This is a genomic window from Geminocystis sp. M7585_C2015_104 (assembly GCA_015295805.1).
Classification (GTDB): Bacteria; Cyanobacteriota; Cyanobacteriia; order Cyanobacteriales; family Cyanobacteriaceae; genus DVEF01.
Genome location: DVEF01000061.1, coordinates 1 through 57,415, shown reverse-complemented (window position 1 = coordinate 57,415; position 57,415 = coordinate 1). Strand labels below are relative to the sequence as shown.

Genomic DNA, 57,415 nt, shown 5'->3' with positions numbered 1-57,415 from the left:
CTAAAGCAGTGTGGGGGGTATTCTTTTTGCGAGTGGAAGGGAGTTGCCCACTATTATGATGTGGTGGTAGGGGAAAGACAGGCCAGACGTGCTGCGTGGTGCTACCCGAATCCCACGAAGGCATTTAGAGACATAGCGGGTTATGTAGCCTTTTATGCGGGGATGATGGATGGGTGTTATGTGAATGGGGAGAGGGTAAAACCCCAGCCGGGTGGTTTTTATGGAGGTTGGATTACTAGCAATATCATCGGGCCTTTCAAGGGGGAGGAGGGGACGGAGGGGTGGTAGCATAGTAGTGTAGCTCAAGGGGGGTAGTATTAGGATTCCTCACGGCGTGGGAGACTACAACAGTTGACCTGGTCGATGCAGATTTTGCCCCATTGTAGTGCCCAACGGACTAATTCTACGCGGTTTTCGGTTTTAGTTTTGGTTAGGATATTGCTGATATGGTTGTCCACTGTCCGTTTGCTGATGTCTAGTTTTTTGGCAATGTCTTGATTGGTTAGGCCAGTAGCAACCAGTTCAATGATTTCCAACTCTCTGTCTGATAGGACAGGGTTTTCCCACTTCTTTTCCATACTCTTAGAGATTCAGCCCCGGGTAGTTATACTTACTGTCTTCTCTCATTGTAGCTAAAATTGGGAAAACAAGTCGGGGCCCAGGGGTAGGGGGCATGAATTCTAGTTTAGAATCATAGTTCAAGGCCTTCGATATATTTGGCGGCGGTTTGGACATCCTTGTCTCCCCGGCCGGAACAGTTTATAACAATCCTGGGCTTGCCCTGCAGCTGGGGACAAAGGGTTTCTAGATAGGCAAAGGCGTGGGCTGTTTCCAGGGCCGGGATAATGCCTTCCAGCCTAGATACTAGTTGGAATGCGGCGAGGGCCTCCTGGTCAGTAACGCAGTAGTACTCAGCTCTACCAACATCTTTCAGATAGCTGTGTTCGGGGCCGACGCCGGGGTAGTCCAGGCCAGCACTGATGGAATGGGCCTCTAATACTTGTCCTTCCTCATCCTGTAACAGATAACTGAGGGCGCCATGTAGTATGCCCGGGGTGCCATGAGTCAGGGTGGCAGCATGTTTTCCGGTTTCGATGCCACTGCCGGCCGCTTCTACGCCGATGAGACGGACGGTAGGCTCATCTACAAATTCATAGAATAGTCCCATAGCATTGGAGCCGCCACCGACACAGGCCATGAGGATATCGGGGAGGCCGCCCCATTTTTCTAGGCACTGTTTTCGGGTTTCCCTGCCGATAACACGATGAAAGTCTCTTACCATCATGGGGTAGGGGTGAGGGCCAGCGACGGAGCCTAGGACATAATGGGTGTTCTCCACATTAGTGACCCAGTCGCGGATGGCTTCGGAGGTAGCATCTTTGAGGGTGCCGGTGCCTGCAGCCACTGGTTTTACTGTAGCACCCAACAAACCCATGCGGAAAACGTTGAGTTTTTGTCTTTCCATGTCTTCCACGCCCATGTAAATGACGCACTCCAGGCCAAAACGGGCGCAGACTGTGGCTGTAGCGACACCATGTTGTCCGGCACCGGTTTCAGCTATAATTCTCCTTTTGCCCATTCTTCTGGCCAGAAGTACTTGTCCGAGGGCGTTGTTGATTTTATGAGCCCCTGTGTGGTTTAGGTCCTCCCTTTTGAGGTAAATTTCTGGGTAGAAGCCGTCTTGGGGGCGGGCGTAGTGTTGGCTAAGTCTTTCGGCGAAATAAAGGGGGGTTTCTCTACCCACGTAGTCTTTTAGTAGTTGGTTTAATTCTGATTGGAAGTCGGGGTCGTTTTTATACTTGTTGTATGCAGTTTCCAACTCTGCCAGGGCGGGCATTAGGGTTTCTGGGACATATTTACCGCCGTAGTTGCCGAATCTGCCGAAACTATCTGGTACTTGACTATAAATGCCGGTTTTTGTGGGTGAGACGGTCACTCTTGTTACCACTTTTCTCCCTTTTCACTATAGGATTATTTTACATCCAGAGGGTACAGGTCTGCCAGCCTGATGAGCTTTGTAACTTTTTTGTGTTTTTATGGACATTATTCTTCAGGCAGTTGTGCCAGTGGGATTTATTATTGTATTAGGTTATATTGCGGGTAAAAGACTAGATTTAGATTCCTCCACACTGTCTCAATTGAGTGTTTATATTTTGGCACCGGCGTTAGTAACTGACAGTTTTTATCGCAGTTCGGTATATGGGAGTGTGGGTATAGGTTTTCTGTTGGGTTATGGGATTATATCTTTAATTCTGTACGGGGCAATAGTGTTTTTTTGTAGGATTTTTAGGTTACCGAGGGAATTCCGGCGGAATTTGTTTGCTATTCTTCTTTGTCCTAACAATGGGAATATGGGACTTTCTATTGTTGCCTTTGCCTTTGGACAGGACGGTCTACAAAGGGCTATTATTTACATGATTGGCTCGAGTATTCTGCTTTTTGGGATTCTACCGGCCCTGTTAAAGGGGGAGTCTTTTCTCAAGAGTCTCAACACCATTTTCCGACTTCCCCTGATTTGGGCTATGCTGATAGGCATTGGACTTCAAATAACTCATGTTGCCCTTCCCTTTAATTTGGGCAAGAGTATTGAGTGGTTGGGCATATCTTCTATTCCCATCGCTTTGATTATTCTCGGTATTCAGCTGAGTCGTACTGCTATTGTATTCAATTTAACCCAGTTTTTGGCCAGTGTGGTCAAACTGTTGTTTGCCCCTTTCTTGGCCTATTTTGTGGGTCTTTGGCTAGGGTTTAAAGGCCTAGACCTACAGGTATTTGTAATACAAACTGCCATGCCCACTGCAGTTAATACTGCCGTCATGGTAGAGGAGTTTGGTGGCGATACTATTCTTGTTTCCCGCACTATTATTCTTTCTACTCTTCTCAGTTTTATCACTATTCCCTTGGTTATTCTCCTTGTTTCTCCTCTTTCTCCTTCCTCCTAATCTCCTTTGGTTAAGTAATGTTTGGTTTACAGCGCCACTCCTTTTACCTGTTGTAGGAGGTTGGCGAGTGAGGGTATACTAAAAATACGTGGGTATTGCTGGGTCCCTGGGATATAAATTATACAAAAATACATATTGAAACACTGTTGAGGATTTATTGGACTATATGGCAGAAAAATGTAACAATGGGAAGACATACACTGGTGAGAAGGCAAAGGCAATAGGAAATGAGTAAAGAGAAGTTCTATAAGGGGATTCAGTATTTTAAGGAAGAACTGCCCTATTTTGATGTATATGGTAAAGAGAGTGCTATAGGTTTTAATCGGACTGCTATTGAATCACCAACGGACAAAAAAGCGGTATATCAAACCCTATTGGCGGCAGACGCCCTCCGCTATCTTACTTTGCACATAACTGCCAGTAAGGAGTCAGGGCACCCGGGGGGCTTTGCTAGTATTGCGGAGGGGATAGCGGCTCTAGTTATGTTGGGATACAAGAATATTATCACAGAGGTAGGACACCATGCCCCTGGCTTTTATAGTATGGTGTTCTTGGATCGCTCCCTGGAGAAAATGGGGATATACACAGTAGAGGAGCTGAGCGAGCGTTTTCGGGAAATGCATGGCCTTTTGGGTCATTTATCGGGGCAAATACCAGGTTTGCTAAATCCGGCAGGGCCACTGGGGCAGGGACAACATTTTGCTATGGCAGCCGCTTTCTTACATCCTAACGTCCTCTTCCCGGTTACCATCGGGGATGGAGGGTTGGGTGAGCCGTATGTTATGAGTAGTTTTGCCCACTTCAACACGGCTTATCCCCACATTACTAATTTCCTACCCATTTTAGTGTGGAATGGTTACTCCCAGGAACACCATAGCATGGTATCCACCAAAACTAATGAGGAAATGGTGGCCTACTGGCGCGCCCATGGGTTTAAGGAGGTCATCCTGGTGGATGCGAAGGAGTTTGATGATGCCTCTCAGGAGGGAGACTATGTAGACAGCACTAAGTTTTCTTGGGAAAAGCGTTTGGAATTCACCCAGGCGGTGTTGACTGCTACTGATAAAGCGGCCAAGAGTGCTTTGAGTGGTAATCTTACCGTATTAATCATTAAACAACTGAAGGGGGCAGGGGTGCACAAAACGGGATCTAAATCTCATAATCTCTACCCAGGTGATAGTCTAGATAAGGACTATATAGCCAATGCCCTAAAGGAAAGGGCTTTAACAGAAGAGGCATGGGAGTTGGTGCGTACTAATTTTGTCCGTGCGGGGGGTGGGCCAAATGCGGAAAAGGCTGTGACAGAATTTGTATATCCTTTGCCCGAATTAGGGGAATTACCCCTCACTGAATATGCCATTGGGGAAAAGAAGGTGGCCACCACGGCCATGGGGGAGATTATAGTCCATGTAGGCAAAAAAGATCCTAAGTTTGTAATTACTAATGCTGACGGCAATGCCGCCTCGGGGATAAACAACGTCAACATGGGTTTAAAAATCATCCACCCCACTGTGGATGAGACTTATTATCAACAACCAGAGGGACAGGTATATGAGCCCTTGAGTGAAGATGCTTGTGCGGGTCTAGCAGCCAGTTTAGCACTTTTGGGGGGTCGGAGTCTCTGGTGTTCCTACGAGTCTTTTGCAGTAAACGGGCTGCCCATCTGGCAAACTGTAACCCAGGCAATGGCGGAGTTGAGGCGGGAAACCCCTTCTACCATAACACTTTTTACTGCAGGGGCCTTGGAACAGGGGCGTAACGGTTGGACCCACCAACGCCCTGAAATTGAAAACTACTTAGCAGCTATGATGCGTAATGGGAATGTGTTTCCTCTTTTCCCCTGCGATGCTAATAGTATTCAGGTGTGTTATGAGTGGGCTCTAAACACCAAGAATAAGGGGATTATTATCACTGCTAGCAAGACTGCCTTACCGGTATTGACTACCTTCCAGCAAACCAGAGAAGCCTTGGATAGGGGCGGGGTAATCATACACCAGTCTGAAGGCAAGGGGAAGGTGGTTTTTGCAGTGGTGGGGGATATGATTTTGCAACCAGTGTTGGCGGCGGCAAGAATTCTAGAAGGTGAGGGAATTGGCGTGAAGGTAGTGTCGGTGATTAGCCCTCGTCGTTTGTATCGGCCTACAGATGTGGCTTGGGAAAGCAGTATGGCGGCGGATGGCCTTTTCCTAGACCATGAGGGGTTTGAGGAGTTATTTGGGGGGGATGTGCTGATTGGGGTTACCGGTGGTGGCAGTGCTATGTTGGAGCCTGTATTATTACGTAGTAAGCTCCCGAGGGATGTGTTTGCGTGGAAGCGGGGGGAAACCACTGCTACTGCGGCTCAGTTAATGGCCTATAATGGTCTAACAGGGGAGGCTTTGGCCAAAAGGGCAAAAGAGTTGTTGTAGACAGGGCCTAAGGTGGGTTTATCTAATGGCCCACCTGCCTAACTGCTTCTAAACCTGTGCCCGTATTGGGGATGATACAGATGGGAGCGATGGCCATTTATGTTATCGTGTTGTTGTAAAGCGGGACTGACAATATAAAGGGTATGGCGGGTAAGCCCATATTCTTTTGTGGTTTGGGCCATAGCCGTCAGGGGTACAATGACTATCCTCTCATCTGGCCAGCCTACACGGTGACAAATGGCTACTGGGGTGTCTGGGGGGTAGTGTTGGAGTAATTCCTGCTGACACTGGGTGACATGCTTGGCAGCTAGGTGTAGACATAAACTGGCTCTATGGGAGGCTAAGGTGGCTAATTCTTCTCCGGGGGGCATGGGGGAGGAGGTACCAGCTACTCGGGTGAGGATAACTGTTTGCACCAGGTAGGGCACAGTCAATTCCACCCCTAGTTTGGCAGCAGCGGCTTGATAGGCACTAATACCAGGCACTAACTCACAGAAGATTCCCTCTTTGGTCAGTAATGTGATTTGTTCATAAACAGCGCTATACAAGGACAAGTCGCCAGAGTGTAGCCTTGCTATTTTTAGTCCCTGATGATGTTTCTGTTTTATCAAGGATACAATCTCTTCAAGGGTGAGAGGGCTGGTGGGGATAATTTCCGCCCTTTCTGAGCAATATTGTAGGATTTCGTTAGGGACTAAAGAGTCGGCAAGGAGGACTACATCGGCCATTTTTAGTATTTTATAGGCTTTTAGGGTTATAAGTTCTGGATCGCCGGGACCTGCTCCCAAAAAATACACTACATTCCTCATTGTTCCCTTTATCTTCCACCATTGCCTGTGCCCCATTATATGGCTTATTTATTTTTCTTTCCGAGCCGATAAGTATAAATTACTATTTACCTCTTAACAAAAGTTAACAAAGTATAGTAGGATGGGGGGGAGGAAAGTGAAAAATAGGGGAAAAGTAGAATATGATGGCGGAAAAGTTTCCATGGCTTACGGCGATAGTGGTGGAGCCGATATTGGCAGGTTTGTTGATTCCCCTGATACCTGATAAAGGGGGAAAGAGTGTGAGATGGTATGCCTTAGGAGTGGGGCTGCTGGACTTTGTGTTGATGTCTTATGTGTTTTGGAGGTATTACGAGCCGACCAATTCGGGATGGCAGTTGCAGGAGAGTTATAGTTGGATTGAGGAGATAGGATTGAGCTGGGCAGTGGGGGTAGATGGGATTTCCATGCCCCTAGTATTGTTAGCGGGTTTTGTGACGAATCTTGCTATTTTGGCGGCGTGGCAGGTGGACAGGAAGCCCCGCTTATTTTATTTCCTGATGTTGGTGTTGTACGGGGCACAGATTGGGGTGTTTGTAGCCCAGGATATTCTATTGTTGTTTGTAATGTGGGAATTGGAGTTGGTGCCGGTATACTTGTTGGTGTCTATATGGGGAGGACAGAAAAGACGTTACGCTGCCACCAAGTTTATCCTTTACACTGCTGCCGCTTCTGTGTTTATTCTGATTGCGGGTTTAACTTTGGCATTGTCCGGGGAAAAGATAACCTTTAACATAACAGAATTGGGTTTGAAGGATTATCCTGTTGCCTTGGAGATTCTGCTGTATGGAGGTTTATTGGTTGCCTTTGGTGTCAAGTTAGCGGTTTTTCCCCTACACACCTGGCTGCCAGATGCCCATGGAGAGGCTTCCTCGCCGGTGTCGATGATTTTGGCGGGGGTGTTGTTGAAAATGGGGGGTTATGGTTTGATTCGCCTCAACATGGGGTTATTTCCAGAGGCCCATGTTTATTTTGCCCCGCTGCTGGTGGTTTTGGGGGTGGTGAACATTGTCTATGGCGGCTTTGCTTCCTTTGGCCAGACTAACATGAAGCGTCGTCTAGCTTATTCTTCCGTTTCCCACATGGGTTTTGTATTGATTGGGATTGCCTCTTTTTCCGAATTGGGCATCAGTGGGGCTATGTTGCAAATGCTATCCCATGGTTTAATTGCCGCCTTATTATTCTTCTTGGCCGGGGTAACCTACGATCGCACCCATACCATGTATTTGGATGAGATGGGCAACATTGGCAAGGTGATGCCGAGGGTATTTGCGCTTTTCACGGCTGGTGCCATGGCTTCTCTCGCCTTGCCCGGGATGAGTGGCTTTGTGAGTGAATTGAGTGTGTTTTTGGGCTTTAGCAACAGTTATGTATATGATTCTCATTTTCGCACTGTGGCCACCCTTCTCAGTGCAGTTGGTTTGATTATCACACCCATTTACCTGCTATCCATGCTCAGACAATTATTTTACGGCAACAATCAAGTGCCCATGTGTCACATTGGAGAGGACAGACACCTGCCACATCAGGACAACGAGCCGGCAGTATGCTTCGGTAATAGTTGTGTACTTCCCGAACAAGCAGTTTATGAAGATGCTAAACCACGGGAGATTTTCATTGCCCTATGTTTCTTGGTGTTGGTGGTGGGGATTGGCCTGTGTCCCAAGGTGGTTACTAGTCTTTACGATGCAACCACAGTGGCGGTGAATGAAAGGATAAGTCAGTCATATCTGGAGGTAGCGGAGAATCGTCCCCCCTCCTACAATCCCCTCTCCTTGGTGGCCGAATCCCAATAGGTGGAAAGGGGGCTGAGACTATGGTACAAAAAAGTACAAAAATAACTCAGCCCTTCATCTAGGAGCGGAAACTAGTCTTCATGATCTTCAAAGGGATCACTAAGTTGGGCGGACGGAGGGCCAAAGGCAGTATAGATAGAGAGGGCGGTAAGGAGGATCAAAATAGCGGCAATAACTATGCCCATTATGGTTGCGGGTTCCATTTCTTTGTTGGCTAGCCTTAGGGACAACTACATTATAGCAAGGGGGGCATAAAAGTAGGGGGTTTAGGGGTAATTATGTGACTTAGGATATGTTATACTATCACCTAACGGTATTTAACCAACGGTCTTATAAAAAGCCTTTCTGGTTAAATAGGGGAGAAACTAGAACAAGAGACCCTTTATAATATTACAACGACTGTAGATAAAGGTTAGGATATGGGACAACGTACTTGGTTAAGCGACTTGCTAAAGCCCCTTAATTCTGAATATGGAAAGGTTGTGCCGGGGTGGGGCACAACCCCCTTGATGGGAGTATTTATGCTTCTGTTTTTCATATTCCTGCTCATTATCTTGCAAATCTATAACGCCTCTATTCTTTTGGAAGGCATTGAGGTGGATTGGAGAAGCCTGGGGCAATAATAACTGGACAAGAGAAAATGGTTAATGGTTGATAGTTGACACCAACTAGCGGCCGGGGTTTTCCCATCCTCCTCTAGTTTGTTTTCTCCTAACACACTGTACAGTTATGAACATATTTGGTATTGGTCTACCCGAAATGATTGTAATTTTCGTGGTAGCACTTCTTATATTTGGGCCGAAGAAACTGCCGGAAATAGGTAGAGCTTTAGGCAAAACCCTAAAGAGTCTGCAGGAAGCCTCCAGGCAATTCCAAGAGGAGTTGCAAAAGGAGATGGAGAGGGCAGAAGAAACTGTCCCCATGAAGGCACAGTTGGAGGAGAGTAAAGAGGTTTCAACTAGTAAAACCACTCTGGACTCTTCTGACGATGCCGCCAAGGAAAAACAGGGCTAGAAGGGGTCATTTTTAGTAAACGTAACCGTCTTTCCCCTGGGAAGCATAGCTTTTGGAGAGTAACCCTTCAATGCTGGCGTTTAAAACTGGTTCGCCATTGAAGACGGTGCCAATTTTTCTTTGCCGCACATTGATCAGGGCATATTGGTAGGCTGGGAGGGGAAGAGGTATATAACCAATCTTGGGGGCTACTGTTGCCGCTTTTGTAAGATAAAATTCTACAAACTGTTTTAGGGTGTTGTTCTCATCCATAGTTTTGGCGTTGACATAGATGAAAAGAGGGCGGGTGAGGGGGCGATAGGTATTATTTTTTACTGTTTCCTCGGAGGGGTATACTGGTCCGTTGCCGCTGTCAATGGCCACTGCCTTTAATCTGTCCTGGTGTTCCTTGTAATAGGCATAGCCGAAATAACCAAGGGCATTGGGATCTTGCATTACGCCATTGGCTATAGCTTCGTCATCTTCACTGTAGACATAGTCATTGCGACTGGAATTGGTGCGACCTACGATTGCAGTAGTAAAGAATTCAAAGGTACCTGAATCCCTCCCTGGCCCAAATAAAGTAAGCCTTCTGTCTGGCCAAAAGGGGCGCACTTGATTCCATTTTATGATGTTGCCCTGGGCCTCTGGTTGCCATATTTTCTTCAACTCCTCCACCTTCATGGCTTCTGCCCAATTGTTTTCCCTGTTTATCACCACTGTCAAGGCATCAAAAGCCACTGGCAACTCAATGTACTTCACCCCATTTTTTTTACATTCTTCCATATACACTTTGGGGATGGGGACGGAAGAATTATTAATATCCGTCTCCTTGTTACAAAACTTTCTGAAACCGGCCAAAGAGCCAGAGAAAGCCACATTTATTCGGGCAGACGACTCCTGTTTTTTGAATTGCTTTGCCAGGGCATCTGTGATAGGGTATACTGTGCTGGAACCGTCTATATATATGAATTTGTCTATACTACTAGCACAAGCGGATAGCCAGCCCAGGCCCAAACCCAGTAACATTAGGAGGACAGTCGTCCCCCCCAGGGCTTTCTTGATGGAAAACATAACCCCACTATTTCGGCACTACCCCCAATTCTAGATTTTTCCGGGGGCCGGAAAGAATAAGTTTGGTTAAGGATAGTTGTGTTCTGGGATACACTGCCTAGAAAATACCCCCGAGAAGGGGGCATTCATTCTTGTTGTTAATAGACATTTTCATGGGTAAAATTTAGGCCTTGGGTTTTTTAATTTTCTTGGCCATTTCCCTGAACATATCCATATTAGTATCGGTATTTTTACTCTCCCTGGCAGGGAAGGAGAAGGAGGAGGAAAAGCTGCTTGTAGTGGAGGTGGAGGTTTCCCTGGCAGTATTGCTTTCATTTACGTTAAGAGGCTTCATATCCAGAGAAGACACCCTATAAACTACCTCACCCCCCGGACTGGTGGCAGTTTTAGGAAAGGTTTTTTTGATAGTTCTGGGGGTGCGCATATAGTCAATATTACCCAGTGTTTTTGCTTCGTCTGGACTTAAAAAATAGGCCTCTTGAGGTTTGGATTCTTTTTTCCCCCCCCCAAATAAACCAAACAGACCAGCCATATTTATTAACCCCCTTTGTTTACTAAAATTAGCTTTATTATCTAACAGGAATTATAACCAAATTATGGGGGGATTGACTCTGTTATTTACCGGGAATTGTAACCATTTATAAGGGCAAAAAAAAACCCCCTCGAGGGGGGCAAGGGGGGAAAAAAGGGAATTAGTCTATGTCAGGCATGGACAATACGGGTTCGTTTTCCCTGTCAATGCCCTTTTCAAACCCAGCGGCTGCAGCACGGGCTCTGCCCGCATGCCACAGGTGCCCTACCAGGAAGAAGAAGGCCAAGGTGAAGTGGGAAGTGGCCAACCAGGCACGGGGAGATACATAGTTAAAGGAGTTTACGTCTGTAATAACGCCACCCACAGAGTTGATGGAACCCAAGGGAGCGTGAGTCATGTATTCAGCGGCGCGGCGGATTTGCCAGGGCTGAATGTCATTTCTGATTTTATCCAAGTCCAAACCATTAGGACCACGCAGGGGCTCCAACCAAGGGCCACGGAAGTCCCAGAAGCGCATGGTCTCGCCGCCGAAGATGATCTCCCCGGTGGGGGAACGCATGAGGTATTTACCCAACCCGGTGGGGCCTTGGGCAGAGCCTACGTTGGCACCCAAACGTTGGTCACGGACTAGATAGGTGAGAGCCTGAGCTTGAGAAGCCTCGGCGCCGGTAGGACCGTAAAACTCGCTGGGATATACGGTGTTGTTGTACCAAACCATGACGGCGGCCACGAACCCCATCAGAGACAGGGCGCCTAAGCTGTAGGACAGATAGGCTTCCCCAGACCAGATGAAGGCGCGACGAGCCCAGCCGAAGGGTTTAGTTAAAATGTGCCAGATCCCACCGGCAATGCAGAGGAGACCTACCCAGATGTGCCCGCCGATGACGTCTTCCATGTTGTTTACACTGATAATCCAACCCTCACCACCGAAGGGGGCTTTGACTAGATAGCCAAAGATCACGGCTGGGTTGAGGGTGGGGTTAGTGATGACACGGACATCGCCACCGCCGGGGGCCCAGGTGTCATACACACCGCCGAAGAATACAGCCTTGAACACCAGCAAGAAGGCTCCAATACCCAGGACAATCAGGTGGTAACCCAGGATATTGGTCATTTGGTTTTTGTCCTTCCAGTCATAGCCGAAGAAGCCGGAGTATTCTTCTAGTCTTTCGGGTCCTCTGAGAGCGTGGTACAAACCGCCAAAGCCCAGCACTGCGGAGGAAATAAGGTGTAGCACGCCTACTACAAAGTATGGGTAGGTGTCTACCACTTCACCACCCGGGCCAACACCCCAACCGAGGGTAGCCAGGTGGGGCAGTAGAATCAGTCCCTGTTCGTACATGGGTTTTTCTGGGACGAAGTGGGCCACCTCGAACAGAGTCATGGCGCCGGCCCAGAAGACTATCAGTCCGGCGTGGGCTACGTGGGCCCCCAACAGTTTGCCAGACAAGTCAATCAGGCGAGCATTACCGGCCCACCAGGCAAACCCGGTAGACTCGACGTCACGTCCACTACCAATAGTAGGATTAGAGAGCGTTACCACGGGGCAATACCTCCTCTGGGAATACAAATTTTTCGTGAGGTTGATCTTGGGCTGCCATCCAGGCGCGCAACCCTTCGTTCAGTAGTATGTTCTTGGTGTAGAAGGTTTCAAACTCGGGATCCTCTGCCGCCCTTAACTCCTGGGATACGAAGTCATAGGCGCGCAGGTTAAAGGCCAATCCTACCACGCCGATAGCACTCATCCACAGGCCGGTTACCGGCACAAACAGCATGAAGAAGTGCAACCAGCGTTTGTTAGAAAAGGCAATCCCAAAAATCTGAGACCAGAAGCGGTTAGCAGTTACCATGGAGTAGGTTTCTTCCGCCTGGGTGGGTTGGAAGGCGCGGAAGGTGGTTGCCTCATCCCCATCCTTGAAGAGGGTATTTTCTACTGTAGCGCCGTGGATAGCGCACAGGAGCGCACCACCCAACACCCCAGCTACCCCCATCATGTGGAAGGGGTTTAGAGTCCAGTTGTGGAAGCCTTGGAAGAAGAGGATAAAGCGGAAAATTCCAGCTACTCCAAAGCTAGGGGCGAAAAACCAACCAGACTGACCCAGGGGATAAATGAGGAAAACGCTGACGAATACTGCGATGGGAGCAGAGAAAGCGATAGCGTTGTAGGGACGAACCCCCACCAGGCGAGCAATCTCAAACTGACGCAGCATGAAGCCAATCAGCGCGAAGGCCCCGTGGAAGGCGATGAAGGTCCACAGGCCGCCGATTTGGCACCAACGGGTGAAGTCCCCTTGTGCTTCAGGACCCCACAACAGCAGCAGAGAATGACCAAAGGCGTTAGCGGGAGTGGAAACAGCCGCCGTCAAGAAGTTACAGCCTTCCAGGTAGGAGCTTGCTAGACCATGTGTATACCATGAGGTCACAAATGTAGTCCCCGTCAACCAACCTCCCACTGCCAGATAGGCACAGGGGAAGAAGAGAAGACCAGACCACCCCACGAAGATGAATCGGTCTCTTTTTAGCCAGTCGTCGAGGACGTCAAACCATCCTCTTTCTTCTGCTACACGACCTACGGCAATGGTCATAGTGTTTTGCCTTGTTTATCAACTCTTGTTTTCTGGGCTTCAGTTGCAATCCTGATAGCCCATTAACTTTTCTTAATATAACACAACTCGGGTTTAAGCCAATACTTTTCCTTGTATTTTCCTAAACCCGCCTTCTTTATTTTTAGCAAATCCTTTAACAAATTGTCACACTGTTCTAATAATTATCTCATTTTGTTGTGCTGGTTGTCCCATTTTGCCTGGCTTCTAACCTTTTTTAACATTTCTTTACACAGTTTTACATATCAGGGACAGCCAAGGCTATCTCTAGTGGCAACGCCAGTGATGGGGTTGACTCCCGTAGCCCGTTGGCACATCAGGGCCACCTGGTAACGATCCACGAGGGCGCCAGTGAAATCGGCGCCTTCGATGTTGGTATCATAAAAACGGGTGCGAGTGGCGATGGCGTCAGTGAAGATAGCATTCCGCAAATCGGCAAAATCAAGGGTAGCCCTGTCAATCAAAGCACCGGTTAGATTGGCCCCCCTCAGATTTGCCCCCAACAGGATTGCCTCGGTCATAATAGAATTGGTGAGGTTACTTCCCTCAAAAGAGGCATGACGGAGGTTGGCAGCGGCAAAAACCGCCCCAGTCAAGTCTTGGTGGGAGAAGTCTTTTCCCTCCAGGTCGGCATGGGTAAAATTGACTATGGTTTGGGCATTTGCCGGCAGGGGGGTGAGTAAAACCAGTAGGGTTGCTAAAAGCAAAATCAACAACCAGTGACAAACAAGGGAGATTGGTTTGACAAGAGGGGGCATTAGTTTGACAATAGGAAAGGGAATTCTTGTAATTGTAACAACTTCTCCATTTACAAGTTTTTTATTGGGCATAAGGAAAAGGACTATAGTGGGGCTAGATGTTAATTGTAACTACTATCGAGGAGCTGAAAGGCGAAAGAGGGAAAATTCCTCACAGGGCCACTGTGGGCTTTGTGCCCACCATGGGAGCTTTACATTTGGGGCACGCAAGCCTTATAAAAAGGGCACTAGCGGAAACGGACTTTGTGGTAGTCAGTATCTTTGTCAATCCGCTACAGTTTGGCCCTAATGAGGACTTAGCTCGTTATCCACGCCAGTTAGATAAGGACTGTGAGTTATGTGAGCAATTGGGTGTACATCTTTTATTCGCCCCCTCGGTGGAGGAGATGAACACCGTAGGGGAGGACTTGACTTTAGTAGTGCCCCCAAAGAGCATGACCTCTGTTTTGTGTGGTAAGTACAGGCCGGGTCATTTCGAGGGGGTGGCCACTATTGTAACAAAACTATTTCATCTAGTACAACCCCATGTAGCCTATTTTGGACAAAAGGACGCCCAACAGGTGGCCATAATAAAACGACTAGTGCGGGACTTAAACTTCCCCATACAGATTAAAACCTGTCCCACCGTGAGGGAGGAGGGAGGCCTAGCGTTGAGTTCCCGTAATCAGTATTTGACGGCGGCTCAGAAGGAAAAAGCTACTCTGATATATCGTAGTTTGTCTAGGGTGAAGGAGGCCTTTTACCGGGGAGAGAGAAACTGTCAACCCCTGTTGGCGATTATCCACTCTTCTTTTGCCAACCCCGACTGTGGTTTGACATTGCAGTATGCAGAGATAGTCCACCCCGACACTCTACAACCCCTCACCTACATTACTGACTCGGCCCTGGTGGCAGTGGCGGCTTTTTGTGGTACAACAAGATTGATAGACAATGTCATCCTAACCGTGACTAAGCCCATTATCGCCCTGGATGGCCCCGCTGGTGCCGGCAAGTCCACTGTCAGTCGTCGTCTAGCCCATCAACTGGGTTATCTGTATTTGGACACCGGGGCAATGTATCGTGCTGTCACCTGGCTGGTGATAGAAAACAATATCTCTCCAGAAGACGAAAAGGCCATTGCGGAAATGGTCAAAAATGCAAAGATAGAACTAATACCCAGTGATGACTTAAACACCCCAATAACTGTAAAAGTCAATCAGAGAGATGTTACCAAGGCCATTAGGAGTCCAGAGGTTACCCGGTTGGTGTCCAAAATAGCCGCCCTCAAAGCCGTAAGGGAAAGAATGGTACAACTGCAACAGGAATATGGCAAAAAAGGGGGAATCGTTGCCGAGGGGCGAGACATTGGCACCCATGTTTTTCCCCAGGCACAATTAAAGATATTCCTAACGGCCAGTCCCCAAGCCAGGGCAAAAAGAAGGCTGCTAGAATTACACAACCAGGGGGAGACAAATATAAACTTAGAGCAATTAATTACAGAAATAAAACAAAGAGACTACTTAGATAGTACCAGGGAAATCGCCCCCCTCCAAAAAGCAGCAGACGCCATTGAAATCAACACTGACAACCTGACGGTGGAGGAGGTGGTAGACAAAATCAAATCCCTCCTCAACAATATACCCCACTAGAGTAATTCCCTCACGTCAGACACCCTGCCAGTGACGGCGGCGGCAGCTACCATGGCAGGACTCATTAACAGGGTACGTCCTGTGGCTGAGCCCTGACGCCCCTTGAAATTGCGGTTGGAGGAGGAGGCGCTAATTTGGCTCCCTTCCAGTTTATCGGGATTCATTGCCAAACACATGGAACAGCCGGGATTCCGCCATTCAAACCCAGCCTCTAGGAAAATCTTGTCCAGGCCCTCCTCCTCTGCCTGTTTTTTAACCCTTTCGGATCCTGGCACTACAAAAGCCTTTACACCACTGGCCACTTTTCTCCCCTTAACAACCTTAGCCGCTTCCCGTAGGTCAGTAATACGGGCATTAGTACAACTGCCAATAAAGCAAACATCTACTGGTAGGCCTTTAATGGGTTGTCCTGGCTCCAATTTCATGTATTTGAATGCTTCTTCTGCTATTGCCCGCTCGTCTTCAGTCAAATCCTCAAGACGGGGCACACACTCACTGATGCCTATTGCCTGTCCTGGTGTAATTCCCCATGTTACAGTGGGTTCTATGTCGTCGGCAGAGAATGTAACCACATCGTCGTACTGGGCATCTGCATCACTGCGAATACTATCCCACCACTGGACTGCCTTCTCCCAGTCGTTACCTTTTGGGGCAAATTCTCTACCCTTGAGGTAATCATAAGTCACCTGATCGGGATTCACATAGCCACAGCGGGCGCCTCCTTCAATGGACATGTTGCATATGGTCATCCTTTCTTCCATATTCATTCTTTCTATGGTGGTGCCGGCGTACTCATACGCATAACCCACACCCCCCTTCACACCCAATTTGCGGATAATGTGCAAAATTACGTCCTTGGCATAGACACCGGGCAATAAATCGCCATTTACCTCAATTTTCCTCACCTTAAGTTTGGATAACGACAGGGTTTGTGTGGCCAAAACGTCCCTCACCTGAGAGGTGCCAATGCCGAAGGCAATAGTTCCGAAAGCCCCATGGGTGGAGGTGTGGGAGTCACCACAAGCAATGGTCATGCCTGGCTGAGTCAACCCCAATTCGGGAGCAATTACATGGACAATCCCCTGATTGCTGGAGTTTATATTATAGAATCTGATGCCATATTCTGCCGTATTTCTTTCAAGGGCCCTTATCATTTCCTCTGCCAAATAGTCAGCAAAGGGCCTCGTTTGATTGTCTGTAGGTACTATGTGATCCACGGTCGCTACTGTCCTCTCAGGGTATAATACTCTCAGGTTACGTTCCCTCAGCATGGCAAAGGCCTGAGGACTAGTCACTTCGTGGATCAAATGCAATCCTATAAACAGTTGAGTTTGTCCAGACGGCAGTGTAGCTACTGTATGTAAGTCCCAAACCTTGTCAAACAGTGTGCCCTTACTCATTTCTGTCTAGTCCAGTCGTCTCAATATTCCCCTATTATCCTTGAAGTTCATTCCCTTAGGCAATCTCCGTTCACCCTTTTGTAAAATTTCTGCTACTTTTTTTTAGGCATTCATAACAACAACAGGATTAATTTTCTATTACTGTTATAATGGAGTATATCTGTAAAGATTGCTCTTATTTCCCATATTGCTTCCCGGGTTGTCCGGCAGGAATTCCATTAACGATTGTTTAGTTTTGTAACTGTTTTTTTATAACAGGAACTCTTTAAACATGACAGCCGTGCTAATCAAACACCAACTAAACCATTTAAACACCAATTCGTTTAAACACCAATTAGAAAAAAAACTGGGGGCGTCCATATGAAGCCAAGGGTGGTTATACTCGACAGTAGGGAGGAGGAGAGGAATTTTATTTCTAACTTACTGAAAAATGCAAATTACAAAGTAACAGTCGCCCACAGCGAGTTAGAACTATTTGACCTGATTAACATAAAATGCCCGGATTTAGTACTTATAAGCAATCATATCCCCCACAAGGATGCCTATCTGATATGCAAGAAAATAAAAATACTAAAGAACGGTGAGAATTTGCCGGTTATTATCATCAACACCGGAGGAGAATTAGACATAGAAAATGTTTTCAACTCCGGAGGTTCAGACTACATAAACGCCCCCTTTAGTCCCAGCGAAGTTTTGTGTAAAATAAATCATCACTTAGAGATACAGAGATTGCGTAAGGAAGTCGAAGAAAAAAGCAATCAGCTAGCCAAAATAATACCTCATTATCAAAGGCTGAAAACGGTATTAGAGAAGACGAAAATGGAGTTAGAAAGTCTCAACAAAAAACGGGAGGATAAGCTGCTGGGGGAAAAAGATTGTCTGCTAAGAATACTGGAACAGGAATGGTTGAGAGGTGCAAGACAAAGGGCATCATTAGGAGACTCTGTGGATACCAGTATTTCTTTGATTTTGGCACAAATAAATGACTTCCCAGCTTATAGGGAAAATCATGAAGAACAGATGGTCTCTAATTGTATAGAATTGGTAGGTAAAACTATAAAAACCACAGTAAAAAGAGCCGGGGATCTAGTATGTACTCTTGAAGAAGGTGAATTTGCCATACTTCTCCCCAATACGGACAGCTACGGCGCTACTACAGTAGCAGAAAGAATTAATAATACCATGGCAGAATTACAAATACCCCACCACTACTCGGAAATAAGTGAATATCTGAGTCTTAGTTGCGGCATTGGCACGGGAATACCATCCCAGGCATTACCCGCCACTGTGTTGTTAGAGGCAGCAAAAAGGGCCCTACAGGAGGCTGTTAAGTCCAAAAAGCCGAATATGATAGTGGTAGACCACATCTAGAGGTTCAATAACGAATACGAGGGTCGATCAGGGCGTTGATAATATCAATCAAAATACTGGCACAAACCACAATGATGCCGAAAAAGACTAAAATTCCCTGAACTGTAGGATAATCCCTTAAGGCAATGGCCTCATAAAGACAATTACCCAATCCTGGCCAAGAAAAGGTGACTTCCGTTAAAACCGCCCCACCCAACAGGGAAGCAAAGGTTAAACCCATCACGGTGATAAGAGGTATTAGGGCATTTTTGAGGGCATGGGAAAAGAGTATTTTTCTTTCTGGGATACCCCTTGCCTTCGCCGCCTCTACATATTCCGCCTGCAGGGTTTTTTTAAGATTAACCCGGATAATCCTTTCAAAAATACCACTCAACAAAAGTCCTAGGGTGAAGCTGGGTAAAATCAGATGATGTAGGGAAACGGCCAATTGGTTTAAATTCAGAGTTAAAAGACTATCCAGGGTATACAAACCTGTAATACTAGGAGGTGTTTCCATCCCCACAGGATAACGGCTACCCAGTGGCAACCATTTTAACTGCACGGCGAATACTAGTTGCAGTAACATTCCCACCCAGAATAGGGGCAGAGAATAAGTGATAATACCAAATAGCCTTCCCCCCAAATCCCAGATGGTATTGGCATTAACTGCCGCTAGAATACCCACTATCATTCCAATGGAAACGGCTACCACCATGGCAAACACCGCCAATTCTACCGTTGCTGGGAAGTGTTTTTGTATTACTTGCCAAACACTTTCCCCTTGACTAGTAAGAGAAGTGCCCAAATCAAAGGAAAGAATCTGGCGCAAGTAGCTGACATACTGTAGCCATAGGGGCTGATTTAACCCCAATTTTTCCCGCAGGGCCTGTTTTACGGCTTCTGGCGCTCTCGCCCCCAGTATTGCATCTGTGGGATCCCCTGGTGTAACTCTCAGTAGTATGAAAACTACAGTGACTATGGTCCACAACATCAGGGGGGCAAGGAGAAGACGGGCTAAGATATAATACTGCAGGGAAGAGGCTCGAGACATAAGTATTTCCCAACCAAGTCAGCTGGCATACCTTACTAAATCAGGGGGAATTATATTCTATTTTGGCTGGTCCAGACCCAAATTTTTTACACTTGTTTTTAGGGTGTGCCAGAGAGTTTTTATTTGTTGGTATGCCTCTTGAGCTGTGATTTTGCCATTGGTCTCTAGGCTACAAATATAGCTCACCTTCTGGGCAAATTCCTGCAGGTTGGCGTTGAATACTAAGTCTTCTGGAGTAAACTCACCCCGGTATGGGCTTCTGGGGAAGAAGAATTTATCTTTTTGTCTTCTAATTTCCTCCTCGTCCATGTTTCCCCTTTTTTTAACTTTATTTTTCCTTAACGATCCTAACAAATGGGGAAGCCTATTGGAGGACTAACACTCATGTAAATTCGACAAAATTCTTGAGGATTTGTTCAAAAATTAGGAAGATATGCCCTGTTGGCCCCCATCCAAATTGAAAAAAAACGAAGGGTAAAACCCTATCAGCCGCCGGACAAAACGAGAGTATTATGGCAAGTCTGTGAGGTGTTCCTTTTTCTTACTTTCTAGTTTTTCTAGGCGACGGATGGCGGGGGAAAAATCGGGGTGGATTTTTAGGCATTTTTGATAACTGTCCAATGCTTCGTCATATCTGTGTAACTTTTCTAGGGCGATGCCACGATGATACCAAGCCTCATAGTGATTGGGTTGAATGCCGATTACCCTTTCCCAACTGTTGATGGCCTCTTGATAATTTCCTATCCTAAATAGAGCATTACCACGATCATACCAGGAAATGTGGTCATTGACGTCGAGGGCGATGGCTTTGTCAAAACTTTCAACGGCTTCCGGCAAACGGTTTAAATAGGCAAGGGCACTACCACGATTGTGCCATGATGGTGCATGTTTAGGATTAAGACTTAAAGCCTGATCCCAATAGGCCAAGGCTTCTTCGAAATTTCCCTCCTGTGCCCTTGTCAAGCCGAGATTGAAGAGATATTCTACTAACTCTTGAGACACTTGTGGCGGTAGAGAGTCAAACTTGCCTTGTTGGTTTTGTTTTTCTAAGAATCTATCAAGAATTATACCGGGATCGGCGGAATCTATTTTTAACTGTTTGGCCACCTCCCTGGCAAATTCCTCATCTTGCTGGAGTAGGGAGAGAAACTGGCCAAGGGGCACTGGCTTTTCCGCAGGGGGGGGATTTTGTTTGCTGTTTTGCTGGGGAGAATGAGTATTTTGCTGGTTTTGGGGAGGTGAGTTGTAGTTTTGTAGTTTGGTTGCATTCACAGTGGCAGAATTCTGACTGCGATTGAGTAACTCCTTGCCAATCTCATAAGCCAAGTCGCCTACTGCCCTAAAAAAGGGTAAAGTGGCGGTGATTTCCCCTAAGACAATCATCCTGGCAGCGGTTTGGATGTGACTGTTGGGAGAGGCGAGTAGTTGCCACCTATAACGCTGTAACCAGTCTAACCAGTTTTCCACGGAGATTTTGGGCTGTAGTCGCTGGAAAAATTGTTCCACCTTTGCCTCTCCCCATCCCTTGGCTACCCCTTCCAGTAACTGATAAAACAAAAACTCTAAATCCTTGTCTTTTACAGCAACACCATCAGCCGAGGATAGCGAGTCATCCTCCGCCTCTTCATCCTCCATGGGGGAGATGGTAGCAGGGATAAGTTTCAACCATCGTCTAATATTAACCATAATGTTTACTTCTTGGCTTAACTCAAACTACTACTTATGATCATAATCCAGGCCGACAAAAGCAACATTACCACGAAAGGGGAGGGGTAGATTTGCTGGTATATTATTGGCAGATTAAAATGCTTATATTCCTAACCATGGGCATTCAAGTAGTTTTAACACAACCCTTTCCAGATCAAAAACCCGGCACTTCTGGTTTAAGAAAACCCGTTACAGTATTCCAACAACCCCACTACCTAGAGAATTTTATCCAGTCCATTTTTGACAGTCAGCAGGATATTCAGGGGAAAACCCTAGTTTTAGGAGGAGATGGTCGTTATTATAACCGCCAGGCCATACAAACCATCCTAAAAATGGCAGCGGCTAATGGCATCGGCAAAGTGTTAGTGGGGTGTGGTGGCATTTTGTCTACTCCCGCTACGTCGTGCGTCATTAGAGAACACAAGGCCTACGGTGGGATTATCTTATCAGCGTCTCACAATCCGGGTGGCCCCAATGGAGACTTTGGTGTTAAGTTTAATGTTAGCAATGGTGGGCCGGCTCCGGAAAAGGTTACAGAGGCAATTTATGCCCGTAGCCGAGAAATCCAAAGGTATCAGATTCTACAAGCCGCTGATATTAACATAGACAGGATAGGCTCATTCAAACTGGGCACTATGGATGTGGAGGTGATCGAGCCGGTTGCCTCTTATCTGAAATTGATGGAGTCTCTGTTTGACTTTGACCGGATAAAAGACCTGCTCACCAGCGACAATTTTAGCATGTGTATGGACTCCATGCATGCGGTTACTGGACCCTATGCCAAAAGAATCTTTGAGGAAACACTAGGGGCAAAACCGGGTACAGTAATCAATGGTGAACCACTAGAGGATTTTGGGGGGGGACATCCTGACCCCAATTTAGTATATGCTAAGAGTCTGGTGGCGAAAATGTTTGCCGATGATGCACCAGACTTTGGGGCTGCTTCTGACGGGGATGGCGATCGCAACATGATTCTAGGAAGGAAATTCTTTGTAACCCCCAGTGATAGTCTAGCCATTCTAACAGCCAATGCCCACCTAGTGCCCGGATACAAAGATGGTTTGAGGGGTGTAGCACGTTCGATGCCTACCAGTGGTGCAGTAGACAGGGTGGCTCAAAGACTAGGCATTGACTGCTATGAAACTCCTACTGGTTGGAAATTCTTTGGCAATCTCCTGGATGCCGACAGGGTTACCCTGTGTGGGGAGGAGAGTTTTGGCACTGGTTCCAATCATATCAGGGAAAAAGACGGTTTGTGGGCCATTCTCTTCTGGCTCAATATCATTGCAGTACGTCGTCAGTCCGTAGAAGAGATTGTGAGGGCTCACTGGCGGGAATACGGACGTAATTTTTATTCCCGTCACGACTATGAGGAAGTTGACTCCACAAAAGCCTCTGAACTGCTAGAATACGTCCGTAGTCAATTTTCTAGTCTTCCCGGCAAACAGTTTGGTAAGTACACTGTAGCCTTGGCGGATGACTTCTGTTATACTGACCCGGTAGACGGGAGTGTCAGCAAGAATCAGGGACTACGGATTGTATTCACCGATGGCTCAAGGATAATTTTCCGTCTTTCTGGCACAGGCACCAAAGGGGCTACTATCAGAGTATATCTAGAAAGCTACGAACCGGACGCCAACAAACACCATCTGGACACCCAGCTGGCCCTAAAAGATTTGATCGCCATCGCCGAGGAAATTGCTCAAATCAAGAAATTCACTGGCATGGATGCCCCCACTGTAATCACTTAAATGCATACAAGTTACAAAAAAATTTATCCTTTTCCCTTTTTTTCCTTATCCTCCTTTTTGGGGATGTAATCTGGCGGTATCCCATAGGTGCGAATCAGGGCGGTCATCACCTCTTTTACCACAGGAGCTGCTACGGTAGAGCCAAAAGTGTTACCCCCCTTGGGTTCGTCCACTACTGCCAAGACCACAAACCGGGGCTTAGTGGAGGGGAGAATGGCAACGAAACTAGTTATCTTACCATCTGCCTTGTATCTCCCCTTGCCATCGTGTTTTTGAGCAGTGCCCGTTTTGCCGCCTATATAGTACCCTTCTATTTTCGCCGTCTTACCTGTCCCGTTTTCTACTACAGACTGCATCATATTGACTACTGCCCGGGCCGATTCTGGCTTGAATAGCCGTCTGGTGGGCCACTTTTTAGCCCACTTGATTTCCCCCTGGGAGTCAACCAAACCCTTTACCACATGGGGTGTCACCATTTTGCCGCCGTTGGCCAACGCTGCGTGTAGTTGTACTAGTTTCAAAGGTGTTAGGGAGAAACCCTGTCCAAAGGCAGAAACGGCGGGTTCGATTTCTCTGGCGGTGAAGATTTCCCTGGGTTTGAGGTAGCCTGTAGCTTCAAAGGGCAAATCCGTCCCCATGAGACGGTCGATGCCTAGCTCCTGTAGTCTCTGATAGTACCTTTGTCTGGGGATTTTCCTCATGATGTAAATCATGGCGGTGTTGCTGGAGTCTTCCAAGGCTTTGGTAACAGTGACCCAGCCTTTGCCGGATTTTGAGGCATTGGAAATAGGCCAACCGTCCACTATTATGCTGGGGGCGTCTAGCACCATGGAGGTGGGGGTTATAACTCCTTCATCTAGGGCCAGGGCTAGATTAATAGGCTTAAAAGTTGAACCTGGTTCATAACTGTCTGTAACCGTCCAGTTTTTATAAAGAGCAAAATCATAAAGGGAATAGCGGTTGGGATCATAGGTAGGCTCACAGACAAGACTAATAATCTCCCCTGTGTGGACATCCATTACTATAACGGCTCCTCTTTTGGCATTAAATTTTTTCACCTGCTGCTTGAGGGCGTCTCTGGCGGCTCTTTGGATGCGGGAGTCCAGGGTTAATTGCAGTTGTAGGTCATCTAATTTTACAATCCCTTCTGGCAGGGTGGCGGGGATAATGGCTCCAGTTCCGTCTTTTTTCACTGTTAGCATTGCCTTTAGTTCTAACCTGGACAAATCCCTTTCCAAATGTCTTTCCAGACTATGTTCTATTCCCGCTTGCCCTTTGTGTTCGGTGTCGGTATAACCTATAACATCGGCAAATAATTCTCCTTGGGGATAAAAACGACTATAGCGTCTCTCCAGGTCAATTCCCTCTCTAACCAACTGTCTTATGGCTAAACCCTCTTCCTCGCTGACGCTTTGAGCCAACACTACCCCAGTACTCCTACTGTGGAGCAGTTTTAGGAGCTCATTTTTGTCCCTGTTGAGGACACCAGCCAGTTTTTCCGCCACCAATGCCTTATCTTCTTTTAACATGATGGGGTGGACATATACTTTGTATACCAGTTTGTCTAGGGCCAGTACATTGCCACGATTGTCTACCACTTTCCTACGGGGGACATAAGGGCGAAAGGTATAACTTTGTTGTTGTCTTGCCTGTCTTGTCAACTCTTCCCCCCTTATTATCTGAAGTTGACATAGTCTCCATGCCAGTCCTAATCCCCCCGCCACCAAAATTAGCCAGACTAGCAATAGTCTAAAGCCAGTGTCAGAGTTTATGTGGGCAAATTGGTATTTAGTTGTACTCCCTGATTTACTGTTTGGTGAAAGTTTCTGTAAAGACCACAAATCCGGTTTCACTTTAAAAACATTCATCTTAACCCCTAGACCTAATCCCTTGGTGTCAAGTGCCATATCTACCCCGTAACAGTTGATTATTGTAAGGTGTGGGCCTGTAATCATGAACCCCCACAATCCTTACCCCCTAATAGGCCACTGGAAAGATGGGTTTAATCTCCTTGACGGCGGGGGTTGATTTCCTTTTACTTTGAATTACAGTAGGATTAGAATTGGGGAGAAAAAGAGGTGGCTGAGTGAGTTGGGGATTGATAAAGCCAGAGCCTTTCTCCTTCGCGGATTCTACTACTGTTTCCTTTAGTAATTCTTCCGTCATTGTAATTTGTCTTTCCCGGCGTTGTAGTTCTTGTAATTCCTGATATTTACTCGTCCACTGTCTTGGGGCATATGCTGTCATACCATAGATGACTAGGGCTATGGCTACCGTGGGATAACAGAGAATAGAGGAAGCATGTTCCAGTATGATAAGAGCCTGTAGCCAAAGGGGGTAGTCACTAAAGCGTTGGGATTTTTTTTGCTTTTGCCCTAGGGTTTGGTGGCGAATCCGGTTTTTTCTCTTGTTACTTCTATTGTCATTTCTCTCAGGGGTGGAAACGGTTGTTGGCTCGGGAATTGTTACATAGCCGACAGTTGCAACCCTGCTTTCTTCGGCGGTGTTGCTGGTGTGTTTTGCAACGTCTTTTAGGAACATATCTCTTGCCTTTACTGCAGTTCATGACCAATTCATATTAGCAAACATGGTCAATTTTTTTTCATGACGATTTTCATTTTTTCTTTTTACTTTCCCCCATTTGCTATTATTGACTCTGATTGAATGTTTTGTTTGTCCTTTGCCGTTGTATGGGTTATTTTAACCGTAACATTTTTAACAAGTTTTGGTCTATCGCTAAACTATACTGGACTGGCAATGAGAAAAGAGGCGCTTTTACTCTTCTGGCCATTTTGGGCTTGCTTCTCATAGCTTACACCCAACTAAGTGTATTATTAAATGAATCTCAAGGGGCATTGATTTCCAATTTGGCGGCAAAAAACGAGTCTGCCTTTTGGCGAACGGTGTTAAGATTTTTGATAATTCTAGTTATTTATGTCCCCCTATTTGCTGGCTTTTCCTATACTCAAAATAAATTGGGTTTGTACTGGCGCAGATGGTTGACCCATTACTTTTTGGAGGGTTATTTTCGCAAGAGAAACTTTTATAAACTGACGGTAAATAACAAAGAGATAGACAATCCGGATCAGAGAATTGCCGAGGATGTTCGCAGTTTTACTCAGGATTCTCTCCTGTTTTTGCTAGTGATAATTCAATCCCTTTTACAGGTGTTTGCTTTTAGTGCTGTTTTGTGGTCTATTTCCCCTAAGCTGGTAATTTTTCTATTCTGCTATGCCATAATCGGGACAATAATTACTACAGTCATATTTGGGAAAAAGCTAGTACAACTAAATTATGCTCAACTTCAAAAAGAGGCAAATTTCCGTTTTGGCCTAGTCAGGGTGAGGGAAAATGCGGAGTCTATTGCCTTTTACAGGGGAGAAGCTCAGGAGAAAAGTAATCTATCCAATCTTTTTAAAGAGTTGTTTAGAAACTTTAATATGCTAATCTTGTGGCAGGAATTATATCTAGGTATTTTCGTGAACACCTATGAATTTTTGCCTTACATAATCCCAGCAATGGTAGTTGCCCCCAGTGTGTTGTCGGGGGAACTAGAGGTAGGTAAAGTCAGCGAAGCCACAGGGGCCTTTGCTAGGGTATTTTTCTCCTTGAATATTATAGTGAGCCGTTTCCAATCCTTGACATATTTCGTAGCTGGGATAGAGCGTTTGTGGGGTTTAAACCAGTTTATAAACGAGGGGAAAGAACAGAAATTAACGACACACCGGCCAGTTATTGAAATAGTTGAAAATGGGAAATTAGCATTACAAAATCTAACTCTACAAACCCCTAATTACCACAACACCCTAGTGGAAGATTTAAGTTTCGAATTGCCACCTGGTAGGGGATTATTGATAATGGGTGCCAGTGGATGTGGTAAAAGCTCATTGCTGAGGGCAATAGCAGGTTTGTGGAATTCAGGAAAGGGAAGAATTATTAGGCCAAGTTTGGAAAAAATACTGTTTTTGCCACAAAAACCCTATATGATTATTGGCACCTTGAGACAACAACTGATTTATCCGAGGGTAGAAATGAATATCACTGAGGGGGAATTAGAGGAAATTTTAAAAATGGTTAACCTAGGAGATTTGCCTGAGAGGTTTGAGGGGTTTGACGTGGAAAAGGATTGGAGTGAGGTGCTATCATTGGGGGAACAACAAAGGATTGCCTTTGCCCGTATTCTCATCAACCGCCCAGAATATGTTATCCTGGACGAAGCCACCAGTGCCCTGGACCCCCGTAACGAGAGTCTACTTTACCAACATCTGTACCACCTAAATACCACTTTTGTGAGTGTTGGACACCGAGAAAGTCTCAAAAAATACCACCACTACCTGTTGACCATGAAGGAGGACAATTCATGGGTGCTGGAAAGCCTGTGAGGCAGGGGCGCCGACACCCCCATACCACAATGGGGCCTTTTTATGGTACAATGGGGGATCTGACAATTCCCTATTTATATTGCCCCTGTGCACCACGGCTGGCTTTATAGGTCCTCTTTTTCCTTCTGCTGGACTGGGGCACAAGGAGCCACCCATCTGGATAAATTATAACCATAAAAGTTCAGATTTGCTACACTTTGGAGTCAACCAACACAAGACACCATGACCAATATACAAGAGAGACCGTTTGACTACGTAAAAATAGGCATTGCCTCCCCCGAGAGAATTCGACAGTGGGCGGAAAGGACTCTCCCCAACGGAATGGTGGTAGGGGAAGTAACCACTCCGGAAACCATCAACTACCGCACCTTGAAACCGGAGATGGATGGGTTGTTTTGTGAAAGGATTTTTGGCCCCTCCAAAGACTGGGAGTGTTGGTGTGGAAAATACAAAAGAGTACGCCATAGGGGGATTGTCTGCGAAAGATGTGGGGTGGAAGTAACTGAGTCCAGAGTACGACGTCACCGCATGGGTTATATCAAATTGGCAGCCCCTGTAACCCATGTGTGGTATCTGAAAGGGATACCGAGTTACATCAGTATTCTATTAGACATGCCCCTGAGAGATGTGGAACAGATTGTATATTTTAACGCCCATGTGGTGCTAAATCCAGGGAATGCGAGCAATCTAGAATACCGGCAACTGTTGACAGAAGACCAGTGGATGGAAATAGAGGAGCAAATCTATGCGGAAGACTCCCAATTAGAAGGTGTCGAGGTTGGTATAGGGGCGGAGGCCATTCTCCGTCTTCTCCAGGACATTAATTTACAAGAGGAAGCAGAGAAACTGCGGGAGGAGATTATCACTGCTAGGGGGCAAAAAAGGGCTAAACTAATCAAACGCCTGCGCATCATTGACAATTTTATTGCCACGGGGGCTAAACCGGAATGGATGGTGTTGACGGTAATCCCCGTAATCCCTCCCGACTTGCGCCCTATGGTGCAGTTGGACGGTGGCCGTTTCGCTACCTCGGACTTGAATGACCTATACCGTCGCGTAATAAACCGTAACAATCGTTTGTACCGTCTCCAGGAAATAATGGCCCCGGAAATCATTATCCGCAACGAGAAAAGGATGCTACAGGAGGCGGTAGATGCTCTCATCGACAACGGGAGACGGGGCAGAATTGTAGTGGGTGGCAATAGCCGTCCTCTCAAGTCTCTGTCTGACATTATTGAGGGTAAACAAGGGCGTTTCCGACAAAACCTGTTGGGTAAACGGGTGGACTACTCTGGCCGTTCAGTAATTGTAGTGGGACCCACACTGAAAATCTACCAGTGTGGACTACCAAGGGAGATGGCCATAGAATTGTTCCAGCCCTTTGTCATCCACCGTCTGATTCGTTCTGGTATTGTCAGCAACATCAAGGCGGCCAAAAAGCTAATACAAAAATCCGATCCCGTGGTGTGGAAGGTATTGGAGGAAGTTATCGCCGGCCACCCAGTCTTGCTCAACCGGGCGCCAACACTTCACCGTCTGGGAATTCAGGCTTTTGAGCCGGTGCTGGTGGAGGGAAGGGCAATTCAGCTACACCCCCTAGTATGTCCACCCTTTAACGCCGACTTCGATGGAGACCAAATGGCTGTCCACGTACCCCTTTCCATCGAGGCTCAGGCGGAGGCGCGACTGTTGATGATGGCTTGTCATAATATCCTCTCTCCCGCCACCGGCAAGCCTATTATCACCCCTTCCCAAGATATGGTATTAGGGTGTTACTACCTCACCGCCGACAACCCCAAGGCTACTAAGGGGAAAGATCGCTATTTCGCCAGCCTGGAGGATGCCCTCCGAGCATATGAACAGGGGATAATTGACCTCCATGCCTATATCTGGGTGCGTTATGACGGGGAGGTAGACTGCGGGGAGAATTCTGACCAACTGCAAAAAGAAGAACCTCTCCCCGATGGGACTGTGTGGAAGTACTATCCGGGACGCAAAATCAGAGTATCCCCCGAGGGAGAGGTAATTTCTCAATACCTGTACACCACGGCCGGCAGAATTATATACAATAAAACCATAATGGACGCTTTGGAGTCGGAGCCCGCTCCTTCTTATTTCTAGTTTCTGAAAGTTCACTTTTCCCCCTGGGCCTAAAGGCCCATCCCCTCTTTTGGTTGGTGTCTATGCTTATACCCCTCAAAAAGGCAGTAATTAATGACCTGATACCGGCCGTGGCTACGGGCAGCCAATATGCCTACTACTGGGGGGATTTCTCTACTTTCCTCAAAAATCTCTTCATCTCCCTCATCGGTGTCATATTATTCTGGCTGTTGGGATTGCCTTTTGGGGCGGCGGGGGATAATGTCACCCTCATCTTCCGTATAGTCGCCGGACTGTATTGGCTTTGGAGTCCGGTGTACTGGGCCAGTGTCCGTAACAGTGGCAGCCGTCGCTACCGTTATCTGGCCTTCTGGCGAGGCAAGGTTTTAGACACCTACATCACCGAAGAATTAGTCAAAGAAGAGTCGGCTATCGATCGCCTGGGGAGACTAGTCCTCGTGGAAAGCCGACGTCGTCTCTTTAATGTGGAAGTGGGTGACAGAGATGGCTGGCGCACCACTGTGGCAGCCCCCATCAAGAGGATATACAAAGCTATACAACCAGGAGACACTGTAGAAGCAATCCTCCTCACCAACGACCCGGACTTTTGGAAGATTGATTTGATTACAGAAATATATATACCCCGCAGGCAAATCTGGTTGGGAGACTACCCCTACCTCCGTCGTGATGTATTCTTAGATATTCGTCAGGAGTTGGCTCGGATTTATGGCCCTCCCTCCTCTAAAAGATAAGTTTCGCTTATTTCTTGTATAAGATTTGCAAAAATTAAAAACATTGACAAAAATAGAAATAAAACTTAACATGATAAGACAAGGTAAGCAATTACCGAAAGGTACCTAGACAAGAGAATAGTTAGCAATCATAAGAACATGACTACAACCGTCCAGCAGCAGAAACAGATCTCCGCGTGGGAGCAGTTCTGCCAGTGGATCACCTCCACCAACAACCGTCTATACATCGGTTGGTTTGGTGTGCTAATGATCCCCTGCTTGTTGACTGCCACCATCTGCTTCATCATTGCCTTCATCGCCGCTCCGCCAGTGGACATTGATGGGATTCGTGAGCCCGTATCTGGTTCTCTGTTATATGGGAACAACATCATCACAGGAGCTGTAGTGCCCTCTTCCAACGCTATAGGGCTGCACTTCTACCCCATCTGGGAAGCGGCTTCTCTGGATGAGTGGCTGTACAACGGTGGGCCTTATCAGTTGATCGTATTCCACTTCCTCATTGGCGTGTTCTGCTACATGGGCCGTCAATGGGAGTTGTCCTACCGTCTGGGGATGCGCCCCTGGATCTGTGTGGCCTACTCTGCTCCCGTATCTGCCGCTACCGCCGTATTCCTCATTTACCCCATAGGGCAAGGCTCCTTCTCTGATGGGATGCCTCTGGGGATTTCTGGAACCTTCAACTTCATGTTGGTGTTCCAGGCTGAGCACAACATCCTCATGCACCCCTTCCACATGCTGGGAGTAGCCGGGGTGTTTGGCGGTGCTCTCTTTTGCGCCATGCACGGAAGCTTGGTAACTTCTTCCTTGGTAAGGGAAACCACTGAAACCGAGTCTCAAAACTACGGTTACAAGTTCGGCCAAGAAGAAGAAACCTACAATATAGTAGCGGCTCACGGCTATTTTGGTCGTCTGATCTTCCAATATGCCTCCTTCAACAACAGCCGCTCTCTGCACTTCTTCCTGGGTGCATGGCCAGTAGTGGGGATCTGGTTCACTGCTATGGGGGTCTCCACCATGGCATTCAACCTCAACGGGTTCAACTTCAACCAGTCTATCTTAGATAGCCAAGGCCGTGTCATCGGGACTTGGGCTGATGTGCTGAACCGTGCTAACATCGGCATTGAGGTAATGCACGAGCGCAACGCCCACAACTTCCCCTTGGACTTGGCTAGTGCAGAGCCTGTTTCTGCTCCCGTAATCAACGGCTAAGATAGAGGGAAAAGACGCTCTCCGCAAGGGGGGCGTTTTTTTTTTGAGTTAAACATGATATTTTTGTAACATTTTTGTAGCCTTTTCCCTGGGGAGAGGGGGGGAGAGGAAATATCCTTGTCCGTAGTCGCACCCCAGCCCCTTTAGGATTTCTAGTTGTTTTTGGTTTTCAATCCCTTCGGCCACTGTGGTCATTCCTAGGCCGTGGGATAATTCTATTAAGGTCTTACATATAATTTGGTCTTTCCTGTTGTTTTCTAGGTTCTCAATGAAGCATTTGTCTATTTTTACTGTGTCAAATTGAAATTTTTTTAGGTAGGAAAGATTAGCATATCCTGTGCCAAAATCGTCGAGCACCAGAGGGATCGCGTGTTCTCTGCAGAATTCTATAAAAGACATCGCCTCACTCCCTTCAAACAAACTCCTTTCCAGTATTTCTAGTTTTAGGGGGATTTTATCTTTGAAATTCGAGAGAATTTTGTCTCTTATTATCTCTAGAAAATCTCGGCATTTTATCTGTTTTTCTGCCACGTTGATGCTCAGGAATAAATCTCTGTTGACATATTTTTGGAAGTGTTGCAAGGTTTTAATCGATTCGTCTAAAACCCATTCCCCTATGGAGATAATTAGTGGAGACGCTTCGGCAAGGGGTGCAAAAACTTCTGGAGATACATAACCTCTTTTTGGGGATAGCCAACGTAGTAAGACTTCAAAGCCGGCGAGAAACTGCGTTTTTAGCTCGATAATGGGCTGATAAAAGAGCAAAAGTTCATTGTTTTTAAAACCCTGATACAATTCGCTCTCGAGGCGGATTAGTTCGATGGAATTGTGTAGTTTCTCTTGGTAAAATTGGCAAGGAAAATCCTCCGCTTTTTTGCCTCTAATTTTGGCAGTTTCTGAGCGGAAATGTTTCATGATTACTGTCAAAAGCAGTTGGAGAATGGGATGAGCCTGCTCAATTCTGGCCTTGACTTGGGCTTTGCTAATAACGGTTAGTAAAACATCGGTTTTGGCTAGAGCGGAGGCAGATCGAGGACTATCATCTATTAGTGCTAATTCTCCAAAAATGTCACCTGGGGTGAGGACATTTAAAAAGGTAGGAGTGCCGTCGATGGTAGCAATGATTTCCACCACCCCCTCCTCCAGGATGTAGGCTACATCGCCTTTATCCCCCTCCCGGAAAATGTACTCGCCAGCACGGAATTTGCATTTTTCTGAGGGCATTTTCATGAGAGCTTTGTTAAGAATTGTTAAGGGGCAGCGTAAAGAAATTAGGCAGGAATTGTCAACATTTGCAGTTTATAAAGACTGGCATATACTCCATTTTGAGCCAACAATTCTTCATGGCCCCCGGATTCTACCAATTGACCTTGTTTGAGGACGAAAATACGGTCTACATTGCGAATAGTGGCAAGACGGTGGGCAATAATAATGGCAGTCTTGTTGACTAAAATACGCTCTAAGGCGGCCTGTGTTACAGCTTCCGTAGCTACGTCTAAATTGGCAGTGGCCTCATCCAAGACTAGGATATTAGGATTGCGAATGGCCACCCGGGCAAAGGCTAACAGCTGTTTTTGGCCGGCGGATAAGTTGGCGCCTCTTTCCCTCAACAGGGTGTCATAACCCTGGGGCAGTTGCATGATAAAGTCATGGATATTAGTGGCTTTGGCAGCGGCTACCACCTCCTCATCCGTGTAGTCTTCCCCAAGGGTGATATTGCGTTTGACATCACCAGCAAAAATAAAACTCTCCTGCAAAATCACGCCTATGTGACGCCTCAGTTCGGCTTGGGGGATGTCTTTGATGTCAATGCCATCTACCAAAATTCTACCCCTTTGGGGCTCATACAAACGACATAATAGACGAATAATAGAACTCTTGCCGGCGCCAGTAGGCCCTACCAGTGCCACTTTCTCGCCGGGATTGATGGTAAAATTGAGCCCCTTTAAGACATATTCCCCGGGCTTGTAGGCAAACCACACATCTTCAAACCGTATTTCGCCAATTTTTCCCTCTACCCTCGGCGCAACAGTTTTGTTTGCCGGGCGATCCTGTATCTCAATTGGAACACTCATTAGTTCAGAAACTCTTTCAATAGCAGTGAAGCCTGATTGAAACATAGTAAATTTCTCAGCGAACTGGCGAAGGGGCTCGAATAGGCGTTGGGCGTAGAGAATAAATGCGGAAAGGACACCGAAATTGAGTTGACCCTTTAGAATTAAGTAGCCTCCCAACCACAACACTATGGCAATAGCCACCAGGGAAACCCACTCCAGGGTAGCAGAAACAGCAGAATCGTGGAAGATGGTTTTGTCAATAGCTTCGCGATAACGCTGGTTTACCTGTCGAAAGAGCTCACTGTTGTACTTCTCCCTCCTGAACATTTGTACTACGCTGATACCTACAACATTCTCCTGCAACAGGGAGTTGAGGAGGGACAATTCTTCCCTGGCGGCATAGTTGGCCTTGCGGTATTCTCTCTGAAAGTAGAGAATTAAACCGGTGACAGGGATTAGTAGAAATACCAGCAAACAGGCCAATTGCCACTGGAGGGCGAAGATAGTGATAATAATGGCAATAATTGAGAAAATATCACTCAAAATACCAATGGCGCCAGTGGCAAATACATCCCCCAAGGCTTCTACATCATTTGTGATTCTGGTTACTAGTTTTCCCACGGGCGTTTGCTGAAAGAAACTAGAAGACAGGGAGGTGACATGATTGAACAAGTCCTGACGAAGAGAAGCGGTGATTTCTTGTCCTAGTTTCTGAACTAAAAATCCCTGCCAGGATAGTAAAATTGTGCGAATAATAATGGTGGCCAACAGAATAAAAGCTAGCAAATTAATGCTTTGGGACAAGTTATTAGGGTTTAAAAACCACCAAGTCGGTTCCTCTCGCAACAGGGAAATTGCCTGTCCTACTAGTAGCGGTTGGATGGCACCAGCAAGGGAAAGGGGGACTAAAAGCAATAAAGCAGTGAGCAAAATCCCATAATTCTGTTTAGCATAAGGGACTAGTTTTAGGAGCAATCCCCAGTCGTTATCTTTCATCCTATTGACCATAGAGAAACTAATTGCTATTAGGTTTAACAGTGGTTTTCTTGGTGTCTTTATTAGCCGGATATTTTTGTCTTTTTTCCCCCCAAAAATGGGAGGATTGTGGTACAATGAGGAGACATATCATAACAGAATCTCCCCCTTTTCTTCCTAAGCGAATTGTAACTACTAGTCAGTAAACCCCATCTGTAAGTGAGAGGAAGCCAGTGACTATAGCAGTAGAGAAAACCATCCCTAAACCCGAGATAAAATCGGTTAATCATCCTGATTGTAACACCGATTTGAAAAGACAGAAAATAGTAATCCTGGACTTCGGTTCCCAGTATTCAGAATTAATTGCCCGGCGCATTAGAGAAACGGAAGTTTACTCGGAAATAATATCCTACCGCACCAGCGCCGAGGAATTGAAAGAGATGGAACCGAAGGGCATCATCCTGTCAGGAGGCCCTAACTCGGTGTATGACGAGGGCGCACCCTTGTGTGACCCGGGAATCTGGCACCTCGGCATCCCTGTACTAGGGGTATGCTACGGCATGCAACTAATGGTAAAACAGCTGGGGGGCAGGGTGGAAAAGGCAGAAAGGGCAGAATATGGCAGGGCGGCTATCCACATTGACGACCCTACCGACCTGCTCACCAATGTAGAAGAAGGATCTATCGTCTGGATGAGTCATGGAGACTCTTGTACCCAATTGCCTCCCGGCTTTACTATCCTCGCCCACACGGATAATACCCCCTGCGCCGCCATTGCTGACCACGACCGGAAATTATTTGGAGTACAGTTTCACCCAGAAGTAGTACATACCCAGTATGGGACAGCCTTAATCCGTAATTTTGTGTACCACATATGTGGTTGTCAGCCCACTTGGACCACTAAGGCCTTTGTGGAAGAGGCCATTAGGGAAATTAGAGCCCAGGTGGGGAACAAAAGGGTATTATTGGCCTTGTCGGGGGGTGTAGACTCTTCAACCCTTGCCTTTCTCCTCCATGAGGCCATTGGTGACCAGCTGACCTGTGTTTTCATCGACCAAGGCTTCATGCGGAAAGGGGAACCGGAAAGGCTGATGGAAATATTCGACAAACAGTTCCACATCAAGGTGGAATATGTTAATGCCCGGGACCGTTTTCTGGCAAGACTCAAAGGTGTTACAGATCCAGAGGAAAAACGTCGCATCATCGGCCATGAGTTTATTAAGGTGTTTGAGGAAGAGTCTACGCGTCTAGGCCCCTTTGATTATCTGGCCCAGGGCACCCTCTATCCGGACGTGATCGAGTCGGCCAACACCAATGTGGATCCTAAAACTGGGGAAAGAATAGCAGTGAAAATCAAAAGCCATCACAATGTAGGGGGATTGCCGGAAAATCTGCGTTTTAAGTTGGTTGAGCCCCTACGGAAGCTATTTAAGGACGAAGTGCGTAAGGTAGGTAAAAGTATCGGACTGCCCGAGGAAATAGTATGGCGTCACCCCTTCCCAGGCCCAGGTCTAGCTATTAGGATTCTAGGGGAAGTCACCGAAGAAAAACTAGAGATTCTCAGGGAAGCTGACCACATTGTCCGAGAAGAGATTAGAAAACGCAACATGTACCACGACTTCTGGCAAGCCTTTGCCGTGTTGCTTCCCGTCAAGACTGTCGGGGTGATGGGGGATAGACGTACCTATGCCTACCCAGTTGTGGTACGTTTGGTTACCAGTGAGGATGGCATGACCGCCGACTGGGCAAAACCTCCCTATGAACTTCTGGAAGCCATCTCCAATCGCATTGTCAATGAAGTCCATGGGGTTAATAGAGTAGTTTATGATATTACGTCAAAACCACCAGGAACTATTGAGTGGGAGTAGAGAAAAGGCCCCGTAATCAACAATAGCCCCCGGGGGATTATAATTCACCCTTGGGGGTGTATTTGTCTGGTCAGTTAATGCTGAGAATCCAAGTGCCCACACTCAAACGCAGGGGGATTTGTCCAGCGGTGAGGATTTGGCCTTGGAAATAGTAGGTGCCACCGTCGTCCGGGTTTTTGACATTGGAGAAGACTATTTCCACCTGACGGCTTTCCAACAGGGGTTGTTTTAGCACTATTTCCACAATGCGACTTTCCTTATCCCAGATTACCTCCTCTAATGGCAGGGGTTCATTTTGGACTCTTACTTCAATGGCTTTGGGGTCAAACTCGCCCTTGTAGTAGTCGGGGTATACAACGAAGAATTTGGATACCCCTTGGGTTAGTTTCTTACCGGGAATGCGTAAACGATAACGATCCCAACCCCCCGCCCTACCACCAAAGTCTAGGTGATAGTTTAGTATATCCCTTTGCTCAACACCACTGAAGATAGTCAATCCCGGATTGCTTTGTGCTTCCACCCCAGGGGTTATACCACCCATTAGTGTCGCTGTAAGGGCTATTGTCGCCAAGAGGTTGTATCTGTTTGTCCACAATCTAGTCATAGGCCATAATTGCGCTTCATGGGGTTATCATGCTACCAGGATATACATTTTCTGTCATTATTCACGACTATTTGACTATAAGGGTTTGTTCCCTGGCTTTAGTCCCGATTCTGTACAAACATAGTCTAGGGGTTTGTCCCACTGGTGTGTAACTAACTGTTCTACATAGGCAAAATCAAACACTATTCCTATTTTTACCGGTTTTTGCCACTGTTGGTTGCTCAACAGACGGTCATAATAACCCCCACCATATCCTAAACGATAACCACGATGATCGCAAGCCACCGCAGGCACCAGAATCAAATCCACCTGGAAGGGAAAAATAACAGGAGAGTCAGCCGGGGGCTCGGGAATGTTATACTTTCCTGGTAACAGGGGGGTGTTGGGCCGCCACTGATGCCATACTAAATCCTTCCCCTGACAACGAGGCAATCCCCAGACACGTTTCCCCTCGTCTTCCTGCCAAAGAGAGCTTAAGTCCGGCTCTCCTGCTATACTACTATAGGCCAATATTACCTTACTTTGGGCAAAAAAGGGAGTTTCTTTAAGATGGGCACAAATCAGGTGGCTTTTTTCCCGCCACTGTAACTTTGACAGACTCCTTCTTTGTTGCAGGAATTGTTTCCTCAACTGTTTCTTTTCTTCCCCCATGGCATAGGATAATTAGATCAGCTTCTATTGGTTTAAACCACAACACAAATCAAGTATAGTATCCGAGTAGGTTGGTATTATGGCGAAGAGAAAGGTAGCACTGATTACTGGTGTAACTGGACAAGATGGCTCTTACCTAAGTGAGCTATTGTTGGAGAAGGGATACGAAGTGCATGGTATTATCAGAAGATGTTCCACTTTTAATACTGACAGAATAGACCATATATATCAGGATCCCCACGAGGAAAATGCCCGTTTTTTTCTACACTACGGCGATTTAACCGACGGCACTACCCTCAGAAGGATACTAGAAGAGGTAAAGCCTGACGAGGTGTACAATCTTGGGGCGCAATCCCATGTAAAGGTAAGCTTTGAAGCCCCGGAATTCACAGTAGACACGGTGGCTATGGGCACTTTACGACTCCTAGAGGCTATTAGAGACTATCGCCAGCGTACTGGCATTGAGGTACGATACTATCAGGCCGGTTCATCGGAAATGTTTGGGAAAGTACAAGAAATCCCCCAGAAGGAAACTACCCCCTTCTATCCCCGTAGCCCCTACGCCTGTGCCAAAGTATATGCCCACTGGCAGACTGTCAACTATCGGGAAGCTTATAACCTCTTTGCTTGCAATGGTATTCTGTTCAACCATGAAAGTCCTCGTCGGGGGGAAACGTTTGTAACTAGGAAAATTACAAGGGCAGTGGCAAGAATAGTGGCCGGGCAACAGAAGAAGTTGTACTTGGGAAACTTGGATGCAAAACGAGACTGGGGATATGCCAAGGACTATGTGAAGGCTATGTGGTTGATGTTACAACAAGATGAGCCAGATGATTACGTAATTGCCACTGGGGAAACCCATTCAGTAAGGGAATTTCTAGAGTTGGCCTTCTCCTATGTGGGGTTAAACTGGGAGGATTACGTGGAATTCGACCCTCGTTATCTGCGCCCCACTGAGGTAGATATATTGGTGGGGGATGCTAGTAAAGCTAGACAGAAATTGGGATGGCAACCCACCGTTACCTTCCCCGAATTGGTGCGTCTTATGGTGGATGCAGATTTAGAGGCTGTCGGTATTAAAGTCAGTGACAAGGTGAAAGATCATGTACAGAATCGTACTAACATCCTCCATGGCATGCCCTAGGGGTGATGGTATCCTACACTATCAACTAGTGTTATAAAAGGGAAAATATATATGTTGGATTTGAGTAACAAGAAAATACTAGTCACCGGTGGGGCGGGCTTTTTAGGAAAATACGTGATAGCGGAGTTAGTCAAAGCAGGGGCAAATCCCGATAATATTACCGTACCCCGTAGCCGCGACTGTGATTTGCGTTATTGGGAAAACTGTCAGAAGGCAGTAGCCTCCCAAGACATTGTAATCCACCTGGCTGCCCATGTGGGGGGTATTGGTTTGAATCGGGAGAAGCCAGCGGAATTATTCTATGACAACTTCATGATGGGGGCTCAGTTAATCCATGCCTCCTACCTGGCTGGGGTGGAAAAATTTGTCTGCGTGGGTACCATTTGTGCCTATCCTAAGTATACCCCTGTCCCCTTTAAAGAGGAGGACTTATGGAATGGCTATCCTGAAGAAACCAATGCCCCCTATGGTATAGCTAAAAAGGCCCTACTGGTGCAACTACAGGCCTATCGTGCCCAGTATGGCTTCAATGGCATTTACCTTCTTCCTGTTAATTTATACGGCCCTGGGGACAATTTTGATCTCCGTACTTCCCATGTAATACCGGCTCTTATTCGCAAAGTCCACACTGCCCAGCAAAAGGGGGAAAATAGCATTTCCGTATGGGGGGATGGCACCCCTACCCGGGAATTTTTGTATGCCGCCGATGCTGCTCGGGGAATTGTTTTAGCTACTATAAACTACAACAATAGTGAACCGGTGAACCTGGGCACAGGGGAGGAGATTAGCATCAGAGACTTAGTGGCGTTAATCTGTGAGTTGATGGGGTTTAGGGGGGATATAGTGTGGGAGACTGATAAACCCAATGGGCAACCCCGTCGTTGTTTAGACACCACTAGGGCAAAACAGGCCTTTGGTTTCACCGCCCAGGTAGACTTAAGAGAAGGCTTAAAGAGGACAATCGAATGGTATCGTCAACACGCCCCCCTGGCCGTAACATCGTAATCATATATCCAGGCGGTTTTCCAGTTAAGCCATTGAGGGTTGATAGCACAGATGGCAGTCAAAATCAGATTCCTAGCAACCGCCCCCAATCCCGAAGCGTGGAATATATAGGCATTTTGGCGAGAGGTTTTTTGCACCCTGGTGGCCCTAGGTTTTCGTAGCTTCTGGTATTGGAGGAAGGCTGACTCAATATCCCGGCTTTCTGCTAGACAACGGGCGAGGATATAGGCGGATTCTATGGCCATAGCCGCCCCCTGTGCCTGAAAGGGAACCATGGGATGGGCAGCGTCTCCCACCAGAGTTATTCTCCCCTTTGACCAATAGGGCAATACTGGGTGAATAAACAGTCCCCACTTATAACATATTTCAGGGCTTTTGTCCAACTGTTGGCACATATGTTGAAGGAAGGGGGGTTTATTGGCAAAAATGACCCTTATTTCCTCCCTATCGGCGACAATCTTCCATCCTTCCTCCTGCCACTGTCTTTCTCTTGTTACCAGTACCAAGTTTAACCATTTTTTTTTCCTGTCGGCTGGGTAGGCTACCAGATGATGATTAGCCCCCATCCACACCGTGGCTTTGCCCCATAGAGGTTCGTACTCATCCCGAAACGGCAAAATCGCCCTAAAAGCCGTGTAACCCGAGTACACGGGCCTGTAGTTAGGAAATAGACGAGTTCTCACAGAGGAGTGCACCCCATCTGCTCCTATGAGGGCCTTGGTGGTAATCTCTTTGTCAGGGAAGCGTAGTAACAAATAGTCCCCCTTCTCCTCATAGGATTGCAGAGGATGAGAGAAATGGATACGGCCTTTGTCTTCCAAAGAGTCAAACAGAAGCCGGTGTAAATCAGCCCTCCTACAGTGGTAGTAGGGGGTGTCACTATCTATCTGCCAACGGGCAAGTGGGGCATCCTTGTGGAAATCCCTTAATTCAAACTCGTAACAGCGGTGGGAGATGGTATCCAATTGTGAAGCCAGGCTCAACTCTTGCAACACCCTAACAGCATTGGGGCTAATCTGCAAACCATAACCCAGGGCCTCAAAAGAGGCGGCTTGTTCGTACAATTGAAAGTCGATGCCCCTTATTTCTAAACAACGAGCCAAGGTTAACCCGGCGATACCGGCGCCTATTATCGTAATCTCAGACATGTTTTTAGGGAATTTAGGGGCTATGGGTGGAGAAATAGGGCGTCATGGGCAGTGGGATGTAGAAAGGGGCCTATGGCGGTGTGCCCCTGCGAATGGGTTTGATGTAATCACACACTAACAGTTTCGGCAGAGGAGGCTGTCATGGTGGGGGTGGGAGATTTCTTCTTGACGGCGCGAAACATGCCAAAACGACATAAACCACTACCAAAGGCAATACGCATGAGAATCATGGTAGGCACCTCTCTTAGTGCCTTTATTAACCCCACTAAGCCAAAACGGATAATGCCTTCTGGGCGATAAATTCCCTGCCAAACAGACTCCATCCAGGAGGGGAGAGTTTCCTTCGTCCAATCGGCGGTGACTACTTCTCCCTCTACCATGCCGGTGGCGGCAATGGCTTCAGCAAAACCCTCTATACTAGAAAAAGAGGGATGAGACCATTGGTCTAACAGTTGACGCATAATCAGCCTTTCCCAGAAGTTGAGGGGCTTTTGACGGTCATCCCTTTGATTCCAGTCGGCTACTACCAGTATGCCACCGGGTTTTAACACCCTCATCATCTCCTGGGCATATTTAGCTTTGTCGGGCATATGTGGGCCTGCTTCAATAGACCATACTACATCAAAGGTATTGTCGGGGAAGGAGAGGCAGAGGGCGTTATCCACCATAAACTTAACGTTTAGGCCCTCAGGAGTCAGCTGTCTTGCCCTTTCCACCTGTTTTGGACTAATGGTAATCCCAGTCACATCAAAACCATAGTCTCTGGCAAGGATACGACAACTGCCCCCGATGCCACAACCCACATCCAAAACCATAGTCCCTGGGGGCAACTTATCCAACCCCCCCCATTTTACCATCTCGTGGACAAAATCCTCCTTGGCCTTTATAAAGTCCTTTCTGCGGGGAGGATTGCCATAGTGCCCCAAATGAATATGCTCACCCCAGTAGAATTCTAAAATACCATCTTCTGTCCACTGGTCATAGGACTTAGCCACTGTCTCCGTAGACTCAAAACGACGAGGGGTGGCCAGGTATATTATTATCCCTATCAGTAGGACTAATACTAGTGCTCCCAGCAGGTATAGACCCAACATTAAAACAATCCTTAATATTTATTCACATTTTTTTATAATCATACCAGTTTTGCCACCCTTCATGGAGGTGTGATTTATGAGATTCTGGTTGGTAACCGTTTTGCTGTTGTTTGCCCTAAGCCAACTACTGATGTGGCTAAGACAGTTTTTTACCCCACTTCCTCTGTATATTTTCGGGGGCGCGGCATTAGCCATAGCCTCTAACTACTATCTGTTAAGGGGAGAGGAGCAAAATTATGAATGAAAACTTACCACAAGTAGAAATATATACAGACGGTTCTTGTTTGAATAACCCCGGAAAAGGGGGTTATGCTGCCATCCTCATATATGGAAGTCATCGCAAGGAGATATATGGGGGGTATCGTTATACCACCAACAACAGGATGGAAATAATGGCGGTTATCCAGGGGTTAAAGGCATTAAAACGCCCCTGCAGGGTGAATCTTTACACCGACTCCCAGTATGTAGTCAATGCCATGACGAAGGGGTGGGTGGAAAAATGGCAAAAAAACAACTGGCGGCGTAGTGCCCACGAAAAGGCGAAAAATGTGGACCTGTGGCAGGAGTTATTAAGGGTATCTAAACCCCATCACGTCAATTATATCTGGGTAAGGGGACATGCTGGTCATCCGGAAAACGAAAGATGTGATTACCTGGCCCACCAGGCTGCCATGGGGTCAAATTTAGCAGAAGATGAGGGATTAGAGGAGGACATTCTCGGTTAGAATAGAATTGGAGTCTAGTCGGGAGGGTGAGGAAGCTATGAGCGTCGTCTCATTGAGGGAGGAGGATTTTGCCAAAATTACCCCGGAGGATGTGGCAGAAATTGCCGCCAGACTCGAAAATGACGACTATGATAGCCCCTTCGAGGGGTTAAAAGACTGGCACTTATTGAGGGCAATAGCTTTCCACCGTCAGGATTTAGTTGAGCCTTATTTGCATCTACTCGACTTAGAGGTATCTGACGAGTCATGACGGCAGGGGATACCCTCTCCCAACGTCACATCCTGGTAGGAGTAGGGGGGGGCATTGCCGCCTATAAAGTGGCTGAGGTTGTCTCCCGACTCTTTCAAAGGGAAGCACAGGTGAGGGTTATTCTCACCAAGAGTGCGCGGCAGTTCATTTCTCCTCTTACCTTCGCCACCCTTTCCCGTCACCAGGCTTATACTGACAAAGACTTTTGGCAAGCAGGTCACCCACGCCCCCTTCACATCCTCCTGGGGGAATGGGCGGACTTGTTTCTCATTGCGCCCCTCACCGCCAATACTCTAGCCAAGCTGGTTAACGGTTTTGCCGACAATCTCCTTACTAACGCCGTTTTGGCCTCCACCTGCCCTGTTGTGGTGGCCCCTGCCATGAATACTGACATGTGGTTGCAACAATCTGTGCAGGAAAATTGGAAAAAATTGGCAACAATTCCCCGTTATCATCCACTCTACGTTAACACGGGATTGTTGGCCTGTGACCGTCATGGGCAGGGGAGAATGGCTGAAGCCAGCGAAATTATGACGGCCATTGAGTCTATTATCTACACCAGGGGTAAAAGAGACTTAACTGGTAAAAATATTTTAATCAGCGGTGGTGGTACTAGGGAGTACATTGATACTGTTCGTTTTTTGGGCAATCCCGCCACTGGTAAAATGGCTATTGCTTTGGCATCTGCCTGTTACTACCGGGGAGGCAATGTAACACTGGTGGCAGGCAATATCTTCCCAGAATTATTAAAATCCCTTCCCCCCATCCAGATTATACCCGTAACCACCGCCCAACAGATGGAAAAGGCCATGTTAACTCATTTCCCCCAGGCTGACATAGTCTTCATGGCGGCGGCGGTGGCAGACTTAAAGCCAAAACAATGTTATAGTAGCAAACTGAGTAAAAAATCCTTGCCCCTTCAGCTGGAATTGGAATACGTCACAGACATTGTCGCCCATTTAGCTAGTATAAAACAGACCCATCAGAAACTGATTGGTTTTGCCGCCCAGACGGGGGATATTGTCACCCCTGCCTTGGAAAAACTAAGTCAGAAGAAACTGGATGCCATCGTTGCCAATCCTATCGACAAAGACAATGCTGGCTTTGCCACAGATACCAATGAGGCGGTGTTTATTGCTAAAAACGGTATTCAAACCCCCCTTCCTCCCTCTTCTAAACTCACTTTGGCCCATCGTATTATAGATTTAACCCTCCAATTATAGCTACAAGATATAAAACTGAAAAGCCTCTTATTTTCCTTGATGTCTTTACTTTGAGGCCAATTGACAATACCAAGGGGAAACTAACCTGCACTTTGGAAACAGTACAAGTAAGATAGGTAACAAACATAAAAAACGGCATGTCATTTAGAAATGGAGGGGAAGGCAAATCAATGGCAAACACAAAATCGTAATTACCCACTCATATTCTAAAATCTCCAAAAATACCTCCGAATTGGTAACTACTACCCCCCGGATGCCTCTTCAAGACTATCCCACATAGCCTCCAAAATAAATCCCATTTTTATGCAGCTTGTAGGCCAATAGGAATAGTAAGAAAAAAAATCTAATCCTCCCCATGTACTTCTTCTTCAACTCCGACTCGAAAAACGCGTTACTTTGTGTTTATTGAATTTATCTAGTGGATAAGAGAGAGGTTTTTTGCGGTTTAATTTTATCCAAAGTCTCACACCGGTTTATTTATGACCGGAAAACCACCATAAATTGCAGTGAGTTTACCTCGGGTGATTCTCAAAACAAAATTATAGCAGTGTTTGCCTACAAGGAGAAAAAAGTTATATATGAAGGTGTTTACCACAGGGGTAGAAGGGAAGAGGATGTACTAGCTATTTAGGATAGAAAATATAAAGGGTAGAAAGGGATGGTCTCAAAGATTTAAAAACTTTAATGAAGATAGATAGAATAGTGAATAATAGTCCGAGGAATTTAGAGAGTATGATGGTAGAAAGTATAAGCCGGAAGTTTTTCTGGGAAAAGAGATGACTGTAGTATATACTCAGGTTTTTTCCTTTGACTAAGATGGAGTTAGTATGAGTGGAAAGATTTTAAATAAGCCTTGGATTATTTTGGAATGGCCTTTCCCAACCTTTCTCATTTCAGAAAATAACTGGGTTTACCCCATATTTTATATTAAAATATTTAACGAAAATTAGGATATGAAAGATTACATCCGGAATAATTCCAATATCTCAAATCTTAATGCTAATCATAATACCATCAAAAATCAAGCTTATAGCCGAGGAGGTGCCCAACTTTTTCCCAAAAGAAAATCCAGTTAATGATTAATAAAAAATACCAATATTAAACTAAAAAGATTTTAAATATACCCTCTGAATTTATTGTCGTTGAACCCAATGAAATACTTAGACCCTTCTCCAAAAAAACGTCTTACGTAGGCAAGCTTTCTGATGGGAAGACTAACGGGTTTTATTGACCAACCCTCCCCTGTGCCTAAGAATCTAAAGCTATTTCTTTTACTTTTTATATCTACTCTTAAAGCCATATCAACAAACTTAACGGCTCTGGGAATAGAGCATATGAAATCTATAGAGGGACAAGAAAAGGTCTCATGGCCAATAAAATCTTAGTCATGGATACAAGGTTGAGCTACTTTCAATTTTTTGACTATCTATAACCAAATTAAATAAACCTACTATCTTGGACGTTAATGTAGGGGATATAAACTTCTCAGTGAGCAGGGGATATAGGGGCGTTTGTTACAAAATAGTAGTAAAAGGCAGTCTGGTGGAGTCTCGGGATGGTAGATTTGCAGCTTTTATGGAGACATAAAAAAAGAGGGCGAATATAACATAGTCCTAGCTATTTCAATAGTTTGATGAATATAGATAAGATTATTAACGGGAATATAGACAAATTAGAGAAGATGATAGAGTGAATTTTGATAGAATATGGGAAGAGTATAAAAGGGGGATATTTTAGTAAGGGTAGGTTATATAGTAAATTGTCGGGGTTGTTTATGTTGCTTAAAGGGGTTAGGATAAGTAACTTGGAGGCAATTATAACCCCTAGTATGTTTTCTAAAATTGGCTTTAATGAGGGAGCCGGACTTTTGTCTGAATTTAAGAAAAGAACCCTTGACAAAATGAGAAAATGGATATAGGATGGTCAACAGAATGGGTGTATTGTCCCTGTTCTGACGTCGGGGTGTGGAATTGCCGTCTGTAGCCTGCCGGGTGCCTTCGCCGCTATAATGGCAATTGTTAAAGAAAAACACCACGGGGATTACTTTATTCAGGGGTTGGTTTTTAGGTTTTTCAAGAGATTCTCCGTCATAATAGCCAAATGTTTCAGTTGCCTTTCTAAGTCTTGTGCCTTTTTTTCCCAGTTTTTTTTCCGTTTTAATGCCTCCCTGGCTAAGTCTTCCCTATTCTTTTGTAGGGCCAAAATGGCTACTTTCTCCCAGTTTTCAATTTCATTTTTCGCCTGGCTGAATTGGGGTTGTATTTGTTCCCAAACTGTTTTAATATCGGCCAAGGCCTTATTTACCAAGTCATCGGCAGTGTATGGGTCACTCACTTGTAGTGCTTGTTTGATGGGCTCCAAAAGTTTGTAGGTATCCAGTTTAGTGATAATAGGTATAAACTCTCTTACCTGGCGACTGTCACTAATTCCCGTTTTACACCAGGTGGCAAAGTGTTCACAATTGTTAAACAGTAGATTATACTTTCTCTCCCCTAAACGACTAAATGCTCTTTTCACCACTACTTCTGGCAAGAAACAAAACCCCTCCGGATACTCCCTCACATAAATAGGTCTACCCTTACTAAAAGTTTCTATGGAAGTCCTTTCAATTACCTCTGAAGGCTTACGATAGTGAATAACTGTCCCATCCCCCACATCTATCCCATGATGCTGATATACCCCCCCTAAATTTTGAAAATCCCGCCATACGTAAATCTGGTCCCCCATTGCCATAACCGTCTTAACCCTTATCCCCTCTCCCTTTATACTTTAACACTATCTCCTAACAGTTTTTCTTCTTTTTGCCTTTTTGACAATACTGATTTTGAATTTTGACAAAAAACCCCCATTCTAGTCTTATACCCACGGTAACAGAAAAGGAAAAAATTGTCAAGGAAAAAAGCTGGGCCTCGGATAAGAGTTGGGACTGTAATGCCCGCCCCGCCTTTGTAGGATTTTCCCGTTTCAAAGTTAATCCCCTGTTTGATGTGAAAAGTACGGAGTTTATCTTAATCTCTATTGTCCAACAGGTATTTTCTTGTCATCTTTCCTATCAGTAAATTCCTAGCACAGACTATTAACACCACATTTGTTGTCTGTTGTGGATTCCGTGCATTCTAACCCATTATCTCTTCAAATTACTGAAAGCTCCCTATATTCTTCCCCTTCCTGCCCACAGAGAATGATTTTTACTCCGGATTTTTTCTGAAAGCAATATCTTGTTATAAAATGTTTTATCGAGGGGTTTCATTATCATTTTCATCCCCAATTGATGGTCTTTTTTCCGTGAACATGTGACAATTGGAAAATAAAAGAGGCTATGTCAATAATTGCCCTCCCACCGGCAAGCCGTTTTATCTCATCAAAGCCATTAATGGCCTCAATAATTCTCAATTAATCCTGATTTCCTATTGTTTTTTGTAAAAACCCACTATGAGAAAGGGGGATTGCCATACTTCTGATGGACGGCCTGCTTAATATCAGTACCCAAAATCCTAAGTATTTGACCTTGTAAATCTTTCATGGGTGATGAGTTTTTGAACCACAGTTTCTTCTCATTTCCGGAGGTGATACAGTAATAAACTTTGCCGCCATCTTGGTTGAGCAATATTTTACATTTTTGGCTCATCAAAAAAAGTAATTGGTGCCATCCAAGTGTCTTTTTTTTTGTAATTTTTGGTGATGGTTCAACCCCGCGCCTCAGGAGGGAAGGGGAAGAGAAATGTGATAGAAATCAGGTACAACCTGGTGGCGTGAGGAAGTACTTTGATGTTGGGAAAAGGTGGAGGAATCGCGGATTACCCAGACAGTTTGCATGCCGGCGGCAGAGGCACTATCCACTTCGGCTAAAACGTCAGAAAGGAAGATAATTTGCTGTGGGGGTATCTGGAGGGATTCAGCTATTCTTTGATAGGATTTTGTTTCTTTCTTTGAGCCTATATTAGTATCGAAGAAGCCGGAGAATAGGTATAACAAGTCTCCGAAGGTAGTGTGGGAGAAGAACAATTTTTGTGCTTGCACTGAGCCTGAGGAGTAAACATATAGGGGGATATTTTCTTGATGCCATTGGGTTAGTTTTTCATAGGCGTCTTGGTAGACATGGGATTGGAAATCCCCATTATTGTATCCCTCCTCCCAAATCATTCCTTGTAAGTCTTTTAAGGGGGTAATTTTTCTGTCTTCTTTAATCCATGCTCGTAGGATGGAGGTTATAACTTCGGGATTGTAGTCCGATAAATTTTCTAGTTCCGCTACTTGTATAACTGCCTTTTGTACAAGGGGCTCATTCCAATTTTCCCTTAGAAAATCTCCCATTTTATTATAGGCATAGGGGAATAAAACCTCGTGAACAAAAGAGATGGAACTGGTAGTGCCTTCAATGTCGGTTAAAATAGCCCTAATCATTTTTTATCCCGGAGGAGGAGATTACATTTACTAGTTTATAATAAGGGTACACAAAGTTAAAATAGGTGGGGAAAAATAACAGAAAGAAGCCTTATGGAAAAAATTTTAATTATGTCAACACCAGTAGGCCCATTGGGGACAGGACTGGGAGGAGGTGTGGAGTTAACGATATATAATCTATGTGGGGAATTGGCAGCTAGGGGTTATAAGATAAAGGTGGTGGCGCCTAAAAACTCTTATTTAGACAATGTGGAGATAATAGAAGTGGATGGGAATCTACATACACCAGCCCAAACTCAAAGTCGAGATACCCCCATTATAATGCCCGCCAATTCTGTTTTGGCCAACATGTGGGAGATGGCACGTCAGCTGGAGTCACAATACGATGTAATTGTCAATTTTGCCTTCGACTGGTTGCCTTTCTACCTAACTCCTTTTTTCTCCACACCCATCGCCCATTTTATCAGCATGTGTTCCCTTTCTGAGGGTCTAGATGAAATAATGGGGAAGATAGCGGCAAAATACCCAAAAAATTTTGCCACCTACACCAAATCCCAGGCAAATACCTTCCCTTTCGGCGATAAGTGCCAGTGTTTAGAAAGTGGCATTGACTTGTCTTTGTATCAGTTTCAACCCACACCCCAAAGAAAATTGGCATGGCTGGGCAGAATTGCCCCAGAAAAAGCCTTGGAAGACGCAGTAGCTGCCGCTGAAAAGGCTCAAATCCCCCTGTTGATTTTTGGTAAAATCCAAGATGGGGAATACTGGCAAAAAGTACAAACTCAATTTCCTAACGCCCCCTTTGAATATAAGGGTTTTTTGCGTACAAAAGAACTACAGAGCCAATTACGAGATTGTCTAGGGGTGTTGATGACTCCCAGGTGGGTGGAAGCCTTTGGCAATGTGGTTATTGAGGCTTTGGCTTGTGGTGTTCCTGTAATCAGCTATGCTAGAGGAGGCCCGGCAGAGATAATAATAGACGGCAAGACTGGGTTTCTAGTGACTCCTGACAGCATTGAGGGCCTAGTGGAAGCTATCAAACGTCTTGAGGAAATTAACCGTTATGATTGTCGTCGGCTTGTAGAAGAAAAGTATTCCCTGGAGGCTTGGGGTAAACGTTTTGAGGAGTGGTTACTACAGGTTTACCACACCAGTCGGTCATTTGTGTCTTAATGTTACCCTAATCCTAAGAATACTCAAGAGTTTGGTATACTTCTCAGTTACAAGTAATACTATGACAGATTCTATAAACCACCAACACGAGGAATATGTTTACCATGACACCGTCGGGGTGGGAAAAAATAATCACCGACACATCCACAGTGAAGAGTTGGAAAAAATGTTGCTCAACCGTCTTTCTCGTATTGAGGGACATATAAGGGGCATTAAAGCTATGATTGTAGAAGGGAGAGACTGTCCAGAAGTCCTAATTCAAATAGCAGCTGTGCGTGGGGCATTGGACAAGGTTGCTAGAATAATTTTAGACGAGCATTTGAGTGAGTGCATCACCAAAGCAGCAAAAGAAGGGGATATAGAAGAAAGAATTAAACAGTTAAAGGGGGCCTTGGATCGTTTTTTGCCTTCTTAGGTTATACTCACCATGCCATGCTATTTGTCGGGGGTTTCTATCACTCTTTTTTCGGAGAAACCCCAAATGAAGATGATAGTAATGATAGTAATCATCAACCATTCTGGCGGCACCAACAGGGGGTAGGCTACCTTTAGTATAAGACGAAAACCCACTAGCCCTACGGTAATAAAGCCGGCATCTTCCAGGTGAGTGAATTCTTGAATCCAACGGATAAACAAGCCTGCCAGGAAACGAAGGGCAATCACACCAATAGTCCCACCTGCTATAATCAACCATATCTCGTCTGCAACGGCAATGGCTGTGGTAACGCTATCTAGGGAAAAGGCTAAATCGGTAAAGGCTATAATAGGTACTGCCTGCCATAAATGTTTAAAATCAAGACTGGAGGTTTCTTCCCCCTCCGCCCCTCCGGCAGGGTGACCAAAAAAATATCTAAATGTTAGCCATAATAGATATAATCCCCCCAACAGTTCAAACTGCCAAAACTGGATTACCCAGGCGGCAGTTATAATTAGGGTTATCCTCAACACATAGGCCATCAAAAGTCCTATATTCAAGGCATAACGTTGCTGCTTGGCTTCCGGCAAACCCTTGGCAATGGAGGCTAAGGCTATGGCATTATCCGCCGACAAAACGGCTTCCAAGGCAACGAGGATGATGATTAGAAAGAAAGTGTCAATTCCAAACTCAATGGAGGGGTGTAGTAATTCCTGGAACATGCGGCTTGTTATACTAGTACTATATTCTTGCTACTCTTAGTTTAAGATTTTAGGACAAACAAAACCAATGGGGGAGTTGTCATTCTATTTCGTCTGAATACAACTATTATCCCATATTTCAGTTAAGTAGGGGTTGGGGGAAGGTTGTAAGTGGAAATAGGAATTCTAACACAGGCCCAAATAATCTTGGTATCATATCATGGCAGTTTTAGGATTTGATCCTGGCAGAGACAAGTGTGGCTTAGCTGTCTTAGATGCCAATTCTGTCCCATTGTATCACCAAGTGGTCTCCAGTGACGAGGTGATTCCCACCATTGCCGCCTTATCTCGTCACTTTCCCCTGGAAAGGATTGTCATGGGTAATCTAACCACTTCCAAACAGTGGCAAAAGCGGCTGAAAGAGGAGTTAGGTTTATCTATTCCCCTAGAATTAGTGGATGAAACAAACACAACTTTGGAGGCTAGAAGTCGCTACTGGCAGATGTATCCTCCTGGGGGATTAGTCAGACTTATCCCTCCCGGCTTAAGAATACCCCCTCGCCCCATTGATGACATTGTTGCTATTATCCTGGTGGAAAGATACTACCATAAAGTGTCTTCTGGCATCAAGCCATAGTCTTTCACCCCTCGGAATTAGTTAATTAATCCATCTCTTTTTAAGCTCACACTACAATGACTCATAGAATGCCATAGCGATTTTTGGGATATTTTATATGGAAATTCTTACCATCCCGGTATTGAGTGACAATTACGTCTTCTTGTTGTACGACAGTCATAGTAAACAGGTAGCTGTAGTAGACCCTTCTGTAGCTAGGCCTGTATTAAGAGAGATAGACAAACTAGGAGCAGAATTGATAGCCATTTTCAATACTCACCATCATTGGGATCACGTAGGTGGAAACCAGGAGTTGTTGGCCAGATTCCCCCAGGCTACTGTGTATGGTGGCAGGGAGGATAAGGGGAGAATACCACGTCAGGATGTGTTCTTGCAAGAGGGAGACACGGTGGAATTTGGGGGTAGAAAAGCCTATGTTTACCATCTACCGGGTCACACGAAGGGGCATATTGCATACTACTTCCCTCCCACCGAGGGGGAGGAGGGGGAATTATTCTGTGGTGACACTCTTTTTGCCGGAGGCTGTGGCCGTTTGTTCGAGGGGACTCCTGCACAGATGGTACAATCTTTGAACAAGCTGAGGAGTCTCCCCGATTCTACTAGGGTTTGGTGTGCCCATGAGTACACTCTCAAGAATCTTCAGTTCGCCCTTACTGTAGACCGGCACAATGAGATTCTACGACAAAGATACCAACAGGTGGTAGAGGATAGGAAAAAAAATCTCCCCACCATCCCCTCTACTATTGGTTTGGAAAAGTTGACCAATCCCTTCTTACGTTGGGACGACCCTAACATAAAATCTACCATAGGCTTGCAGGAACCTGAGAGGGTTTTTGCTCGTTTAAGAGGTATGAAGGATAATTTCTAACAGGTGTTTTTTGTTCATTCCAAGTATTGAACTTGAAAAAGGACGGGGGTTTGTTTGTATTTTCAATATCCCCCCCTTTTCTGTTGTTTTTAAATTGTAGTGTTTTTAATATTCCCCAACTTATCCTGTGTTATTATGCTGACGAGAAAATTATTTAGATTTAGGTTTTTGCTGTGGTTTCTTACGGGTTTGAGTATCTCCGGTTTCCTCACTGGATTCAATGGATTTAACCTATTTCTATCTCCTCCGGTTTATGCCCAGAATTATCAGCCGGTAATACAAGGAAAAGAGGTGATAATTGGTGACAGGAGAATTAATCTTCCTTGGATGGTCTGGCAAGATGGAAGTGGGAAACACTTTGGCTTAGCAGACATGGCGGCAGAGTCGTTATTAGGGATAGAGTTGAACAGCAGTTTTAATCCACAAACTCAGTCAGTTAGTTGGTTTAATTTCAGTGGTAATATCCCCGTTAAATTTGTTCCGCCTTTCCGCTACATCGACGTCACCAACATCTTTAAAAACTCCCCCATTTTCCTAGAAGAGGCTAACAATACCTTACTAATAAAATCAGGAATAGCAACAGTTGAAGATGCTTATGAGTCGGCAGACAATTGGGGAAGAAGAATCGTAATTCAATTGAGTCAGCCTGCCCTTTTCCAGGTAACCCAAGGGAGGGGAGTCGGTATTATCACTATCATCAATAGTCAGCCCAGTCCAAAATTAATATCTCCACCGCCATCTCCCGATGACTCTGTTTCTACCATAAAAGAAGAGGAGGGGAATGAAACCAATAATAACAGTCAACAAAAGGGAGGGTTATTTACCATTTCTGTCCAAGAAAACAATACTATTATATCTGTCAATCTACCGGAATTTCATAACTTAAGGGTAACCACTTCCAGCAACAATGTCCTCCAAGTGGACATCAGAAAAGACGCTATTTTCCCCCGGGACATAAGTTGGCATAGGGACATTTTCTACAGTCGCAGATATGTTGGCATTAACAATAACACAGATTATTTTTTGGTGTCATATATTACCATCAACCCCCGTAGTAGCCAGTTAAAAATAACACCGATTTTACCTAATCAGAATACAGTAATTGGCACGGAAAGCCTAAAAAGATTTGCAGAAAGTTGGGGCATAATAGCAGGAATAAACGGGGGCTTTTTCAATCGCAATAACCAACTTCCCTTGGGGGCGATTAAATACGAGAATGAATGGTTATCTAGCCCAATCTTAAACAGAGGTGTATTTGCCTGGGACAAAAGGGGTGGTGTTAAATTTTCCAGGCTTCAACTAGTGGAAACAATTAGCATAGGGAGGGGAGATAAACTGACTAATTACTACATCAACAGCGGTTATATCCAATCAGGATTGGCCCGTTATACTCCTCGTTGGGGAAATAGCTACACTCCTCTCAGCAACGGAGAAATAGTGGTGGTGGTAAGAAACGACAGGGTGGAAGACAAAATAATCAGCAATAATGCCGGAGACATAACAGTTAATATCCCCGAAAACGGCTACCTACTAGTATTTAGAAAAGCCAAAAATATGGCGGATAAAATATCCATAGGTGATAGGATAACAATCACAACCAACACCATCCCAGAAAACTTGATTAACTATCCCTATATCGTTGGGGCGGGGCCACTTTTGCTATTAAATAATCGGGCTGTCTTAAATCCAGAAATGGAGAAATTTAACGCCGCCTTTGCTAATCAAAAAGCCTCTCGTAGTGTGGTAGCTGTTGACAAACAAGGGCGGATTATGTTAGTAGCAGTACATAATCGGATTGGCGGGGTAGGACCTAATTTGTTAGAATTGACTGAGATAATGAGGAGAATGGGGGCAGTGTCGGCGTTAAACCTGGATGGAGGCAGTTCAACACAATTGTATTTAGGAGGAGCTATAATAGACCGCTCCCCGGAAACGGCGGCTAGGATTCATAATGGCATAGGGATATTCCCACAAAACTAGGAGAGAAAGTATCGCAAATCGAAGTCCGTTGGCGGGGCAGGGACATCAAATTTCCCTTCCCGGGAAATCATCAGTAGTATTCTTTCAGTATAGTCTATAGCCCCCTTTAGTTTCTGTTGTAGGATTTCTAACCCCCCGTTGGCATATTCCTCAAACAAGCGTATATTATCCTCTCCCATCGCCCCCCCGTTGTTAAAATTATCATACTGGCCATCGTGACAATCGCCGCTAAATTTTAACAGGGAAAACAGATAACCATAACCTCTGGAGACAAAAATTTCTATACTAATAGGGGAGGGTTCTTTTGCAATCCTAGTCAAAGCAACTCGATGGTGATAAAGTATTCCCAGGGAGGCGGCAAAAACAACGGCATCCGCATAGGTGAGAAAAACCCCTTGGGGATTGTCGCCAGTTAGTACAAGAGACTGCAAAAAACCCGCCTTATCCTCGGCAATGTGAATTCTCATGGGGGGGAGTAGCTATTACGTCGTGTTAAAACTTTTAAACAAGTATGTAATTTTAAACAAGCATGTAAAGATTTATAACAAAAATTGACCGACACCCGGCGGAATTAGTCGAAGGCCACGGCCCGGGTTTCGGATATAAATTTAATTTGAGGGGGAAAGCCCTATAGGAGGTTGACATAGTAACCCCCGGGGGGTATTCCCCACAGCAGTTGACAACGGCAATTAACGACGACGACTACCAAAACCACCACTTCTACGAGGGATGGCCCTGTAGGCGCCACTTCTGCTACTGCCGAAGCTACTGCTACTGGGCTGTCTGAGGCGGCTGGAGCTGCCACTGGTTTTCAGATTGCTGGCTCCAAATCCCGAACCAGTGGCCTTGGTGCCATCTGGTCTTACGCGAGTAATACCAGAGCCCGGACTGTTTTTGATGGTGCCGGCAGTGCGGAAGACTTGACGGTTTTTCTCCACTAAGGGGATGCTATTGTACTGACTGCGGTATCTTTCCACTGCCATGTCATAGGTGCTACCATATCCCCCAAATCCTGTGAGGGGCACCCCGGGGGAATAGGCTGGCGGTATGTAGTACTGAGGGGTAAATAATAGATTACCCAGCACTTCCCCGGCCAAGGCTCCGGCAAAGGGCGCCCAGAATCCGGATTGCTGTCTGACTATGACGGTTTCTTGTTTGCCAGTTTCTGGATTGGTAGTGGTTTGGGTCTCGTTGTGGATGTATTCAATCTTGAAGTCTGGTGTCAGATACATGGTGGCCTCATTTCCCCTGATTTCCACATAGGTTTTTTGCCCCTCTTTGATTTGTTCGTCAGTTAGCCTAGCCATCCGGAGGTTGTTGGTGCGATATACTGAATTGCTGCCGGAGGGGGTATTTAACAACATCAGGGTGTATTGTCCATCCAGGTCGTCGAAGGATGCTTGTAATACTTCGTACCTGCCGTCAGGGATGTTATTTCTGGGGAAATTGGTATTGTCCATGAGACTGGTATTAGTTCCCTCGGTGGAAGTGCTACTGGTGGTAGTGCAGGCAGTAGTAGAAAGGCAGAGACACAGGGAGATAAGAATGGCCAGAATTCTCTTAGACATGGTTTTATAAGGGTATCAGTTCAGGGAAATTGAGTAAGACTTGCTCAGAGGTGAGTACCTCTCCTAGTCTAGCAGGGGAATAGTGAATGGCGATAGCCCGGTATTGTTGTTTGTAGTGGAGACTGATGAGGGCTTTGAGCCCATTGGTAAGGGCGGCCCTTTGGGCCAAGTCTGTTTCAATTTCCGGCACTTCGCCTTCAAAGCCTACTGTGATCATAACCACGATGTTTTCGGTAACGGGGAGGGACAGAGGTGTGTTTTCCCCTACCTCTTCGATTAACTCGGGGTTAGCCAGGTAGCGTTGGGCGGAGTCAGTAAATAATTCGGTGACGTAATCCCCGGCTTGACTTTCTTCCCAGAAGACATCTCCCTCATTGGCGGCACTATGCCAGTAGGGTTCATATTGTAACAGGGCCTCACATACATTCACCAAACATTCCCCCATCACTTCCATATCCCCTTCTGCTTCAATGGCGCGGAGGGCATTTTGGTTTAACACTCCCAACAGGGGGGCCGCCTCTTGTCCCTGTAAATGTACCATGATACGAGATACTACATATCTAGTCTTGCCCAGGAGTCTGTTAATGCGTTCGCCTAAACCCATAAAATTCGTTCCTATAGGATAATAAGATATGGACTTATAGTTCCCAGTTTATAGACAATGGTTCAACATCTACAAACTGGGTTGTGGAGATTACTGGTTGGCGGCCCCTATTTACGTACTAACATGACTGGACAGTTGGCATGGACACGCACATAGTCAGAGAGGGAATTACCCAGGAGACGATCCAAGTCTACCAGGGATTTAGCAATAGAAGGACGACGGTCTGGTGAGCCCAAGACCAACAGGTCGATGTTATAATCGTCCACCATCTGACAGATTTGCCTGGCTGGCCTTCCGCCTCTTACAACACATTTGGTGGGAATGCCCAGACGCTTGGCTTTCTGGAATGCCGGCTCGAGGATTGGATTTTGTTCCATTTCCTTCTCTGACAATTGTACATCCGGCTCCATGTCTGGATTTACCCTGGCCAAATATAGGGTTGCCTCGGGGTAGTCCTTTAACATGTACAATGTTACCTCTAAAGCCATTTGTGCCGCCTCTGACTTGTCCAAAGCCACCATCACCCTTCTGATTCTTTTCACATATACATCATCCTTCACCAGTAACATAGGGCGGTCGGTCAACTGGAAAACATATTGGCTGACAGAGTTTTCCAGAATAGCCTCCAGACGTTTCAAGCCTCGGGAGCCCATTATAATCAAGTCTGCGTTGATTTCCTTTGCAGTTTCACATACCACGTCTTTGGGATCTCCCTGTTTCAGAATGGTTACTACCTTTGTGGGATCTAAGCCTACATTTTTAATCACATTGGCAATGATTCTCCCCCCCTCCTCCCATTTTTCCGCAAAGGCCTCCGCCGAGACTACATTTGGTACCACATGAAGAATATTAATTTGACTATGCTGAAAAGCTGGCATTTCTAAGAGCATTTTTAACATTTCCTGGGTGTGTCCAGTGCCCGAATCGGCGTAGAGAATTTTATCCAACATAGGCCAAAGTGTTTTCTAAATTACTTTCTCTATTCTTAAAATACAGTCTCCCACAGCCCTCGTGTTTAACGTTTTGTAAAGCACTATTGATTCAACCAATACCCTTGC

General features: G+C 45.9%; 54 protein-coding genes (1 of these 54 cut by a window edge). 26 read left to right on the top strand and 28 right to left on the bottom strand.

The window, feature by feature from the left end; genetic code table 11:
• Positions 1 to 288 carry the 3' portion of a DUF427 domain-containing protein gene (locus IGQ44_07380; GenBank protein HIK37795.1) on the top strand. The gene continues 213 nt to the left of window position 1, outside the view, so 288 of the gene's 501 nt are visible here — the last part of the coding sequence; its start codon lies beyond the left edge, outside the window; its stop codon occupies positions 286 to 288.
• A gap of 29 nt (positions 289 to 317) precedes the next feature.
• Here the strand turns inward: IGQ44_07380 and IGQ44_07375 are convergent, their stop codons facing one another.
• Both IGQ44_07375 and trpB read right to left on the bottom strand, forming a co-directional pair.
• On the bottom strand, positions 318 to 578 hold the full coding sequence (locus tag IGQ44_07375; GenBank protein ID HIK37794.1) for a response regulator transcription factor: 261 nt from the start codon (positions 576 to 578) through the stop codon (positions 318 to 320).
• 113 nt (positions 579 to 691) lie between these two features.
• Positions 692 to 1,948 carry a tryptophan synthase subunit beta gene (gene trpB / locus IGQ44_07370; protein HIK37793.1) on the bottom strand — a complete coding sequence of 419 codons (1,257 nt, stop codon included), beginning with the start codon at positions 1,946 to 1,948 and terminating at the stop codon, positions 692 to 694.
• Positions 1,949 to 2,036: 88 nt separating this feature from the next.
• Here trpB and IGQ44_07365 point away from each other — a divergent pair, with 88 nt between their 5' ends.
• Positions 2,037 to 2,942, top strand: a complete 906-nt coding sequence (locus IGQ44_07365; GenBank protein ID HIK37792.1) for an AEC family transporter — start codon at positions 2,037 to 2,039, stop codon at positions 2,940 to 2,942.
• Positions 2,943 to 3,169: 227 nt separating this feature from the next.
• Entirely contained in the window at positions 3,170 to 5,350 is a 2,181-nt protein-coding gene (locus IGQ44_07360; protein ID HIK37791.1) for a phosphoketolase, read from the top strand.
• A 38-nt stretch (positions 5,351 to 5,388) separates the two neighbouring features.
• Here IGQ44_07360 and cobM read toward each other — a convergent pair whose 3' ends face one another.
• Positions 5,389 to 6,159: a precorrin-4 C(11)-methyltransferase gene (gene cobM / locus IGQ44_07355; GenBank protein HIK37790.1), complete on the bottom strand. Its 771-nt coding sequence runs from the start codon at positions 6,157 to 6,159 to the stop codon at positions 5,389 to 5,391.
• A 164-nt stretch (positions 6,160 to 6,323) separates the two neighbouring features.
• Here cobM and IGQ44_07350 point away from each other — a divergent pair, with 164 nt between their 5' ends.
• Positions 6,324 to 7,973 (top strand): NAD(P)H-quinone oxidoreductase subunit 4, encoded by a 1,650-nt coding sequence (locus IGQ44_07350; protein HIK37789.1) that lies wholly within the window; start codon positions 6,324 to 6,326, stop codon positions 7,971 to 7,973.
• Between the two features lie 71 nt (positions 7,974 to 8,044).
• On the opposite strand, the gene psbN is transcribed toward IGQ44_07350, so the two are convergent.
• Positions 8,045 to 8,176, bottom strand: a complete 132-nt coding sequence (gene psbN, locus IGQ44_07345) for a photosystem II reaction center protein PsbN (GenBank protein ID HIK37788.1) — start codon at positions 8,174 to 8,176, stop codon at positions 8,045 to 8,047.
• 216 nt (positions 8,177 to 8,392) lie between these two features.
• Between psbN and psbH the strand changes: the two genes are divergently transcribed.
• The gene (psbH, locus tag IGQ44_07340; protein HIK37787.1) at positions 8,393 to 8,596 is read left to right on the top strand and encodes a photosystem II reaction center protein PsbH; all 204 of its coding nucleotides are present in this window, start codon (positions 8,393 to 8,395) and stop codon (positions 8,594 to 8,596) included.
• A 106-nt stretch (positions 8,597 to 8,702) separates the two neighbouring features.
• Positions 8,703 to 8,987 (top strand): TatA/E family twin arginine-targeting protein translocase, encoded by a 285-nt coding sequence (locus IGQ44_07335; protein HIK37786.1) that lies wholly within the window; start codon positions 8,703 to 8,705, stop codon positions 8,985 to 8,987.
• 12 nt (positions 8,988 to 8,999) lie between these two features.
• On the opposite strand, the gene IGQ44_07330 is transcribed toward IGQ44_07335, so the two are convergent.
• The 5 genes from IGQ44_07330 to IGQ44_07310 form a co-directional block, all read right to left on the bottom strand.
• Positions 9,000 to 10,040, bottom strand: coding sequence for a PstS family phosphate ABC transporter substrate-binding protein (locus IGQ44_07330; protein HIK37785.1), 1,041 nt, complete (start codon positions 10,038 to 10,040; stop codon positions 9,000 to 9,002).
• 163 nt (positions 10,041 to 10,203) lie between these two features.
• Positions 10,204 to 10,572, bottom strand: coding sequence for a hypothetical protein (locus tag IGQ44_07325; GenBank protein HIK37784.1), 369 nt, complete (start codon positions 10,570 to 10,572; stop codon positions 10,204 to 10,206).
• Positions 10,573 to 10,732: 160 nt separating this feature from the next.
• A complete protein-coding gene (psbC, locus tag IGQ44_07320) occupies positions 10,733 to 12,115 on the bottom strand; it encodes a photosystem II reaction center protein CP43 (protein HIK37783.1) in 1,383 nt (460 codons plus the stop codon).
• Positions 12,099 to 13,157: a photosystem II D2 protein (photosystem q(a) protein) gene (gene psbD, locus IGQ44_07315; protein HIK37782.1), complete on the bottom strand. Its 1,059-nt coding sequence runs from the start codon at positions 13,155 to 13,157 to the stop codon at positions 12,099 to 12,101. Before psbD ends, psbC begins: the two co-directional genes overlap by 17 nt.
• A 263-nt stretch (positions 13,158 to 13,420) precedes the next feature.
• Positions 13,421 to 14,005 carry a pentapeptide repeat-containing protein gene (locus IGQ44_07310; GenBank protein HIK37781.1) on the bottom strand — a complete coding sequence of 195 codons (585 nt, stop codon included), beginning with the start codon at positions 14,003 to 14,005 and terminating at the stop codon, positions 13,421 to 13,423.
• Between the two features lie 26 nt (positions 14,006 to 14,031).
• Between IGQ44_07310 and IGQ44_07305 the strand changes: the two genes are divergently transcribed.
• Positions 14,032 to 15,561 carry a bifunctional pantoate--beta-alanine ligase/(d)CMP kinase gene (locus IGQ44_07305; protein HIK37780.1) on the top strand — a complete coding sequence of 510 codons (1,530 nt, stop codon included), beginning with the start codon at positions 14,032 to 14,034 and terminating at the stop codon, positions 15,559 to 15,561.
• On the opposite strand, the gene leuC is transcribed toward IGQ44_07305, so the two are convergent.
• The gene (leuC, locus tag IGQ44_07300) at positions 15,558 to 16,961 is read right to left on the bottom strand and encodes a 3-isopropylmalate dehydratase large subunit (protein HIK37779.1); all 1,404 of its coding nucleotides are present in this window, start codon (positions 16,959 to 16,961) and stop codon (positions 15,558 to 15,560) included. The genes IGQ44_07305 and leuC overlap by 4 nt on opposite strands.
• A gap of 360 nt (positions 16,962 to 17,321) precedes the next feature.
• Here leuC and IGQ44_07295 point away from each other — a divergent pair, with 360 nt between their 5' ends.
• Positions 17,322 to 18,332, top strand: a complete 1,011-nt coding sequence (locus IGQ44_07295) for a diguanylate cyclase (protein HIK37778.1) — start codon at positions 17,322 to 17,324, stop codon at positions 18,330 to 18,332.
• 4 nt (positions 18,333 to 18,336) lie between these two features.
• Here the strand turns inward: IGQ44_07295 and IGQ44_07290 are convergent, their stop codons facing one another.
• The 3 genes from IGQ44_07290 to IGQ44_07280 form a co-directional block, all read right to left on the bottom strand.
• Positions 18,337 to 19,362 carry an ABC transporter permease gene (locus tag IGQ44_07290; GenBank protein HIK37777.1) on the bottom strand — a complete coding sequence of 342 codons (1,026 nt, stop codon included), beginning with the start codon at positions 19,360 to 19,362 and terminating at the stop codon, positions 18,337 to 18,339.
• Between the two features lie 57 nt (positions 19,363 to 19,419).
• Entirely contained in the window at positions 19,420 to 19,671 is a 252-nt protein-coding gene (locus IGQ44_07285) for a hypothetical protein (GenBank protein ID HIK37776.1), read from the bottom strand.
• 201 nt (positions 19,672 to 19,872) lie between these two features.
• Complete coding sequence (locus IGQ44_07280) at positions 19,873 to 21,051, bottom strand: tetratricopeptide repeat protein (protein ID HIK37775.1); 1,179 nt, start codon at positions 21,049 to 21,051, stop codon at positions 19,873 to 19,875.
• Positions 21,052 to 21,185: 134 nt separating this feature from the next.
• Here IGQ44_07280 and IGQ44_07275 point away from each other — a divergent pair, with 134 nt between their 5' ends.
• Positions 21,186 to 22,820, top strand: a complete 1,635-nt coding sequence (locus IGQ44_07275; protein ID HIK37774.1) for an alpha-D-glucose phosphate-specific phosphoglucomutase — start codon at positions 21,186 to 21,188, stop codon at positions 22,818 to 22,820.
• Between the two features lie 23 nt (positions 22,821 to 22,843).
• Here IGQ44_07275 and IGQ44_07270 read toward each other — a convergent pair whose 3' ends face one another.
• Together IGQ44_07270 and IGQ44_07265 are read right to left on the bottom strand one after the other, a co-directional pair.
• Positions 22,844 to 24,688 (bottom strand): penicillin-binding protein 2, encoded by a 1,845-nt coding sequence (locus IGQ44_07270; GenBank protein ID HIK37773.1) that lies wholly within the window; start codon positions 24,686 to 24,688, stop codon positions 22,844 to 22,846.
• 109 nt (positions 24,689 to 24,797) lie between these two features.
• Positions 24,798 to 25,361, bottom strand: a complete 564-nt coding sequence (locus IGQ44_07265; GenBank protein ID HIK37772.1) for a hypothetical protein — start codon at positions 25,359 to 25,361, stop codon at positions 24,798 to 24,800.
• Positions 25,362 to 25,510: 149 nt separating this feature from the next.
• Between IGQ44_07265 and IGQ44_07260 the strand changes: the two genes are divergently transcribed.
• From IGQ44_07260 to psbA, 4 genes are all read left to right on the top strand, one after another.
• A complete protein-coding gene (locus IGQ44_07260) occupies positions 25,511 to 27,202 on the top strand; it encodes an ABC transporter ATP-binding protein/permease (GenBank protein HIK37771.1) in 1,692 nt (563 codons plus the stop codon).
• A 222-nt stretch (positions 27,203 to 27,424) separates the two neighbouring features.
• The gene (locus tag IGQ44_07255; protein ID HIK37770.1) at positions 27,425 to 29,323 is read left to right on the top strand and encodes a DNA-directed RNA polymerase subunit gamma; all 1,899 of its coding nucleotides are present in this window, start codon (positions 27,425 to 27,427) and stop codon (positions 29,321 to 29,323) included.
• Positions 29,324 to 29,385: 62 nt separating this feature from the next.
• Entirely contained in the window at positions 29,386 to 30,054 is a 669-nt protein-coding gene (locus tag IGQ44_07250; GenBank protein HIK37769.1) for a phosphate ABC transporter permease, read from the top strand.
• Positions 30,055 to 30,192: 138 nt separating this feature from the next.
• Positions 30,193 to 31,263 carry a photosystem II q(b) protein gene (gene psbA / locus IGQ44_07245; GenBank protein ID HIK37768.1) on the top strand — a complete coding sequence of 357 codons (1,071 nt, stop codon included), beginning with the start codon at positions 30,193 to 30,195 and terminating at the stop codon, positions 31,261 to 31,263.
• A gap of 48 nt (positions 31,264 to 31,311) precedes the next feature.
• Here the strand turns inward: psbA and IGQ44_07240 are convergent, their stop codons facing one another.
• A complete protein-coding gene (locus IGQ44_07240) occupies positions 31,312 to 32,493 on the bottom strand; it encodes an EAL domain-containing protein (GenBank protein HIK37767.1) in 1,182 nt (393 codons plus the stop codon).
• A 41-nt stretch (positions 32,494 to 32,534) separates the two neighbouring features.
• Positions 32,535 to 34,328, bottom strand: coding sequence for an ABC transporter ATP-binding protein (locus IGQ44_07235; GenBank protein ID HIK37766.1), 1,794 nt, complete (start codon positions 34,326 to 34,328; stop codon positions 32,535 to 32,537).
• A gap of 275 nt (positions 34,329 to 34,603) precedes the next feature.
• Here IGQ44_07235 and guaA point away from each other — a divergent pair, with 275 nt between their 5' ends.
• The gene (gene guaA / locus IGQ44_07230; GenBank protein ID HIK37765.1) at positions 34,604 to 36,163 is read left to right on the top strand and encodes a glutamine-hydrolyzing GMP synthase; all 1,560 of its coding nucleotides are present in this window, start codon (positions 34,604 to 34,606) and stop codon (positions 36,161 to 36,163) included.
• Between the two features lie 70 nt (positions 36,164 to 36,233).
• Here the strand turns inward: guaA and IGQ44_07225 are convergent, their stop codons facing one another.
• Both IGQ44_07225 and IGQ44_07220 read right to left on the bottom strand, forming a co-directional pair.
• Positions 36,234 to 36,767, bottom strand: coding sequence for a DUF2808 domain-containing protein (locus IGQ44_07225; GenBank protein ID HIK37764.1), 534 nt, complete (start codon positions 36,765 to 36,767; stop codon positions 36,234 to 36,236).
• A gap of 75 nt (positions 36,768 to 36,842) precedes the next feature.
• Positions 36,843 to 37,418, bottom strand: a complete 576-nt coding sequence (locus tag IGQ44_07220) for a 5-formyltetrahydrofolate cyclo-ligase (protein HIK37763.1) — start codon at positions 37,416 to 37,418, stop codon at positions 36,843 to 36,845.
• Positions 37,419 to 37,497: 79 nt separating this feature from the next.
• On the opposite strand from IGQ44_07220, the gene gmd reads away from it, so the two are divergent.
• Both gmd and IGQ44_07210 read left to right on the top strand, forming a co-directional pair.
• The gene (gene gmd, locus IGQ44_07215; GenBank protein HIK37762.1) at positions 37,498 to 38,562 is read left to right on the top strand and encodes a GDP-mannose 4,6-dehydratase; all 1,065 of its coding nucleotides are present in this window, start codon (positions 37,498 to 37,500) and stop codon (positions 38,560 to 38,562) included.
• A gap of 45 nt (positions 38,563 to 38,607) precedes the next feature.
• Positions 38,608 to 39,567 carry a GDP-L-fucose synthase gene (locus IGQ44_07210; GenBank protein ID HIK37761.1) on the top strand — a complete coding sequence of 320 codons (960 nt, stop codon included), beginning with the start codon at positions 38,608 to 38,610 and terminating at the stop codon, positions 39,565 to 39,567.
• Here the strand turns inward: IGQ44_07210 and IGQ44_07205 are convergent.
• Together IGQ44_07205 and IGQ44_07200 are read right to left on the bottom strand one after the other, a co-directional pair.
• Positions 39,537 to 40,715 (bottom strand): FAD-dependent monooxygenase, encoded by a 1,179-nt coding sequence (locus IGQ44_07205; GenBank protein ID HIK37760.1) that lies wholly within the window; start codon positions 40,713 to 40,715, stop codon positions 39,537 to 39,539. The two genes, IGQ44_07210 and IGQ44_07205, sit on opposite strands and share 31 nt — an antisense overlap.
• Before the next feature lie 107 nt (positions 40,716 to 40,822).
• Positions 40,823 to 41,809 (bottom strand): methyltransferase domain-containing protein, encoded by a 987-nt coding sequence (locus IGQ44_07200; GenBank protein HIK37759.1) that lies wholly within the window; start codon positions 41,807 to 41,809, stop codon positions 40,823 to 40,825.
• 76 nt (positions 41,810 to 41,885) lie between these two features.
• Here IGQ44_07200 and IGQ44_07195 point away from each other — a divergent pair, with 76 nt between their 5' ends.
• The 4 genes from IGQ44_07195 to coaBC are packed head-to-tail and all read left to right on the top strand — an operon-like array spanning position 41,886 to position 44,007.
• Complete coding sequence (locus tag IGQ44_07195; GenBank protein ID HIK37758.1) at positions 41,886 to 42,053, top strand: hypothetical protein; 168 nt, start codon at positions 41,886 to 41,888, stop codon at positions 42,051 to 42,053.
• A complete protein-coding gene (rnhA, locus tag IGQ44_07190; GenBank protein ID HIK37757.1) occupies positions 42,046 to 42,534 on the top strand; it encodes a ribonuclease HI in 489 nt (162 codons plus the stop codon). Before IGQ44_07195 ends, rnhA begins: the two co-directional genes overlap by 8 nt.
• Before the next feature lie 37 nt (positions 42,535 to 42,571).
• Complete coding sequence (locus IGQ44_07185; protein ID HIK37756.1) at positions 42,572 to 42,784, top strand: DUF2555 domain-containing protein; 213 nt, start codon at positions 42,572 to 42,574, stop codon at positions 42,782 to 42,784.
• The gene (gene coaBC / locus IGQ44_07180; GenBank protein HIK37755.1) at positions 42,781 to 44,007 is read left to right on the top strand and encodes a bifunctional phosphopantothenoylcysteine decarboxylase/phosphopantothenate--cysteine ligase CoaBC; all 1,227 of its coding nucleotides are present in this window, start codon (positions 42,781 to 42,783) and stop codon (positions 44,005 to 44,007) included. The genes IGQ44_07185 and coaBC overlap by 4 nt, the downstream gene beginning before the upstream one ends.
• 2,049 nt (positions 44,008 to 46,056) lie before the next feature.
• On the opposite strand, the gene IGQ44_07175 is transcribed toward coaBC, so the two are convergent.
• Positions 46,057 to 46,740 carry a lecithin retinol acyltransferase family protein gene (locus IGQ44_07175; protein HIK37754.1) on the bottom strand — a complete coding sequence of 228 codons (684 nt, stop codon included), beginning with the start codon at positions 46,738 to 46,740 and terminating at the stop codon, positions 46,057 to 46,059.
• Between the two features lie 98 nt (positions 46,741 to 46,838).
• On the opposite strand from IGQ44_07175, the gene IGQ44_07170 reads away from it, so the two are divergent.
• Positions 46,839 to 47,066: a hypothetical protein gene (locus IGQ44_07170; protein HIK37753.1), complete on the top strand. Its 228-nt coding sequence runs from the start codon at positions 46,839 to 46,841 to the stop codon at positions 47,064 to 47,066.
• A gap of 640 nt (positions 47,067 to 47,706) precedes the next feature.
• Here the strand turns inward: IGQ44_07170 and mtnC are convergent.
• Positions 47,707 to 48,411, bottom strand: a complete 705-nt coding sequence (gene mtnC, locus IGQ44_07165; GenBank protein ID HIK37752.1) for an acireductone synthase — start codon at positions 48,409 to 48,411, stop codon at positions 47,707 to 47,709.
• Between the two features lie 93 nt (positions 48,412 to 48,504).
• Here mtnC and IGQ44_07160 point away from each other — a divergent pair, with 93 nt between their 5' ends.
• A complete protein-coding gene (locus IGQ44_07160) occupies positions 48,505 to 49,584 on the top strand; it encodes a glycosyltransferase family 4 protein (protein ID HIK37751.1) in 1,080 nt (359 codons plus the stop codon).
• A gap of 61 nt (positions 49,585 to 49,645) precedes the next feature.
• Positions 49,646 to 49,999: a metal-sensing transcriptional repressor gene (locus IGQ44_07155; GenBank protein ID HIK37750.1), complete on the top strand. Its 354-nt coding sequence runs from the start codon at positions 49,646 to 49,648 to the stop codon at positions 49,997 to 49,999.
• Between the two features lie 20 nt (positions 50,000 to 50,019).
• Here the strand turns inward: IGQ44_07155 and IGQ44_07150 are convergent, their stop codons facing one another.
• Positions 50,020 to 50,721 carry a hypothetical protein gene (locus tag IGQ44_07150; GenBank protein HIK37749.1) on the bottom strand — a complete coding sequence of 234 codons (702 nt, stop codon included), beginning with the start codon at positions 50,719 to 50,721 and terminating at the stop codon, positions 50,020 to 50,022.
• 199 nt (positions 50,722 to 50,920) lie between these two features.
• Between IGQ44_07150 and IGQ44_07145 the strand changes: the two genes are divergently transcribed.
• The 3 genes from IGQ44_07145 (at position 50,921) to IGQ44_07135 (ending at position 54,185) form a co-directional block, all read left to right on the top strand.
• Positions 50,921 to 51,337, top strand: coding sequence for a pre-16S rRNA-processing nuclease YqgF (locus tag IGQ44_07145; protein ID HIK37748.1), 417 nt, complete (start codon positions 50,921 to 50,923; stop codon positions 51,335 to 51,337).
• A 97-nt stretch (positions 51,338 to 51,434) separates the two neighbouring features.
• Entirely contained in the window at positions 51,435 to 52,205 is a 771-nt protein-coding gene (gene gloB, locus IGQ44_07140; GenBank protein HIK37747.1) for a hydroxyacylglutathione hydrolase, read from the top strand.
• A 138-nt stretch (positions 52,206 to 52,343) separates the two neighbouring features.
• On the top strand, positions 52,344 to 54,185 hold the full coding sequence (locus tag IGQ44_07135) for a phosphodiester glycosidase family protein (protein ID HIK37746.1): 1,842 nt from the start codon (positions 52,344 to 52,346) through the stop codon (positions 54,183 to 54,185).
• On the opposite strand, the gene IGQ44_07130 is transcribed toward IGQ44_07135, so the two are convergent.
• From IGQ44_07130 to IGQ44_07115, 4 genes are all read right to left on the bottom strand, one after another.
• Positions 54,182 to 54,652, bottom strand: a complete 471-nt coding sequence (locus IGQ44_07130; GenBank protein HIK37745.1) for a DNA phosphorothioation-associated protein 4 — start codon at positions 54,650 to 54,652, stop codon at positions 54,182 to 54,184. The genes IGQ44_07135 and IGQ44_07130 overlap by 4 nt on opposite strands.
• 222 nt (positions 54,653 to 54,874) lie before the next feature.
• Positions 54,875 to 55,753, bottom strand: coding sequence for a hypothetical protein (locus IGQ44_07125; protein ID HIK37744.1), 879 nt, complete (start codon positions 55,751 to 55,753; stop codon positions 54,875 to 54,877).
• A gap of 4 nt (positions 55,754 to 55,757) precedes the next feature.
• Positions 55,758 to 56,357, bottom strand: a complete 600-nt coding sequence (locus IGQ44_07120) for a DUF1517 domain-containing protein (protein ID HIK37743.1) — start codon at positions 56,355 to 56,357, stop codon at positions 55,758 to 55,760.
• Positions 56,358 to 56,464: 107 nt separating this feature from the next.
• Positions 56,465 to 57,307 (bottom strand): universal stress protein, encoded by an 843-nt coding sequence (locus tag IGQ44_07115; protein HIK37742.1) that lies wholly within the window; start codon positions 57,305 to 57,307, stop codon positions 56,465 to 56,467.
• Positions 57,308 to 57,415 lie beyond the last annotated feature (108 nt).

What these genes read in the sequence shown, in the direction of transcription:
- IGQ44_07375 (HIK37794.1), bottom strand. Translation starts at nt 578, where the DNA reads ATGGAAAAGAAGTGGGAAAACCCTGTCCTATCAGACAGAGAGTTGGAA.
- IGQ44_07365 (HIK37792.1), top strand. Translation starts at nt 2,037, where the DNA reads ATGGACATTATTCTTCAGGCAGTTGTGCCAGTGGGATTTATTATTGTA.
- IGQ44_07360 (HIK37791.1), top strand. Translation starts at nt 3,170, where the DNA reads ATGAGTAAAGAGAAGTTCTATAAGGGGATTCAGTATTTTAAGGAAGAA.
- cobM (HIK37790.1), bottom strand. Translation starts at nt 6,159, where the DNA reads ATGAGGAATGTAGTGTATTTTTTGGGAGCAGGTCCCGGCGATCCAGAA.
- IGQ44_07350 (HIK37789.1), top strand. Translation starts at nt 6,324, where the DNA reads ATGGCGGAAAAGTTTCCATGGCTTACGGCGATAGTGGTGGAGCCGATA.
- psbN (HIK37788.1), bottom strand. Translation starts at nt 8,176, where the DNA reads ATGGAACCCGCAACCATAATGGGCATAGTTATTGCCGCTATTTTGATC.
- psbH (HIK37787.1), top strand. Translation starts at nt 8,393, where the DNA reads ATGGGACAACGTACTTGGTTAAGCGACTTGCTAAAGCCCCTTAATTCT.
- IGQ44_07335 (HIK37786.1), top strand. Translation starts at nt 8,703, where the DNA reads ATGAACATATTTGGTATTGGTCTACCCGAAATGATTGTAATTTTCGTG.
- IGQ44_07330 (HIK37785.1), bottom strand. Translation starts at nt 10,040, where the DNA reads ATGTTTTCCATCAAGAAAGCCCTGGGGGGGACGACTGTCCTCCTAATG.
- IGQ44_07325 (HIK37784.1), bottom strand. Translation starts at nt 10,572, where the DNA reads ATGGCTGGTCTGTTTGGTTTATTTGGGGGGGGGAAAAAAGAATCCAAA.
- psbD (HIK37782.1), bottom strand. Translation starts at nt 13,157, where the DNA reads ATGACCATTGCCGTAGGTCGTGTAGCAGAAGAAAGAGGATGGTTTGAC.
- IGQ44_07310 (HIK37781.1), bottom strand. Translation starts at nt 14,005, where the DNA reads ATGCCCAATAAAAAACTTGTAAATGGAGAAGTTGTTACAATTACAAGA.
- IGQ44_07305 (HIK37780.1), top strand. Translation starts at nt 14,032, where the DNA reads ATGTTAATTGTAACTACTATCGAGGAGCTGAAAGGCGAAAGAGGGAAA.
- leuC (HIK37779.1), bottom strand. Translation starts at nt 16,961, where the DNA reads ATGAGTAAGGGCACACTGTTTGACAAGGTTTGGGACTTACATACAGTA.
- IGQ44_07295 (HIK37778.1), top strand. Translation starts at nt 17,322, where the DNA reads ATGAAGCCAAGGGTGGTTATACTCGACAGTAGGGAGGAGGAGAGGAAT.
- IGQ44_07290 (HIK37777.1), bottom strand. Translation starts at nt 19,362, where the DNA reads ATGTCTCGAGCCTCTTCCCTGCAGTATTATATCTTAGCCCGTCTTCTC.
- IGQ44_07285 (HIK37776.1), bottom strand. Translation starts at nt 19,671, where the DNA reads ATGGACGAGGAGGAAATTAGAAGACAAAAAGATAAATTCTTCTTCCCC.
- IGQ44_07275 (HIK37774.1), top strand. Translation starts at nt 21,186, where the DNA reads ATGGGCATTCAAGTAGTTTTAACACAACCCTTTCCAGATCAAAAACCC.
- IGQ44_07270 (HIK37773.1), bottom strand. Translation starts at nt 24,688, where the DNA reads ATGAATGTTTTTAAAGTGAAACCGGATTTGTGGTCTTTACAGAAACTT.
- IGQ44_07265 (HIK37772.1), bottom strand. Translation starts at nt 25,361, where the DNA reads ATGTTCCTAAAAGACGTTGCAAAACACACCAGCAACACCGCCGAAGAA.
- IGQ44_07260 (HIK37771.1), top strand. Translation starts at nt 25,511, where the DNA reads ATGGGTTATTTTAACCGTAACATTTTTAACAAGTTTTGGTCTATCGCT.
- IGQ44_07255 (HIK37770.1), top strand. Translation starts at nt 27,425, where the DNA reads ATGACCAATATACAAGAGAGACCGTTTGACTACGTAAAAATAGGCATT.
- IGQ44_07250 (HIK37769.1), top strand. Translation starts at nt 29,386, where the DNA reads ATGCTTATACCCCTCAAAAAGGCAGTAATTAATGACCTGATACCGGCC.
- psbA (HIK37768.1), top strand. Translation starts at nt 30,193, where the DNA reads ATGACTACAACCGTCCAGCAGCAGAAACAGATCTCCGCGTGGGAGCAG.
- IGQ44_07240 (HIK37767.1), bottom strand. Translation starts at nt 32,493, where the DNA reads ATGAAAATGCCCTCAGAAAAATGCAAATTCCGTGCTGGCGAGTACATT.
- IGQ44_07235 (HIK37766.1), bottom strand. Translation starts at nt 34,328, where the DNA reads ATGGTCAATAGGATGAAAGATAACGACTGGGGATTGCTCCTAAAACTA.
- IGQ44_07225 (HIK37764.1), bottom strand. Translation starts at nt 36,767, where the DNA reads ATGACTAGATTGTGGACAAACAGATACAACCTCTTGGCGACAATAGCC.
- IGQ44_07220 (HIK37763.1), bottom strand. Translation starts at nt 37,418, where the DNA reads ATGGGGGAAGAAAAGAAACAGTTGAGGAAACAATTCCTGCAACAAAGA.
- gmd (HIK37762.1), top strand. Translation starts at nt 37,498, where the DNA reads ATGGCGAAGAGAAAGGTAGCACTGATTACTGGTGTAACTGGACAAGAT.
- IGQ44_07205 (HIK37760.1), bottom strand. Translation starts at nt 40,715, where the DNA reads ATGTCTGAGATTACGATAATAGGCGCCGGTATCGCCGGGTTAACCTTG.
- IGQ44_07200 (HIK37759.1), bottom strand. Translation starts at nt 41,809, where the DNA reads ATGTTGGGTCTATACCTGCTGGGAGCACTAGTATTAGTCCTACTGATA.
- IGQ44_07195 (HIK37758.1), top strand. Translation starts at nt 41,886, where the DNA reads ATGAGATTCTGGTTGGTAACCGTTTTGCTGTTGTTTGCCCTAAGCCAA.
- rnhA (HIK37757.1), top strand. Translation starts at nt 42,046, where the DNA reads ATGAATGAAAACTTACCACAAGTAGAAATATATACAGACGGTTCTTGT.
- IGQ44_07185 (HIK37756.1), top strand. Translation starts at nt 42,572, where the DNA reads ATGAGCGTCGTCTCATTGAGGGAGGAGGATTTTGCCAAAATTACCCCG.
- coaBC (HIK37755.1), top strand. Translation starts at nt 42,781, where the DNA reads ATGACGGCAGGGGATACCCTCTCCCAACGTCACATCCTGGTAGGAGTA.
- IGQ44_07175 (HIK37754.1), bottom strand. Translation starts at nt 46,740, where the DNA reads ATGGCAATGGGGGACCAGATTTACGTATGGCGGGATTTTCAAAATTTA.
- mtnC (HIK37752.1), bottom strand. Translation starts at nt 48,411, where the DNA reads ATGATTAGGGCTATTTTAACCGACATTGAAGGCACTACCAGTTCCATC.
- IGQ44_07160 (HIK37751.1), top strand. Translation starts at nt 48,505, where the DNA reads ATGGAAAAAATTTTAATTATGTCAACACCAGTAGGCCCATTGGGGACA.
- IGQ44_07155 (HIK37750.1), top strand. Translation starts at nt 49,646, where the DNA reads ATGACAGATTCTATAAACCACCAACACGAGGAATATGTTTACCATGAC.
- IGQ44_07150 (HIK37749.1), bottom strand. Translation starts at nt 50,721, where the DNA reads ATGTTCCAGGAATTACTACACCCCTCCATTGAGTTTGGAATTGACACT.
- IGQ44_07145 (HIK37748.1), top strand. Translation starts at nt 50,921, where the DNA reads ATGGCAGTTTTAGGATTTGATCCTGGCAGAGACAAGTGTGGCTTAGCT.
- gloB (HIK37747.1), top strand. Translation starts at nt 51,435, where the DNA reads ATGGAAATTCTTACCATCCCGGTATTGAGTGACAATTACGTCTTCTTG.
- IGQ44_07130 (HIK37745.1), bottom strand. Translation starts at nt 54,652, where the DNA reads ATGAGAATTCACATTGCCGAGGATAAGGCGGGTTTTTTGCAGTCTCTT.
- IGQ44_07125 (HIK37744.1), bottom strand. Translation starts at nt 55,753, where the DNA reads ATGTCTAAGAGAATTCTGGCCATTCTTATCTCCCTGTGTCTCTGCCTT.
- IGQ44_07120 (HIK37743.1), bottom strand. Translation starts at nt 56,357, where the DNA reads ATGGGTTTAGGCGAACGCATTAACAGACTCCTGGGCAAGACTAGATAT.
- IGQ44_07115 (HIK37742.1), bottom strand. Translation starts at nt 57,307, where the DNA reads ATGTTGGATAAAATTCTCTACGCCGATTCGGGCACTGGACACACCCAG.